At 56.5% G+C, this 56,499-nt stretch carries 56 protein-coding genes and 3 rRNA genes (1 of these 59 only partly in view); 44 read left to right on the top strand and 15 right to left on the bottom strand.

The genetic code is table 11. The features are described 5' to 3' along the window. From A6013_RS15950 to A6013_RS15970, 5 genes are all read left to right on the top strand, one after another. Nucleotides 1–235: ribosomal RNA gene (locus A6013_RS15950) — 23S ribosomal RNA — on the top strand; the annotation flags it as partial. A gap of 73 nt (nucleotides 236–308) precedes the next feature. Further along, nucleotides 309–424, top strand: a 5S ribosomal RNA gene (rrf, locus tag A6013_RS15955). A gap of 30 nt (nucleotides 425–454) precedes the next feature. Further along, nucleotides 455–574 (top strand): 5S ribosomal RNA (gene rrf, locus A6013_RS15960). A gap of 127 nt (nucleotides 575–701) precedes the next feature. Then, on the top strand, nucleotides 702–1,154 hold the full coding sequence (locus A6013_RS15965) for a DUF4385 domain-containing protein (protein WP_045260159.1): 453 nt from the start codon (nucleotides 702–704) through the stop codon (nucleotides 1,152–1,154). Nucleotides 1,155–1,305: 151 nt separating this feature from the next. Beyond that, nucleotides 1,306–2,613, top strand: a complete 1,308-nt coding sequence (locus A6013_RS15970) for an MFS transporter (protein ID WP_041908648.1) — start codon at nucleotides 1,306–1,308, stop codon at nucleotides 2,611–2,613. Here A6013_RS15970 and A6013_RS15975 read toward each other — a convergent pair. The 5 genes from A6013_RS15975 to trxC form a co-directional block, all read right to left on the bottom strand. Next, nucleotides 2,610–2,933 (bottom strand): YfiM family lipoprotein, encoded by a 324-nt coding sequence (locus tag A6013_RS15975; protein WP_048960039.1) that lies wholly within the window; start codon nucleotides 2,931–2,933, stop codon nucleotides 2,610–2,612. The two genes, A6013_RS15970 and A6013_RS15975, sit on opposite strands and share 4 nt — an antisense overlap. A gap of 45 nt (nucleotides 2,934–2,978) precedes the next feature. Further along, nucleotides 2,979–4,334 carry a CDP-diacylglycerol--serine O-phosphatidyltransferase gene (pssA, locus tag A6013_RS15980; protein ID WP_069733414.1) on the bottom strand — a complete coding sequence of 452 codons (1,356 nt, stop codon included), beginning with the start codon at nucleotides 4,332–4,334 and terminating at the stop codon, nucleotides 2,979–2,981. Between the two features lie 110 nt (nucleotides 4,335–4,444). After that, the gene (gene pat / locus A6013_RS15985) at nucleotides 4,445–7,108 is read right to left on the bottom strand and encodes a protein lysine acetyltransferase (RefSeq protein WP_047364185.1); all 2,664 of its coding nucleotides are present in this window, start codon (nucleotides 7,106–7,108) and stop codon (nucleotides 4,445–4,447) included. Between the two features lie 35 nt (nucleotides 7,109–7,143). Further along, complete coding sequence (gene tapT, locus A6013_RS15990; RefSeq protein WP_069733415.1) at nucleotides 7,144–7,842, bottom strand: tRNA-uridine aminocarboxypropyltransferase; 699 nt, start codon at nucleotides 7,840–7,842, stop codon at nucleotides 7,144–7,146. 69 nt (nucleotides 7,843–7,911) lie between these two features. Further along, nucleotides 7,912–8,331, bottom strand: coding sequence for a thioredoxin TrxC (gene trxC, locus A6013_RS15995; protein WP_069733416.1), 420 nt, complete (start codon nucleotides 8,329–8,331; stop codon nucleotides 7,912–7,914). Nucleotides 8,332–8,535: 204 nt separating this feature from the next. Here trxC and A6013_RS16000 point away from each other — a divergent pair, with 204 nt between their 5' ends. Continuing rightward, nucleotides 8,536–9,636: a tRNA/rRNA methyltransferase gene (locus A6013_RS16000; protein WP_069733417.1), complete on the top strand. Its 1,101-nt coding sequence runs from the start codon at nucleotides 8,536–8,538 to the stop codon at nucleotides 9,634–9,636. 39 nt (nucleotides 9,637–9,675) lie between these two features. Here the strand turns inward: A6013_RS16000 and ung are convergent, their stop codons facing one another. Further along, nucleotides 9,676–10,365, bottom strand: a complete 690-nt coding sequence (gene ung, locus A6013_RS16005; protein WP_023333064.1) for a uracil-DNA glycosylase — start codon at nucleotides 10,363–10,365, stop codon at nucleotides 9,676–9,678. Between the two features lie 313 nt (nucleotides 10,366–10,678). On the opposite strand from ung, the gene grcA reads away from it, so the two are divergent. Beyond that, nucleotides 10,679–11,062, top strand: a complete 384-nt coding sequence (grcA, locus tag A6013_RS16010) for an autonomous glycyl radical cofactor GrcA (RefSeq protein WP_006176733.1) — start codon at nucleotides 10,679–10,681, stop codon at nucleotides 11,060–11,062. 53 nt (nucleotides 11,063–11,115) lie between these two features. Here the strand turns inward: grcA and srmB are convergent, their stop codons facing one another. Next, entirely contained in the window at nucleotides 11,116–12,444 is a 1,329-nt protein-coding gene (gene srmB, locus A6013_RS16015; RefSeq protein WP_069733418.1) for an ATP-dependent RNA helicase SrmB, read from the bottom strand. Nucleotides 12,445–12,576: 132 nt separating this feature from the next. Here srmB and A6013_RS16020 point away from each other — a divergent pair, with 132 nt between their 5' ends. Next, complete coding sequence (locus A6013_RS16020) at nucleotides 12,577–13,314, top strand: tRNA1(Val) (adenine(37)-N6)-methyltransferase (RefSeq protein WP_028014104.1); 738 nt, start codon at nucleotides 12,577–12,579, stop codon at nucleotides 13,312–13,314. Here the strand turns inward: A6013_RS16020 and nadB are convergent. Beyond that, entirely contained in the window at nucleotides 13,299–14,918 is a 1,620-nt protein-coding gene (gene nadB, locus A6013_RS16025; protein WP_069733419.1) for an L-aspartate oxidase, read from the bottom strand. The two genes, A6013_RS16020 and nadB, sit on opposite strands and share 16 nt — an antisense overlap. A gap of 343 nt (nucleotides 14,919–15,261) precedes the next feature. Here nadB and rseD point away from each other — a divergent pair, with 343 nt between their 5' ends. From rseD to acpS, 12 genes are all read left to right on the top strand, one after another. Next, a complete protein-coding gene (gene rseD, locus A6013_RS27890) occupies nucleotides 15,262–15,345 on the top strand; it encodes a rpoE leader peptide RseD (RefSeq protein WP_231940818.1) in 84 nt (27 codons plus the stop codon). Further along, the gene (gene rpoE, locus A6013_RS16030; protein ID WP_028014102.1) at nucleotides 15,342–15,917 is read left to right on the top strand and encodes an RNA polymerase sigma factor RpoE; all 576 of its coding nucleotides are present in this window, start codon (nucleotides 15,342–15,344) and stop codon (nucleotides 15,915–15,917) included. Before rseD ends, rpoE begins: the two co-directional genes overlap by 4 nt. A 31-nt stretch (nucleotides 15,918–15,948) precedes the next feature. Further along, the gene (gene rseA, locus A6013_RS16035; protein ID WP_014832926.1) at nucleotides 15,949–16,599 is read left to right on the top strand and encodes an anti-sigma-E factor RseA; all 651 of its coding nucleotides are present in this window, start codon (nucleotides 15,949–15,951) and stop codon (nucleotides 16,597–16,599) included. Continuing rightward, the gene (gene rseB, locus A6013_RS16040; RefSeq protein ID WP_041908666.1) at nucleotides 16,599–17,552 is read left to right on the top strand and encodes a sigma-E factor regulatory protein RseB; all 954 of its coding nucleotides are present in this window, start codon (nucleotides 16,599–16,601) and stop codon (nucleotides 17,550–17,552) included. Before rseA ends, rseB begins: the two co-directional genes overlap by 1 nt. After that, nucleotides 17,549–18,025 carry a SoxR-reducing system protein RseC gene (gene rseC / locus A6013_RS16045; protein WP_045260167.1) on the top strand — a complete coding sequence of 159 codons (477 nt, stop codon included), beginning with the start codon at nucleotides 17,549–17,551 and terminating at the stop codon, nucleotides 18,023–18,025. Before rseB ends, rseC begins: the two co-directional genes overlap by 4 nt. 185 nt (nucleotides 18,026–18,210) lie before the next feature. Continuing rightward, entirely contained in the window at nucleotides 18,211–20,010 is a 1,800-nt protein-coding gene (gene lepA, locus A6013_RS16050; RefSeq protein WP_028014099.1) for a translation elongation factor 4, read from the top strand. A 16-nt stretch (nucleotides 20,011–20,026) separates the two neighbouring features. Beyond that, nucleotides 20,027–21,001: a signal peptidase I gene (gene lepB / locus A6013_RS16055; RefSeq protein ID WP_047364182.1), complete on the top strand. Its 975-nt coding sequence runs from the start codon at nucleotides 20,027–20,029 to the stop codon at nucleotides 20,999–21,001. Nucleotides 21,002–21,223: 222 nt separating this feature from the next. After that, nucleotides 21,224–21,904, top strand: a complete 681-nt coding sequence (gene rnc / locus A6013_RS16060; protein WP_003860711.1) for a ribonuclease III — start codon at nucleotides 21,224–21,226, stop codon at nucleotides 21,902–21,904. Continuing rightward, nucleotides 21,901–22,806, top strand: a complete 906-nt coding sequence (era, locus tag A6013_RS16065; protein ID WP_028014097.1) for a GTPase Era — start codon at nucleotides 21,901–21,903, stop codon at nucleotides 22,804–22,806. The genes rnc and era overlap by 4 nt, the downstream gene beginning before the upstream one ends. An 18-nt stretch (nucleotides 22,807–22,824) precedes the next feature. After that, nucleotides 22,825–23,532 (top strand): DNA repair protein RecO, encoded by a 708-nt coding sequence (recO, locus tag A6013_RS16070; RefSeq protein ID WP_028014096.1) that lies wholly within the window; start codon nucleotides 22,825–22,827, stop codon nucleotides 23,530–23,532. A 33-nt stretch (nucleotides 23,533–23,565) separates the two neighbouring features. Next, nucleotides 23,566–24,297 carry a pyridoxine 5'-phosphate synthase gene (gene pdxJ / locus A6013_RS16075; RefSeq protein ID WP_041908673.1) on the top strand — a complete coding sequence of 244 codons (732 nt, stop codon included), beginning with the start codon at nucleotides 23,566–23,568 and terminating at the stop codon, nucleotides 24,295–24,297. Next, nucleotides 24,297–24,677 (top strand): holo-ACP synthase, encoded by a 381-nt coding sequence (acpS, locus tag A6013_RS16080; protein WP_028014094.1) that lies wholly within the window; start codon nucleotides 24,297–24,299, stop codon nucleotides 24,675–24,677. Before pdxJ ends, acpS begins: the two co-directional genes overlap by 1 nt. Here the strand turns inward: acpS and A6013_RS16085 are convergent. Continuing rightward, a complete protein-coding gene (locus A6013_RS16085; RefSeq protein WP_028014093.1) occupies nucleotides 24,674–24,934 on the bottom strand; it encodes a YfhL family 4Fe-4S dicluster ferredoxin in 261 nt (86 codons plus the stop codon). The genes acpS and A6013_RS16085 overlap by 4 nt on opposite strands. A gap of 46 nt (nucleotides 24,935–24,980) precedes the next feature. Next, complete coding sequence (locus tag A6013_RS16090) at nucleotides 24,981–25,829, bottom strand: MurR/RpiR family transcriptional regulator (RefSeq protein WP_028014092.1); 849 nt, start codon at nucleotides 25,827–25,829, stop codon at nucleotides 24,981–24,983. A 118-nt stretch (nucleotides 25,830–25,947) separates the two neighbouring features. Between A6013_RS16090 and murQ the strand changes: the two genes are divergently transcribed. From murQ to tadA, 4 genes are read left to right on the top strand one after another with little or no spacing between them, the layout of a single operon-like run. Further along, nucleotides 25,948–26,841: an N-acetylmuramic acid 6-phosphate etherase gene (gene murQ, locus A6013_RS16095; protein ID WP_047364180.1), complete on the top strand. Its 894-nt coding sequence runs from the start codon at nucleotides 25,948–25,950 to the stop codon at nucleotides 26,839–26,841. Nucleotides 26,842–26,852: 11 nt separating this feature from the next. Further along, nucleotides 26,853–28,214 (top strand): PTS transporter subunit EIIC, encoded by a 1,362-nt coding sequence (locus tag A6013_RS16100; RefSeq protein WP_028014090.1) that lies wholly within the window; start codon nucleotides 26,853–26,855, stop codon nucleotides 28,212–28,214. Between the two features lie 3 nt (nucleotides 28,215–28,217). Beyond that, nucleotides 28,218–28,853 (top strand): phosphatidylglycerophosphatase C, encoded by a 636-nt coding sequence (gene yfhb / locus A6013_RS16105; RefSeq protein WP_028014089.1) that lies wholly within the window; start codon nucleotides 28,218–28,220, stop codon nucleotides 28,851–28,853. Nucleotides 28,854–28,877: 24 nt separating this feature from the next. Further along, a complete protein-coding gene (gene tadA / locus A6013_RS16110) occupies nucleotides 28,878–29,417 on the top strand; it encodes a tRNA adenosine(34) deaminase TadA (protein ID WP_063943565.1) in 540 nt (179 codons plus the stop codon). Here tadA and mltF read toward each other — a convergent pair. Next, on the bottom strand, nucleotides 29,305–30,855 hold the full coding sequence (gene mltF, locus A6013_RS16115; protein WP_028014088.1) for a membrane-bound lytic murein transglycosylase MltF: 1,551 nt from the start codon (nucleotides 30,853–30,855) through the stop codon (nucleotides 29,305–29,307). The two genes, tadA and mltF, sit on opposite strands and share 113 nt — an antisense overlap. 267 nt (nucleotides 30,856–31,122) lie before the next feature. Here mltF and purL point away from each other — a divergent pair, with 267 nt between their 5' ends. The 5 genes from purL to glnB all read left to right on the top strand — a co-directional run bounded on the left by purL (nucleotide 31,123) and on the right by glnB (nucleotide 39,438). After that, the gene (purL, locus tag A6013_RS16120) at nucleotides 31,123–35,010 is read left to right on the top strand and encodes a phosphoribosylformylglycinamidine synthase (protein WP_069733420.1); all 3,888 of its coding nucleotides are present in this window, start codon (nucleotides 31,123–31,125) and stop codon (nucleotides 35,008–35,010) included. A 533-nt stretch (nucleotides 35,011–35,543) separates the two neighbouring features. After that, the gene (gene qseE / locus A6013_RS16125) at nucleotides 35,544–36,968 is read left to right on the top strand and encodes a two component system sensor histidine kinase QseE/GlrK (RefSeq protein WP_120764030.1); all 1,425 of its coding nucleotides are present in this window, start codon (nucleotides 35,544–35,546) and stop codon (nucleotides 36,966–36,968) included. 4 nt (nucleotides 36,969–36,972) lie between these two features. Next, the gene (gene qseG / locus A6013_RS16130; RefSeq protein ID WP_028014085.1) at nucleotides 36,973–37,710 is read left to right on the top strand and encodes a two-component system QseEF-associated lipoprotein QseG; all 738 of its coding nucleotides are present in this window, start codon (nucleotides 36,973–36,975) and stop codon (nucleotides 37,708–37,710) included. Beyond that, complete coding sequence (glrR, locus tag A6013_RS16135) at nucleotides 37,697–39,034, top strand: two-component system response regulator GlrR (RefSeq protein WP_069733421.1); 1,338 nt, start codon at nucleotides 37,697–37,699, stop codon at nucleotides 39,032–39,034. Before qseG ends, glrR begins: the two co-directional genes overlap by 14 nt. A gap of 65 nt (nucleotides 39,035–39,099) precedes the next feature. Next, a complete protein-coding gene (gene glnB / locus A6013_RS16140; protein WP_003860685.1) occupies nucleotides 39,100–39,438 on the top strand; it encodes a nitrogen regulatory protein P-II in 339 nt (112 codons plus the stop codon). Between the two features lie 51 nt (nucleotides 39,439–39,489). On the opposite strand, the gene hmpA is transcribed toward glnB, so the two are convergent. Continuing rightward, nucleotides 39,490–40,680: an NO-inducible flavohemoprotein gene (gene hmpA / locus A6013_RS16145; RefSeq protein WP_069733422.1), complete on the bottom strand. Its 1,191-nt coding sequence runs from the start codon at nucleotides 40,678–40,680 to the stop codon at nucleotides 39,490–39,492. 303 nt (nucleotides 40,681–40,983) lie between these two features. Between hmpA and glyA the strand changes: the two genes are divergently transcribed. After that, entirely contained in the window at nucleotides 40,984–42,237 is a 1,254-nt protein-coding gene (glyA, locus tag A6013_RS16150) for a serine hydroxymethyltransferase (RefSeq protein WP_025757663.1), read from the top strand. 54 nt (nucleotides 42,238–42,291) lie between these two features. Here glyA and A6013_RS16155 read toward each other — a convergent pair whose 3' ends face one another. After that, nucleotides 42,292–42,714 carry a DoxX family protein gene (locus A6013_RS16155; protein ID WP_059358596.1) on the bottom strand — a complete coding sequence of 141 codons (423 nt, stop codon included), beginning with the start codon at nucleotides 42,712–42,714 and terminating at the stop codon, nucleotides 42,292–42,294. Between the two features lie 172 nt (nucleotides 42,715–42,886). Between A6013_RS16155 and A6013_RS16160 the strand changes: the two genes are divergently transcribed. Next, nucleotides 42,887–44,026 (top strand): 3-phenylpropionate MFS transporter, encoded by a 1,140-nt coding sequence (locus tag A6013_RS16160; protein ID WP_048960048.1) that lies wholly within the window; start codon nucleotides 42,887–42,889, stop codon nucleotides 44,024–44,026. On the opposite strand, the gene csiE is transcribed toward A6013_RS16160, so the two are convergent. Continuing rightward, nucleotides 44,027–45,304, bottom strand: a complete 1,278-nt coding sequence (gene csiE, locus A6013_RS16165) for a stationary phase inducible protein CsiE (protein WP_049001532.1) — start codon at nucleotides 45,302–45,304, stop codon at nucleotides 44,027–44,029. It abuts the gene before it with no gap. A 125-nt stretch (nucleotides 45,305–45,429) separates the two neighbouring features. On the opposite strand from csiE, the gene A6013_RS16170 reads away from it, so the two are divergent. Beyond that, nucleotides 45,430–46,068 carry a DUF1007 family protein gene (locus tag A6013_RS16170; protein ID WP_028014079.1) on the top strand — a complete coding sequence of 213 codons (639 nt, stop codon included), beginning with the start codon at nucleotides 45,430–45,432 and terminating at the stop codon, nucleotides 46,066–46,068. Continuing rightward, entirely contained in the window at nucleotides 46,059–47,051 is a 993-nt protein-coding gene (locus A6013_RS16175) for a nickel/cobalt transporter (protein ID WP_028014078.1), read from the top strand. The genes A6013_RS16170 and A6013_RS16175 overlap by 10 nt, the downstream gene beginning before the upstream one ends. Nucleotides 47,052–47,056: 5 nt before the next feature. On the opposite strand, the gene suhB is transcribed toward A6013_RS16175, so the two are convergent. After that, nucleotides 47,057–47,860, bottom strand: coding sequence for an inositol-1-monophosphatase (gene suhB / locus A6013_RS16180; protein WP_028014077.1), 804 nt, complete (start codon nucleotides 47,858–47,860; stop codon nucleotides 47,057–47,059). A gap of 132 nt (nucleotides 47,861–47,992) precedes the next feature. Here suhB and trmJ point away from each other — a divergent pair, with 132 nt between their 5' ends. From trmJ to sseB, 11 genes are all read left to right on the top strand, one after another. Next, on the top strand, nucleotides 47,993–48,718 hold the full coding sequence (trmJ, locus tag A6013_RS16185; RefSeq protein WP_028014076.1) for a tRNA (cytosine(32)/uridine(32)-2'-O)-methyltransferase TrmJ: 726 nt from the start codon (nucleotides 47,993–47,995) through the stop codon (nucleotides 48,716–48,718). Nucleotides 48,719–48,934: 216 nt separating this feature from the next. Beyond that, on the top strand, nucleotides 48,935–49,426 hold the full coding sequence (iscR, locus tag A6013_RS16190) for a Fe-S cluster assembly transcriptional regulator IscR (protein WP_008502158.1): 492 nt from the start codon (nucleotides 48,935–48,937) through the stop codon (nucleotides 49,424–49,426). Between the two features lie 117 nt (nucleotides 49,427–49,543). Next, complete coding sequence (gene iscS / locus A6013_RS16195; RefSeq protein ID WP_003860663.1) at nucleotides 49,544–50,758, top strand: cysteine desulfurase; 1,215 nt, start codon at nucleotides 49,544–49,546, stop codon at nucleotides 50,756–50,758. A gap of 24 nt (nucleotides 50,759–50,782) precedes the next feature. Next, on the top strand, nucleotides 50,783–51,169 hold the full coding sequence (iscU, locus tag A6013_RS16200; protein WP_003860661.1) for a Fe-S cluster assembly scaffold IscU: 387 nt from the start codon (nucleotides 50,783–50,785) through the stop codon (nucleotides 51,167–51,169). 13 nt (nucleotides 51,170–51,182) lie between these two features. Beyond that, nucleotides 51,183–51,506, top strand: coding sequence for an iron-sulfur cluster assembly protein IscA (gene iscA / locus A6013_RS16205; RefSeq protein ID WP_003860659.1), 324 nt, complete (start codon nucleotides 51,183–51,185; stop codon nucleotides 51,504–51,506). 76 nt (nucleotides 51,507–51,582) lie between these two features. Continuing rightward, nucleotides 51,583–52,098, top strand: a complete 516-nt coding sequence (hscB, locus tag A6013_RS16210) for a co-chaperone HscB (RefSeq protein WP_069733423.1) — start codon at nucleotides 51,583–51,585, stop codon at nucleotides 52,096–52,098. Between the two features lie 14 nt (nucleotides 52,099–52,112). Then, nucleotides 52,113–53,963 (top strand): Fe-S protein assembly chaperone HscA, encoded by a 1,851-nt coding sequence (gene hscA, locus A6013_RS16215; protein ID WP_045260179.1) that lies wholly within the window; start codon nucleotides 52,113–52,115, stop codon nucleotides 53,961–53,963. A 1-nt stretch (nucleotide 53,964) separates the two neighbouring features. Then, nucleotides 53,965–54,300: an ISC system 2Fe-2S type ferredoxin gene (gene fdx, locus A6013_RS16220; protein WP_003860652.1), complete on the top strand. Its 336-nt coding sequence runs from the start codon at nucleotides 53,965–53,967 to the stop codon at nucleotides 54,298–54,300. A 1-nt stretch (nucleotide 54,301) separates the two neighbouring features. After that, nucleotides 54,302–54,502, top strand: coding sequence for a Fe-S cluster assembly protein IscX (gene iscX / locus A6013_RS16225; protein ID WP_003860650.1), 201 nt, complete (start codon nucleotides 54,302–54,304; stop codon nucleotides 54,500–54,502). 53 nt (nucleotides 54,503–54,555) lie between these two features. Then, nucleotides 54,556–55,842 (top strand): aminopeptidase PepB, encoded by a 1,287-nt coding sequence (gene pepB, locus A6013_RS16230; protein ID WP_069733424.1) that lies wholly within the window; start codon nucleotides 54,556–54,558, stop codon nucleotides 55,840–55,842. A gap of 96 nt (nucleotides 55,843–55,938) precedes the next feature. Next, on the top strand, nucleotides 55,939–56,499 hold the 5' portion of the coding sequence (sseB, locus tag A6013_RS16235; RefSeq protein ID WP_045260181.1) for an enhanced serine sensitivity protein SseB. The gene runs 216 nt beyond the window's last position; only the first 561 of its 777 coding nucleotides appear in the window; it begins with the start codon at nucleotides 55,939–55,941; its stop codon lies off the right edge, out of view.

Below are 56,499 nucleotides of genomic sequence, written 5' to 3' on the forward strand. Positions count from 1 at the left end.
AGTGGACGCATCACTGGTGTTCGGGTTGTCATGCCAATGGCACTGCCCGGTAGCTAAATGCGGAAGAGATAAGTGCTGAAAGCATCTAAGCACGAAACTTGCCCCGAGATGAGTTCTCCCTGAGACTTTAAGTCTCCTGAAGGAACGTTAAAGACTATGACGTTGATAGGCCGGGTGTGTAAGCGCAGCGATGCGTTGAGCTAACCGGTACTAATGAACCGTGAGGCTTAACCTTACAACGCCGAAGCTGTTTTGGCGGTGAGAGACAGAAGAATCAACTTTCAGCCTGATACAGATAACAGAATTTGCCTGGCGGCTTTAGCGCGGTGGTCCCACCTGACCCCATGCCGAACTCAGAAGTGAAACGCCGTAGCGCCGATGGTAGTGTGGGGTCTCCCCATGTGAGAGTAGGGAACTGCCAGGCATCAATTAAGAAGAACCCCGTACCGTAAGGTGCGGGGTTTTTTGCTTTGGCGGTGGTCCCACCTGACCCCATGCCGAACTCAGAAGTGAAACGCCGTAGCGCCGATGGTAGTGTGGGGTCTCCCCATGTGAGAGTAGGGAACTGCCAGGCATCAATTAAGAAGAACCCCGTACCGTAAGGTGCGGGGTTTTTTGCTTTGTGCGCCGGAAAATACCGGGTGGCGGCACCGCCTGACCGTGCCTACAATTGTTAAAACGATTTTAACAATGGTGCCGCTTTGACACGTCCCTTTAATTACCAACAAGATTTTGCCAACATTAATTTCCGTGACCATGCAGAACTGTATCAGGTGGGGCGGGGAGAGCAGGGTGTGCTCATGGTGGAACCTTACAAAAGCGAGATCCTTCCGCACTGGCGATACAAAGATGCTGAAGTTGCAGCGCGATCGGCAAAAGAAATTTACGCCCTGTTTGAAGAATATCGTCAGCAAAACGACTTTGTGGGTATGGATATGGCGCGAAAATTCATTCAGATGGGCTATACGCGTGCCAGGCGATACGCCAATCATAAAGGCGGTAAAAAGTACGATGAGAAGCGCCAGGTCAAACCGCTGGATTGCGATCCTGTAAAAGCCGAAGCCGCCGCGGTCTTCAAAAAGTGGTGGGATAAAATTCGTGCAGATGAAGATTATTTGCAACGAAAAAAGGCGCATCAGCAGAAGTGGGGATAATTACTACGTCCGCTAATAATTCGATACCTGATCGAGTTCACAAAACGTAATGAAACATATTGGAAACATTTTATTTACCTAACGATTCGTTTTAAATCCGGTTTTACTGTTTGTGGGCAATGGCCCGCAATGTGAGACAGGGGATTTTAAAATGACAGAAACCGTAGCCAGTGCAGATACGGATAACACCAATTTGGCAGGTAAGGATACCCGTCGTCGGGTTTGGGCAATCGTTGGGGCCTCCTCGGGGAACCTCGTAGAGTGGTTTGACTTTTACGTCTATTCATTCTGTTCACTCTACTTTGCGCATATCTTTTTCCCGTCCGGGAATACCACCACTCAGCTTCTGCAAACCGCAGGCGTTTTTGCCGCCGGGTTCCTGATGCGCCCTATCGGTGGATGGCTGTTCGGCAGGATCGCAGACAGAAAAGGGCGCAAGACCTCCATGCTCATCTCCGTATGCATGATGTGCGTCGGCTCGCTGGTGATTGCCTGCCTTCCCGGATATGACACTATCGGAACATGGGCACCCGCGTTGCTGCTGCTGGCACGTCTGTTCCAGGGGCTGTCGGTCGGTGGGGAATACGGCACCAGTGCGACATACATGAGCGAAGTGGCGGTTGAAGGCCGAAAAGGTTTCTATGCATCATTCCAGTATGTGACCCTCATTGGCGGACAGCTGCTGGCGTTACTGGTTGTGGTGATCCTGCAACAAATCCTTAGCGATGAAGATTTGCACGCCTGGGGCTGGCGCATCCCGTTTGCTATGGGCGCTGCCCTGGCGGTTGTCGCCCTGTGGCTACGCCGTCAGCTTGATGAAACCTCTCAACAGGAGGTCAGGGCGCTGAAAGAGGCGGGCTCGATGAAGGGGCTCTGGCGAAACCGCAAAGCATTTTTGATGGTGTTAGGTTTTACCGCCGCGGGCTCGCTAAGTTTCTATACCTTTACCACCTACATGCAAAAATATCTGGTTAACACCACGGGCATGCATGCAAACGTTGCGAGTGTCGTCATGACGGTGGCGTTACTCGTCTTTATGCTTATCCAGCCGATTGTCGGCGCGCTGTCGGACAAAATAGGTCGCCGCACCTCCATGCTGATCTTTGGCGGCATGCTCACCCTGGGTACCGTTCCGCTTTTGACTGCGCTACAGCAGACAACGTCGCCGTATGCCGCTTTCGCGCTGATCATGGTGGCACTCATTATTATCAGTTTTTACACGGCAATCAGCGGCATTTTGAAAGCGGAAATGTTTCCCGCACAGGTGAGGGCACTGGGTGTTGGCCTCTCTTATGCGGTCGCGAATGCCCTGTTTGGCGGTTCGGCAGAGTATGTCGCGCTATCGCTTAAGTCGTGGGGCAGTGAAACGACCTTCTTCTGGTATGTCACCGTAATGGGAGCGCTGGCGTTTATTGTCTCGCTGATGCTGCATCGCAAAGGAAAAGGTATCCGCCTTTAATAATGTGCCATCTGCCAGACGGCGTAGCCGGTTGTTGCGCCGGCGACGTCCCAGGCAAAATCTTTCCAGCTCCAGCCGCTCCCTGAGGGGCGGCTATCCCATAGTTCTTTTGATGCCCCAAGGCCCACTGAGAACATCAACCCTATCGCCGCGCTACGGTCCCGACTGTATCCCTGATGCTGCGCGTACTCATTACCAGCTGCAGACAGCATAGCGGAAGCGAGGAAGTGTTGTGCTTTGTCCTGACCGGACCAGCTATCATTGGCCATATGACTGCAGCCAGTCAGAAAGAAAACGCTCAGTAACAGAGGAATACGCATCAACGGGCTCCATAAAAAAGCCCTGCGGGTAACAGGGCCTGGACATTACAGAATTCGGCTGATAAGTCGGTCAATACGGATACGACGCAAGCGGCGAATCAGCTTGCGAACTTTCACAGGATAATCGGCAATGCTCTGCAGCTCGCGGTAATGATTAACCACCGTGGTGTGCGTGCGAATCAACTCCAGTTCACGCTCACGCTGTGCGGCTAACTCATGCTGCGGGTCATGGATCAGGATCGCGTTTTCCAGATCCAGTCTCCACGCGCGCGGGTTCAGGTTGTTACCGGTCAGCAGCATCCACTCATCGTCGACCCACATACCTTTCAGATGGTAACTGTTGTCTTCATCTTTCCACAGACGCACAACCAACTGGTCAGTGTTTACGTAATACTGTAAACGGCTCAGGAAGCGGCGCAGGTTAATTTCATAAAGATAAGGCAGCGCACCGATGATTTTGAACGGCTGATCTTCAGGTATGAAGAAGTCGTTCGCCGTTTTATCCCCAACGATAATTTCCACTTTTTTACCATCGCGCAGCAGCTGAATGATATTACGCACCAGCACGGCAGGAAGGTTAAAGTACGGCGTACAGATGGTGAGCTTTTGCTCCGCGCACGGCATCAGATGGAAAATCGTTTTATTCAGCAGGCTTGATTTGCCAAGCCCAACCAGCGGGGTAACGGATAACTCTTCGTTGTTAGCGTCGCCCTGAAAATGGTAAACAGCATCGCGCAGCTCCTGGCGGAAGGCGCGAACATCGTTTTTGATTTCCGGGCTCTTAGGGCGCTCGGGATCGTCAAGGCGATTAACGCCACGGCCATGTACCAGGTTTTTATCAACCCAGTTAAACATGATATCGGCCATCTGAGGATTACGGATCAGATGGTAGCGGTCATAGCGATATTTATCGAGCTGATGAAGGTAGACATCATTGAGGCTTGCGCCGCTGTAAAGCACGCTGTCATCGATGATGAACCCTTTAAAATGAAGGACGCCGAGCGCTTCGCGGGTATTCACCGGGACGCCATAAACAGGTACATCGACGCCAAGATTTTCCTGCGCCGTGCGGCAATACCAGTCTGCATTGGTGTTTGAAGCGGCCGCGCCAATACGGCCACGCTGGGCGCGATGCCAGTCAACCAGCACGCGAACATCCAGCTCCGGACGCTGACGCTTGGCTTCATAGAGCGCGTTCAGGATCGCGCGCCCGCCTTCATCTTGTTCAAGATACAGGGCCACAATGCAAATGCGTCGCGTGGCACTGGCAATCTTTTCCAGAAGCGTCTCCCGAAAATGAGCGGGAGCGTAAAAGAACTCTACATCATCAACTGACTGAGAAATCTTCGGTAGTTGAGCAAGGTGTTGTTGATGTTTATTACGCTTAAATTTTGACAACATCACAGTGCGTTTCTTCTCTGTTCATTGAAGGGTTGTCTGTACCATGCAAACAACATAAGCGGACAATGATACCACCAGTCCCGTCCAAAGTGGGTAACATTTCCAGTAGCTTACTCGGGTTTGTCTGCCGGTGTCAGGCCGAGGGATAAGGCGACAATACCTTCGTCCAGCTGAATATCAACGTCAAATCCGAGTTTTCGCGCCAGGGTCACCATACCGCGATTGTTCGGCATAGTAATGCCATTCAGGCGTAACAATCCGTGATCTCGCGTATAACTGATGAGTTTTTCCAGCAGTCGTCTGCCCAGACCCAGGCCTTTAAGATCGGAGCGCACCAGCACAGCAAATTCCGCGTCAATGTTATCCGGGTCAGAAATTGCGCGCGTCACGCCGAGGATCTCATCGCCCCGATCGGAACGTCGAACGGCGACAAACGCCATCTCTCGATCGTAGTCGATCTGGGTCATATTGGCTAAATCATCGTGGGTAAATTCGTTGATTTCACTAAAGTAGCGATAATAGAGATCTTCTTTCGTAACCTGAGAAATAAAGGCTCGCAGCTGCGGTTCATCTTCCGGCAGAATAGGGCGGAACAGGGCGCGTTCCCCATTCTTCATCTCGACCCACTCCTCCAGCTGCAGAGGATACGGACGGATCGCCAGGCGGCTCTCTCTGTCCCCTTCAAATGGCGCTATATCCAGCGTTACGTCCAGCGCCGTAAACTCAGTGCCGGAGGCGAGCAGCGGATGGATATCCAGCCGCTGGATCTCCGCACAATCTACAACCAGGTTAGACACCTGCACCAGGAACTGACTCAACCCGGCAATATCGAGCGGACGCAGGGCGCTGCGGCCACGGATCTTTTTGCTTTTAATCGCCTGAATGATCAGATAGCGCGCCAGATTCATGTTCAGCGGCGGTAGCGCCACCGCGGCCTGTTCCTCTGGACGCCACTCAACGCCGCCTTCCCCCAACATAATGAGCGGGCCGAAGACAGGATCGTGTTCAACCACCACCCGCAGTTCCTGGGCGCCCGCGCGGTGAGCCATGCTTTGCACCAGCAGTCCGTGGATCCGAGCCTGCGGCCAGGCCATTTTGACACGATCGAAAATGGCATCGGCTGCCTGCTGCACCTCCGTTGCCGTGCGCAGGTACAACATGACCCCCTGAACGTCCGACTTATGCGGGATATCGGGGGAACGAAGCTTAAGGGCGACCGGGTAGCCAATCTGTTCGGCTATATGTACGGCCTCAGCGCTGTCGCTGGCGATCCAGGTTGGCAGAGTTTGCATCCCGTAGCTGCCCAGTATGGGCTGCACTTCATGCGTATCAAGCGAGGTCGCGCCTTCTTCAATGGCCTGCTGTAACAGCCGATGAACGTCGACGGTGTTCGCCGTCAGGTTTCCGGGCAAAGCCGGTGTCTCACGCAGCTGTTTCTGGTTGCGGCGATATTCCACCATATGCATAAATGCCGTGATGGTGCCTTCCGGCGTGCGGTAGGTTGGCAGTCCGGCTTCACTGAACAAGCGTCGCGCCTCCTGAGAGGAAAACTCACCGCACCAGTTGGTCAGCAGGGTGACATATTTGCCGCGCGGATGATTTCGTACCGCCTCAATCAGCGCCCGCGCGCTTTCACTGCCCGGCGCGGCCGCGCTGGGGGAGTGGATAATCATCAGCGCATCGAAATCCTGGCTGTCCAGCAATATGGAGATTGCCCTGATATAGCGATCGCTGCTGGCATCATCGCGCAAATCAAGCGGATTGCCGGGCGTCACGCTTGCCGGAAGCGCCTCTCTGAGGCGTTGCAGCGTCTCTTCACCCAGCGTGGCCAGCTTGCCGTTACGCAGCCAAAGCTCATCCAGCGCCAGCGCGGCAGGGGCCGCGCCATTGCTGACAATCATTAACTTCTCGCCGCGCAGCGGACGCATGTGGCTCAACGTCTCAACGGCGGAAAAAAGCTCGTGTGTATCCTGCACCCGCAGCAACCCCGCGCGCTGAATGGCAGCATCCCAGGCCGGATCCATACCGGAATGAGACTGCAGCAGACGCTGCGCCGCAGGGCTGCGACCGCTTTTGATAACGAGGATCGGTTTATTGCGCGATGCGCTACGCGAAGCGGAAACAAAACGACGGGCGTCGCTCAGGTGCTCAAGATAAAGGAGGATTGCGCTGGTTTTGCTGTCTCGCGCCAGGAAATCCAGCAGTTCGTCAACGTCAATATCCAGGCTGTCGCCCAGAGCAATGAAGTAGGAGAATCCCATTTCACGCTGCTGCGCCCAGTCAAGGATGGTGTTTGAGACCGCAGCCGACTGCGAGATAAACGCCAGCTTGCCTTTACGGATCGGCACCGGGGAGAAGCTGGCGTTCAGCCCCTGCCAGGGCGCGAGCAGACCCAGGCTGTTCGGCCCGAGAATGCGCATCTGATAGCGGCTGGCGCAGGCCAGCAGTTCGGGCTGCTGTTCAGGCGGAGACGAGAGAATAATGCAGGTTTTACACCCTTTCTTGCCGAGTGACTCCAGCAGTTCCGGATTGCGTTTGGCGTTTGTACACAGAACGGCGAGATCCGGTACGAAAGGCAGGCTCTCCACGTCCGGCCAGGCAAGCACGCCCTGAACGGCCTTATAAGACGGTGTGACGGGCATAACGGGACCGTTAAATCCTCCGGCCAGCAGGTTGCGCATCATCAGATAGCCTGCACGATCCGGTTTCATTGATGCGCCGATGACGGCAATGGATTTAGGACGGAGTAGCGCTTCTAACCCTCTCTGGCTCATGCAGGCCTCCTGTGAATGCAAGCGACCTGATGATTTTAAACGCTTTCTGTCTCCGTTGCTGTGATGCTGCCCTTATGAACGGTTTTTCCCGCCAGATAGCGCTCCCGGAAGCATGAGAAATGGTTGCCCAGGGCACCAGCTGCAGCGGTATCTCCTGCTAAATCCAGTAGCGCAATGGCTACTTCGGCAGTGCAGTATTGCCCGTCAGCATGCGCTTCGCGCAGGCGGTAGGCCGAGACGCGGGAAAGATCGACAGAAATAACCGGCAGAGCGTCGAGGTAAGGGCTTTTGCGAAACATTTTCCGCGCTTCGGTCCAGGTACCGTCCAGCATAATAAACAGCGGTGGTTTGCCTGATGGCGGCGCGGTAAGGACCTGACGCTGTTCTCTCGCATAAGATGCCGGGAAAACCACCATCGGCTGGTAGTCCGGGCTTGCCACCAGGTCGAGCAGAGCCTGAGGTGGCTCAGTGCGCGACCACTGAAACGCGGCGGTATCCGGCAGAATATCGGCAATAAGACGCCCCGTATTACTGGGCTTCATCGGCTCGGTATCGAACATGACCAGACAAAAGCGGCTCTCCGCAGTACTTGGGGCCAGCGTCTCGCACAGACACACCTTCAGCGGCAGCAGGCAGCGCTGACAGCGACGTATGCGATTGCCACGAGCAAGAAAGGGGCGAGTCGCGCGCGCAAGGCGTTCGGCGCGTAATTTAAGGACAGCGTTATCAGTCATGGGCGAAATGGAGGAAAAACCCTATTTTCGCAGAGGCGGGAACGGGGCACAAGGTGTGCCCCGGGAATGTTACAGCGATTCGTTTAACCAGCTATCAAAAGGTGCTTTTGGAACCGCACCGTTGAGCATATCGATCACTTCACCATTTTTGAAAATAATGATGGTCGGGATACTGCGAATACGAAAACGTGCGCTTAACTCGCGTTCGGCCTCGGTATTAACCTTAACGAACCGCATTTTTCCGCTGCGCTCTTCGGCCACATCTTCGAAGATTGGCGCGAAGCTGCGGCACGGACCGCACCATGGCGCCCAGAAATCGACCACCACCGGGAGATCGTCCTTGAGGAGTTTGTCCAGCGTAGCACCCGTCGCGTTAATGACATCGCCATCAAACAATTCATGGCCACAACGTCCGCATTTCGCACCGTCATCCATCCGATCGTCCGGAATGCGGTTTAAAGCCTGACAGTTGGCACATACGGTATTCATAACTAACCTCTGATAGAGCCGTGGGACAGCGGCAGAACGTCGATAATGTTTCTGATATGTTACATATTATCAGTGAGCCTGTATGAAACGACAATGCGTTTTATTCAATGGGAACAATAGTCACAGGCTTTTGTACGAAATTATGGCTATGCGCTGGCACATCGGGTAATCTGCGCGCTTCGCGCAGCGCTGGTGGAGAAAAGCATGAACGACGAAATGAAAAACAAAAGCGGCAAGGTCAAAGTGATGTATGTCCGCAGTGATGATGACTCTGATAAACGCACCCAAAATCCGCGTACCGGAAAAGGTGGCGGGCGTCCAGCGTCCTCTCGTGCAGACGGTGGCCGTCGCCCCGCCCGCGATGACAGAAATAACCGCGGTGATGACCGCAAACGTGATGACCGCAAGCGTGACGATCGCAAGCGCGATGACCGTCCGCGTGATGACTTCTCACGTGATAACGCCTCTCCGTGGCGCACCGTTTCTCGCGCCCCTGGCGATGAGACGCCGGACAAAGCCGATCACGGCGGTATCAGCGGTAAAAGCTTTATCGACCCGGAAGTGCTGCGTCGTCAGCGCGCGGAAGAGACCCGTGTATATGGCGAGAACGCCTGCCAGGCGCTGTTCCAGAGCCGTCCTGAGTGTATTGTCCGCGCCTGGTTTATCCAGAGCGTGACCCCGCGCTTTAAAGAAGCGCTGCGCTGGATGGCCGCGAACCGCAAAGCCTACCACGTGGTTGATGATGCTGAACTGACAAAAGCGTCCGGTACCGAGCACCACGGCGGCGTCTGCTTCCTGATTAAAAAACGTAACGGCACGACAGTTCAGCAGTGGGTCAGCCAGGCAGATGCCGATGACTGCGTGCTGGCGCTGGAAGACGTGGGCAACCCGCACAACCTGGGCGCAATGATGCGCAGCTGCGCGCATTTTGGCGTGAAGGGCGTGCTGCTGCAGGATGCCGCGCTGCTGGAATCCGGCGCCGCGATCCGTACTGCGGAAGGCGGAGCCGAGCACGTACAGCCGATCACCGGCGACAGCGTTCTGGATGCCCTCGAGCAGTTCCGTAAAGCGGGCTATTCCATCGTGACCACATCCAGCCATGCCGGTACGCCGCTGTTTAAAGCGACGCTGCCGCGCAAGATGGTGCTGGTGTTGGGTCAGGAACGCGATGGTCTGTCTGATGCGGCGCTCTCCAGTTCGGATCTGAGCGTCTCCATCGACGGGACGGGCAATGTGGAAAGTCTGAACGTATCCGTTGCGACCGGCGTGCTGCTGGCCGAGTGGTGGCGTCAGAATAAGGCATAAGCCTCTTATGTGCCGGGCCTGACCCGGCACATTCAAACCCTACTCGCTCTCTGCCGGTAACACAGGCATCCAGTCAATTGGCGTTTCGCCACGTTTTTCCAGCCATTCATTTGCCAGAACAAAATGATTACTGCCAAAGAAACCGCGATGGGCAGAAAGCGGTGACGGGTGCGGTGCCTTCAACACGTGATGACGCTGACGATCGATAATTGCCCCTTTCTTCTGCGCGTGAGAACCCCAGAGTAAAAACACGACCCCTTCACGATGCTCGTTGATAAGGCTGATAACTTTATCGGTAAAAGTTTCCCACCCAAGGCTGGCGTGCGAGTGCGCCTGGCCCGCCCGTACGGTGAGCACCGTGTTCAATAACAGCACGCCCTGGCGCGCCCAGCTTTCCAGATAACCGTGGTTGGGGCGGGTAAACCCGGGCACGGTTCCCTCAAGCTCTTTATACATGTTGAGCAGAGAAGGGGGGATCGCCACGCCTGGGCGTACGGAAAATGCCAGCCCGTGCGCCTGCCCAGGGCCGTGATAGGGATCCTGGCCCAGAATGACGACTTTCACATCGCTCAACTCGGTATAGCGAAACGCGTTGAATACATCTTTTTGCGGCGGATAAATCGTTTGCCCGGACTGACGCTCAGCGGCAACGGTACTGAGCGTATTGATAAAATAAGGCTGCTGCTTTTCTTCTGCCAGCACGTCATGCCAGGTTAAAGGTGTCGTCATGTCGCTCTCCTGCGAATCTCAATCTGTCACTAGCTTACCTGTTTAACGCTTGTGAGCAAAATTACGCGCTGAAATGCGTGCTAAGTCGTTAAATTTATTTTGAAATAATGCAGGTTAAGTTGAGTTGATGGGGTGTGAAATTGATCTAAAGCAATAAATTCAAACCACACACTTTATGTGGTTGGTGTTTTTGTTGATTTAAATCAATAAATCGCCGTGGTGTGAATGATATATATACACACAAGAAACAATGGTTTTACCAATTGGCCGCGTAAGGCCAGCATCAGTTAATGTAGCCTAAGGGAGGCAACACATGATTACAGGTATCCAGATTACCAAAGCGGCAAATGACGATCTGCTCAACTCTTTCTGGCTGCTGGACAGCGAGAAAAATGAAGCGCGCTGTGTGGTTGCGAAAGCGGGTTTTGCTGAAGATGAAATCGTACCGGTGAATAAACTGGGCGAAATCGAATACCGTGAAATCCCAATGGAAGTGCAGCCGGAAGTGCGCGTTGAAGGGGGTCAGCACCTGAACGTTAACGTGCTGCGCCGCGAAACGCTGATGGATGCCGTTGAGCACCCGGAAAAATACCCACAGCTGACTATCCGCGTGTCTGGTTATGCGGTTCGCTTTAACTCACTGACTCCAGAACAGCAGCGCGACGTTATCGCCCGTACCTTTACTGAAAGCCTGTAAGGCTTCAGCCACGGGGGTGGAACAAAAAAGCCGGGGATTACCCCGGCTTTTTCTTACTCTTCAGTCTTCGTTTCCTGCGCGACAGCGCTTGGCTTACGACGCTTACCAATGTTTTTGGTATCGCGGTGGCGCTGCTTCACGCGCGGCTTCTCTTTTTCTTTCTCTTTTCTCTCAGCACGTTTCGCGAGCGCTTTCTTGGACGGTTTACCCGTCATTTTTTCACTCGGCGCACGTGTGGTTGGGCGCAAGCCATCAATAACGCGCGCTTTCAGCGGCTCGTCAACATAGCGGCCAATTTTCTGCAGCAGCAGGTAGTCATGCGCTTCAACCAGTGAAATTGCAATCCCTTTGCGGCCCGCGCGACCGGTACGGCCAATGCGGTGCAGGTAGGTATCTCCGCTGCGCGGCATATCGAAGTTAATGACGTGGCTCACGTCAGGGATGTCGATCCCGCGGGCGGCAACGTCTGTTGCGACCAGCACGTTAACGCGGCCATCGGTCAGGCGCTTAATGCCTTCGGTACGCTTGATCTGCGCCATCTCACCTTCAAGATAGCAGTTGTTGATCCCGGCGTTGCGCAGCATTTCAGCCAGCTCGTGCACGCGCTCGCGCTTACGCACAAACACGATAGTGCGGGTGGCGTCTTCCTGCGTCAGCAGGTGCTTGAGCAGCTCAACCTTATGCTCAAGGTTGTCCGCACGGTAATACCACTGGTGGATCTTTTTACGCTCTCGCGTGGATGGCGTCGCAGAGACTTCCACCGGATCTTCCAGCAGACGCTCTGCGAAGTCTTTAATCGCATCCCCTTCAAGGGTGGCAGAGAACAGCATCGTCTGGTTACGCCAGCGCGTTTCACCTGCAATATGCTCGATATCCTGCGCAAAGCCCATGTCCAGCATGCGGTCCGCTTCGTCGAGGATCAGCGTTTCTACCGCGCGGCAGTCGAAGTTCTCTTCTTTAATATACTGCAGCAGGCGGCCCGTCGTCGCGACGACGATGTCCTGGTTTTCGCTGAACACTTCGGCGTGGTTCATATACGCAACGCCGCCGGTGATGGTGGCGATATCCAGATGCGTATTCGCCGCGAGTTCACGCGCGTGATCGGCAACCTGCATGGCCAGCTCGCGCGTAGGCGTCAGGATCAAAATACGCGGCGGGCCAGATTTTTTACGTGGAAAGTCGAGCAGGTGCTGCAACACAGGCAGCAAATAGGCTGCTGTCTTCCCCGTGCCGGTTGGCGCAGAACCGAGCACATCGCGGCCCTCAAGCGCAGGCGGAATGGCCGCTGCCTGAATGGCGGTCGGGCGTGTAAAGCCTTTGCTCTCAAGAGCATTGAGCAGGCTTTCATCGAGTTCAAGTTCGGAAAAAGTCGTTACAGTCATGTTCTACCTCTGTGTGGGGCGCTGATTATAGACGTTACGGCTGTAATCTTCATCTGTTTGTATGGATATCGCTTTGCGGCCACTTCGCTTTCCCCTATGCTACTCCAGTTTCACTTAGAAGGTTGCCCTGACATGTCTCAACTCAAAGCGCAGCTGCGCCGCGATGGTTTTACGTTTAAACAATTTTTTGTCGCTCACGATCGCTGTGCCATGAAAGTCGGTACAGACGGCATTTTACTGGGAGCATGGGCACCTGTCGCAGGTGTTAAGCGTATTCTTGATATCGGTACCGGCAGCGGGCTGGTGGCCTTGATGCTGGCGCAGCGTACTGAAGAGCATGTCACTATTGATGCCGTTGAGCTGGATGCGCAGGCCGCAGGGCAGGCGGGTGAAAACGCGGCCGAGTCCCCCTGGGCTGACCGGATAACCGTTAAGTGCGCGGACGTGCTGGCCTGGGCGCCAGAGCAGACGGCGCGTTACGATCTGATTGTCAGCAACCCCCCTTACTACGAGCCCGGCGTGGAGTGCGGTACACCGGAACGTGAACAGGCGCGCTATACCGGTTCACTCGATCACAAAGCGCTGCTCGTCAACGCGGCTGAACTTATCTCAGAAGAGGGCTTTTTCTGCGTGGTGCTGCCAGAAAGTACGGGCAACACGTTTATCGCTACCGCGCAGGAGATCGGCTGGACGTTACGTTTGCGAACTGACATCTCTGATACGGAAGGCCGATTGCCGCACCGCGTGCTGCTGGCGCTTTCGCCAAAAGAGGGTGAGTGTTTTAATGACCGTATGGTGATCCGTGGGCCAGACCAGCGTTATTCCGAAGATTACACGGCTCTGACCCAGGCGTTTTATTTGTTTATGTAAACCTGCGGGGCGAGTATCGACGGGCCGGACTCAGCAAGCCGATCCGGGTAGTCGAGTGTGTAGTGCAAACCGCGGCTCTCTTTACGCATCATCGCGCAGCGAACAATCAGCTCGGCAACCTGCACCAGATTGCGCAGCTCCAGCAGATTATTGGAGACGCGGAAATGGGTATAATATTCATCAATTTCCTGCTGCAGCATCGTAATGCGGCGCAACGCGCGTTCCAGACGTTTCGTGGTGCGCACAATCCCAACGTAGTCCCACATAAACAGCCGTAGCTCGTGCCAGTTGTGCTGGATCACCACCAGCTCGTCCGGGTTCTCCACGCGGCTTTCATCCCAGGCCGGTAAACGCTCTGTTTCACGGGCGTAAGGCATGCGCTTCGTGATGTCCTCCGCCGCTGACCAGCCGTACACCAGACATTCAAGCAGCGAGTTAGACGCCATACGGTTCGCGCCGTGTAGCCCGGTATAGCTGACCTCACCAATAGCATACAGACCGTCTACATCAGTGCGTCCGTGATCGTCAACCATCACGCCGCCGCAGGTATAGTGGGCGGCTGGCACAATGGGCACCGGATCGCGTGTTAAATCAATGCCAAGATTGAGCAGCTTTTCGTAAATCATCGGGAAGTGCTGGCGAATGAATTCTGCCGGCTTATGGCTAATATCGAGATACATGCAGTCCACGCCAAGGCGCTTCATTTCGTGGTCGATGGCGCGGGCAACAATATCACGCGGCGCCAGTTCACCGCGGGCGTCAAAGTCCGGCATAAAGCGGGTACCGTCAGGGCGTTTCAGATAAGCCCCTTCGCCGCGCAGGGCTTCCGTCAGCAGGAAATTTCGCGCCTGAGGGTGGAACAGGGCGGTGGGGTGAAACTGATTAAATTCGAGATTCGCCACGCGGCAGCCGGCGCGCCAGGCCATGGCGATACCGTCCCCGGAAGCGATATCCGGATTCGTGGTGTACTGATACACCTTAGAGGCGCCACCTGTAGCCAACACCACAGCCTTCGCCTGACAGGTTTCCACCTTCTCTTTATTACGGTTCCAGACCCACGCTCCCACCACGCGACGCGTGCCGGGCAGGCCTATCTTGTCGGAAATGATCAGATCAACCGCGTTGCTCCGCTCAAGGACCCGGATGTTAGGATGGTTCAGCGCTTTGCTGACCAGCGTGGTTTCCACTTCTTTTCCGGTAGCATCCGCGGCGTGCAGGATGCGGCGGTGGCTATGGCCGCCTTCACGCGTTAAGTGGTAGCTCTCTTCACCGTTGGGCTGAACCTGAGTATCGAATAAAACACCCTGATCGATAAGCCACTGAACGCAATGGCGGGCATTGCTGGCGACAAACTCTGCCGCGTGTGCATCCACGATCCCGGCCCCGGCAATCAGCGTATCTTCCACATGTGACGCAATGCTGTCGGTCTCGTCAAATACCGCGGCAATGCCGCCCTGAGCATAAAATGTGGAGCCTTCACTTATCGGGCCTTTGCTCAGAACGATAACGTTCTGATGTTCAGCCAGACGCAGCGCCAGAGAGAGACCGGCAGCGCCGCTGCCGATGATCAGTACATCACAATGAAGTTCAGGTGTTGTGTTCATGATTGTTGTTTAATTTACTAAACAGTGTTGGGGCAGAATAGCACCTGTATGCGAGATATCGCACGTTTTTTTTAATGGAAGTTGCAATGACTAAACGCACATGCAGGGGTAAACGAAGGGTAAATAAATGAAATTATTTTGCGAAGCAGATCGTTAGCGTCAGATTTTGTGGTGAAATAAAGCCTGTGTTGCGTTACTCTTCTGGCGGGAAAAAGATGTTTCTTGTCAGAAAGTGGTGCGTATCGTGAACAGACTTATAATGAGAGAAAATGAACGGTCTGCGGCGCGATGAACAAAAACAAAGGCGTTACGGAACTTATTGAAGATCAGACACTCTAAGCTGGTGCTTGCTCAAAGTGCGGTAGTTATAGAGTGGCGTTTCGATAACGCGTGGAATTTAGGTTTGGGGAGACATTACCTCGGATGAGCGAGCAGTTAACGGACCAGGTCCTGGTTGAACGGGTCCAGAAGGGAGATCAGAAAGCCTTTAACCTACTGGTGGTGCGCTACCAGCATAAGGTGGCGAGTCTGGTTTCCCGCTATGTACCGTCAGGTGATGTACCTGATGTGGTGCAAGAGTCTTTTATTAAGGCCTATCGCGCGCTGGAATCTTTCCGGGGAGATAGTGCTTTTTATACCTGGCTGTACCGTATTGCTGTCAATACGGCAAAGAATTACCTGGTTGCTCAGGGTCGTCGTCCGCCGTCCAGTGATGTAGACGCTATCGACGCCGAAAACTTCGAAAGTGGCGGTGCGCTGAAAGAAATTTCGAACCCTGAGAACTTAATGTTGTCAGAAGAACTGAGACAAATTGTTTTTCGCACGATCGAGTCACTCCCGGAAGATTTACGCATGGCAATTACGTTACGGGAGCTTGATGGTCTGAGCTATGAAGAGATAGCCGCTATCATGGATTGTCCGGTCGGCACGGTTCGTTCACGAATTTTCCGTGCGCGAGAAGCTATTGATAATAAAGTTCAACCGCTTATCAGGCGTTGACGATAGCGGGATACTGGAAAAGGTATTAGGCATGCAGAAAGAAAAACTTTCCGCTTTAATGGATGGTGAGACGCTGGATAGTGAGCTGCTCAACGAGCTGTCTCATTCTCCCGAAATGCAAGAGACCTGGGAGAGTTACCATCTCATCCGTGACACGCTGCGCGGTGATACCGGAGAGGTTCTCCATTTCGATATCTCAGCCCGCGTGATGGCGGCCATCGAGAATGAGCCTGTTCATCAGACCACTCCGCTGATTCCTGAAGCGCAACCCGCACCGCACCAGTGGCAGAAAATGCCGTTCTGGCAAAAAGTGCGTCCGTGGGCCAGCCAGCTCACCCAAATGGGGGTGGCTGCATGCGTATCGCTTGCAGTTATCGTTGGCGTCCAGCACTATAATACTCAGTCTGAAACTAATCAGCAGCCAGAAGCGCCAGTGTTTAACACACTGCCGATGATGGGCAAAGCCAGCCCGGTAAGTCTGGGCGTACCGGCTGATGCCTCCGCCAGCGGCGGTCAGCAACAGCAGGTTCAGGAGCAGCGCCGTCGCATTAATGCGATGTTGCAGGATTATGAGTTGCAGCGTCGTCTGCACTCTGAACAGCTTCAGTTTGAGCAGGCCCAAACTCAGCAAGCTGCTGTGCAGGTGCCCGGAAACCAAACTTTAGGAACGCAATCGCAGTAATGAAGCAACTTTGGTTCGCCATGTCTCTGATGGCGGGTAGCCTGTTCTTCTCTGCTAACGCCTCGGCTGATGTTTCATCCGGGGCGTTGTTGCAGCAAATGAATCTGGCCAGCCAGTCACTCAATTACGAGTTGGCATTTATCAGCATCAACAAGCAGGGCGTCGAGTCGTTACGCTATCGCCATGCCCGTCTTGATAACCAGCCGCTCGCCCAGCTTTTACAGATGGATGGCCCGCGTCGGGAAGTTGTCCAGCGTGGCAACGAAATCAGCTATTTCGAGCCCGGTCTGGAGCCTTTCACCCTGAATGGCGACTATATCGTTGATTCTCTACCGTCGCTTATCTATACCGACTTCAAACGACTTGCCCCTTACTATGATTTTATTTCGGTAGGGCGTACCCGTATTGCAGACAGGCTGTGTGAAGTGATCCGCGTGGTTGCGCGCGATGGCACGCGCTACAGCTATATCGTCTGGATTGATGCGGAAACCAAGCTGCCGATGCGCGTGGACCTGCTCGACCGCGACGGCGAGACGCTTGAACAGTTCCGCGTCATCTCCTTTAGCGTGAACAATCAGGTTGGTAACAGCATGCAGAATCTGGCGAAGGCCAGCCTGCCGCCGCTGCTTTCTGTTCCTGCAGGGGACTCCGCTAATTTCAACTGGGTTCCTTCCTGGATACCGCAAGGCTTTAGCGAAGTGTCCAGCAGCCGTCGTCAGTTGCCCACCATTGATACGCCGGTTGAATCACGCCTCTATTCCGATGGCTTGTTCAGCTTCTCGGTGAATATCAACCGCGCAACGGCAAACAGCGCTGAACAAATGCTTCGTACCGGGCGTCGTACGGTCAGCACCACGGTTCGCGATAACGCAGAAATCACGATTGTGGGGGAATTACCTCCGCAGACGGCGAAGCGCATTTCAGACAGCATTAAATTCAGGGCCGCACAATGATTAAAGAGTGGGCGACCGTCGTCTCGTGGCAGAATGGTATTGCGCTGGTCAGCTGTGATGTTAAAGCCTCATGCAATAGCTGCGCATCCCGAGCCGGTTGTGGCAGTCGCGTGCTGAATAAGTTAGGGCCACAGACATCGCATACGATCTCCGTGCCGAGCGAACAGCCGCTGGTGGCGGGTCAGAAGGTGGAACTGGGCATTACGGAAGGCAGTCTGCTGAGTTCCGCGATGCTGGTCTATCTCTCCCCGCTGGTGGGGCTGTTTGTCATGGGCGGCCTTTTTCAGATGCTGTTTGGTACCGACGTGGCCGCCATGTGCGGTGCAGCTTTGGGTGGCGTAGGGGGATTCTGGCTTGCCAAAGGCATCTCACCGAAGCTCGCCGCGCGCGATGAGTGGCAGCCCGTTATTCTGAGCGTTGCGCTGGCGCCTGACCAACTTCGCGTCGAGACGCTCTCTTCTGAGGCCCGGTGATCCACCGGGCTTTATCATTATTTACATCTCAAAAAAGAAAACGCCATTTCTTCGCGCTATGCTTGGCTCTAAGTGCATTTCCAGGTTGCGGGTATGTAGTGTAGAATGCTGCGTTTTCGCACTGAAAAACGTCAGGCTAAGAACAGCGGCCTCCAGGAATTCGTAAGGCATAATTATTTAACTATATGAAGAACATACGTAACTTTTCGATCATTGCTCACATTGACCACGGTAAGTCGACGCTGTCTGACCGTATTATCCAGATTTGCGGTGGCCTGTCTGATCGTGAAATGGCAGCCCAGGTACTGGACTCCATGGACCTGGAACGCGAACGCGGTATCACCATCAAAGCGCAGAGCGTGACGCTCGACTATAAAGCTTCTGATGGCGAAACCTATCAACTGAACTTTATCGACACCCCAGGCCACGTTGACTTCTCCTATGAAGTATCACGCTCGCTGGCGGCCTGTGAAGGTGCGCTGCTGGTGGTCGATGCCGGGCAGGGCGTAGAAGCCCAGACCCTGGCAAACTGCTACACCGCGATGGAAATGGATCTCGAAGTTGTGCCGGTTCTGAACAAAATCGACCTGCCAGCCGCCGATCCTGAGCGCGTGGCGGAAGAGATTGAAGACATTGTCGGCATTGACGCGACCGACGCCGTACGCTGCTCCGCGAAAACCGGTGTGGGTGTGACCGACGTGCTGGAACGCCTGGTACGTGATATTCCGGCCCCGGAAGGCGACCCGGATGGTCCATTGCAGGCGCTGATCATCGACTCCTGGTTCGATAACTACCTGGGCGTGGTCTCTCTGGTGCGTATTAAAAACGGCACCATGCGTAAAGGCGACAAAATCAAGGTTATGAGTACCGGACAGGTCTACAACGCAGACCGTCTGGGTATCTTCACGCCAAAACAGGTTGACCGTACCGAGCTGAAATGCGGCGAGGTAGGCTGGCTGGTCTGCGCGATTAAAGACATCCTCGGCGCGCCAGTGGGCGATACCCTGACCGGCGCGCGTAACCCGGCAGACAAAGCGCTGCCAGGCTTCAAAAAGGTGAAACCGCAGGTTTACGCGGGTCTGTTCCCGGTCAGCTCTGACGACTACGAAAACTTCCGCGATGCGCTCGGCAAGCTGAGCCTGAACGATGCCTCCCTGTTCTACGAGCCAGAAAGTTCAACGGCGCTGGGCTTCGGCTTCCGCTGCGGCTTCCTCGGCCTGCTGCACATGGAGATTATTCAGGAGCGTCTGGAGCGTGAATACGATCTGGATCTGATCACCACCGCACCAACGGTAGTCTACGAAGTAGAAACCACCTCGAAAGAAGTGATCTACGTCGACAGCCCGTCCAAGCTGCCGCCGCTGAACAACATTCACGAGCTGCGCGAGCCTATTGCAGAATGTCACATGCTGCTGCCGCAGGAGTTCCTGGGGAACGTTATTACGCTCTGTATTGAGAAGCGTGGCGTGCAGACCAACATGGTTTACCACGGTAACCAGGTGGCGCTGACCTATGAAATCCCTATGGCGGAAGTGGTACTCGACTTCTTCGACCGTCTGAAGTCTACCTCCCGTGGCTATGCGTCACTGGATTACAACTTCAAACGTTTCCAGGCCTCCAACATGGTGCGCGTGGACGTGCTGATCAACGGCGAGCGTGTGGATGCGCTGGCGCTGATCACCCACAACGACAATGCGCCGTATCGTGGCCGCGAGCTGGTTGAGAAGATGAAAGATCTGATCCCGCGTCAGCAGTTTGACATTGCGATTCAGGCGGCCATCGGTAACCACATCATTGCCCGCTCAACCGTGAAGCAGCTGCGTAAAAACGTTCTGGCGAAGTGCTATGGCGGTGACGTTAGCCGTAAGAAAAAGCTGCTGCAGAAGCAGAAAGAAGGTAAGAAGCGTATGAAGCAGGTCGGTAACGTTGAGCTGCCGCAGGAAGCATTCCTTGCCATTCTTCATGTCGGTAAAGACGGCAAATAACCTTTAAGGAGTTGGCATGGCGAACATGTTTGCCCTGATCCTGGTCATCGCTACGCTGGTGACAGGCCTGCTGTGGTGTCTGGATAAGTTTATCTTCGCCCCAAAACGCCGTGAACGTCAGGCTGCCGCGCAGGCAGCGACTGGCGATGCGCTTGACGCGAAAACCCTGAAGAAAGTTGGCCCGAAACCGGGCTGGCTGGAAACGGGCGCGTCGGTGTTCCCGGTGCTGGCGATTGTGCTGGTGGTACGTTCGTTTATTTATGAGCCGTTCCAGATCCCATCGGGATCAATGATGCCAACGCTGCTGATCGGTGATTTTATTCTGGTTGAGAAGTTTGCCTACGGCATCAAAGATCCGATTTACCAGAAAACGCTGATCGAAACGGGGCATCCGAAACGTGGCGACATCGTGGTGTTTAAATATCCGGACGATCCGCGTCTGGATTACATTAAGCGCGCGGTGGGTCTGCCGGGTGATAAAGTGACCTACGATCCGGTTGCGAAGGAAGTCACCGTTCAGCCGGGCTGCAGCTCCGGTACCGCGTGTGAAAACGCGCTGCCAATCACCTACTCAAACGTTGAGCCAAGTGATTTCGTGCAGACTTTCGCCCGTCGTAACGGCGGTGAAGCGACCAGCGGGTTCTTCCAGGTGCCAAAAGGTGAAACCAAAGAGAACGGCATTCGTCTGGTTGAGCGCAAAGAGACGCTGGGCGATGTCACTCACCGCATTCTGACCGTGCCAATCGCGCAGGACCAAGTGGGGATGTATTACAAACAGCCGGGTCAGCAGCTGGCCAGCTGGATCGTACCGCCGGGACACTACTTCATGATGGGCGATAACCGCGATAACTCCGCGGACAGCCGTTACTGGGGCTTTGTGCCGGAAGCGAATCTGGTGGGTAAAGCAACCGCGATCTGGATGAGTTTTGAGAAGCAGGAAGGCGAGTGGCCGACCGGCGTGCGCCTGAATCGTATTGGCGGAATCCATTAATTCTCAGGAAAAGAACACGTAGCCGCGTTATTTCGCGGCTACGTGAATTATTTCCTCGATAAATCTCTTTGAACTAACGACATCCCCTGTCGTTGTGTATAGAATATTCCCCCGAAGTTTAAGGTTGGCCCTGCAAGGGTGCCACGGCACACGAAACCGCGTTGGTTTTCTCAGGTCGGTTTCGTGTGCTGCATTTTTGACGCATTCATTTATTGGTATCGCATGAACCCCATCGTAATTAATCGGCTTCAACGGAAGCTGGGCTACACTTTTCATCATCAGGAGTTGTTGCAACAGGCATTAACCCATCGCAGTGCCAGCAGCAAACATAATGAGCGTCTCGAGTTTCTGGGTGACTCTATTTTAAGTTTCGTGATTGCGAATGCGCTTTATCATCGTTTCCCGCGCGTGGACGAAGGTGATATGAGCCGCATGCGCGCCACGCTGGTGCGCGGCAACACCCTCGCTGAAATCGCGCGCGAATTTGAACTGGGCGAATGTCTGCGTCTTGGGCCGGGTGAACTGAAAAGCGGCGGCTTCCGTCGTGAATCTATTCTTGCCGATACGGTCGAAGCATTAATTGGTGGCGTGTTCCTGGACAGCGATATCCAGACCGTAGAAAAGCTGATCCTTAACTGGTATCAGACCCGTCTGGACGAAATTAGCCCGGGCGATAAACAAAAAGATCCGAAAACGCGCCTGCAGGAATATTTGCAGGGCCGTCATCTGCCGCTGCCATCCTATCTGGTGGTGCAGGTGCGTGGCGAAGCGCACGATCAGGAATTTACCATCCATTGCCAGGTCAGTGGCCTGAGTGAACCGGTGGTGGGCACAGGTTCGAGCCGCCGTAAGGCTGAACAGGCTGCCGCCGAACAGGCGTTAAAAATGCTGGAGCTGGAATGAGCGAAGAAAAAACCTATTGCGGATTTATTGCCATCGTCGGACGTCCGAACGTCGGCAAATCCACCCTGCTGAATAATCTGCTTGGGCAGAAGATTTCCATCACCTCGCGTAAGGCGCAGACCACGCGTCACCGCATCGTCGGCATCCATACTGAAGGCGCGTATCAGGCGATCTACGTCGATACCCCTGGCCTGCACATGGAAGAGAAGCGTGCCATTAACCGTCTGATGAACAAGGCGGCGAGCAGCTCCATCGGCGACGTAGAACTGGTGATTTTCGTAGTGGAAGGCACCCGCTGGACGCCGGACGACGAAATGGTACTGAACAAGCTGCGTGACGGCAAAACGCCGGTGATCCTCGCGGTCAACAAAGTTGACAACGTGCAGGAAAAAGCTGACCTGCTGCCGCACCTGCAGTGGCTGGGCAGCCAGATGAACTTCCTGGATATCGTTCCGCTGTCTGCTGAGACCGGCCTGAACGTTGATACCATCGCGGGCATCGTACGTAAGCATCTACCGGAAGCGATTCACCACTTCCCGGAAGACTACATCACCGATCGCTCTCAGCGCTTTATGGCATCTGAAATCATCCGTGAAAAGCTGATGCGTTTCCTGGGCGCCGAGCTGCCGTACTCTGTGACGGTGGAGATCGAGCGTTTCCAGAGCAACGAGCGCGGTGGCTACGACATTAATGGCCTGATCCTCGTCGAGCGTGAAGGGCAGAAGAAGATGGTGATCGGCAACAAAGGCGCCAAGATCAAAACCATCGGCATTGAAGCCCGTAAAGACATGCAGGAGATGTTCGAAGCGCCGGTTCACCTGGAACTGTGGGTGAAGGTGAAATCTGGCTGGGCCGATGATGAGCGTGCTCTGCGCAGCCTCGGTTACGGCGAAGATCAGTAACTCAAGACGACGAGTATAATGGAAGGTTGGCAGCGCGCCTTCGTTCTCCATAGTCGTCCCTGGAGCGAAACCAGCCTGATGCTGGACGTCTTCACGGAAGAGTCGGGCCGCGTGCGCCTTGTTGCGAAAGGCGCACGTTCCAAACGTTCTAATCTGAAGGGGGCCCTACAGCCTTTTACGCCGCTGCTGGTTCGCTTTGGCGGGCGAGGGGAAGTCAAAACCTTGCGCAGCGCTGAAGCCGTCTCTCTGGCGCTTCCCCTTTCTGGCATCACGCTCTACAGCGGTCTGTATGTCAACGAGCTCATCTCCCGCGTCCTTGAACATGAGACTCGCTTCTCGGAACTTTTCTTCGATTATCTACACTGTATCCAGGCACTGGCGGGTGCGACCGGCACGCCCGAACCCGCCCTGCGTCGTTTCGAACTGGCGCTGCTGGGCCACCTCGGGTACGGCGTGGATTTTCTGCACTGTGCAGGCAGCGGTGATGAGGTGGAAGACACCATGACCTACCGCTACCGCGAAGAAAAAGGCTTTATTGCCAGCGTCGTCGTTGATAACAGTACTTTTACCGGACGCCAGCTCAGAGCGCTTTATGAACGCGAGTTTCCGGACGCCGATACCCTGCGCGCAGCAAAACGCTTTACCCGGATTGCCCTCAAGCCGTATCTTGGCGGCAAGCCCTTAAAGAGCCGCGAATTATTCAGGCAGTTTATGCCCAAACGTTAGACCACAGCATCAGAAAGAAAACCGAGGATTGTCATGGCTGAATTACTGTTAGGCGTCAACATCGACCACATCGCCACCCTGCGCAACGCGCGCGGCACGGCGTATCCCGATCCGGTTCAGGCAGCGTTTATTGCTGAACAGGCTGGTGCCGACGGCATTACCGTTCACCTGCGTGAAGACCGCCGCCACATTACCGACCGCGACGTGCGCATTCTTCGTCAGACGCTGGACACCCGTATGAATCTGGAGATGGCGGTCACCGAAGAGATGCTGACCATTGCCTGCGAGACCAAACCGCACTTCTGCTGCCTGGTGCCGGAAAAACGCCAGGAAGTGACCACCGAAGGCGGGCTGGACGTGGCGGGGCAGCAGGACAAAATGCGCGATGCCTGCAAGCGCCTGGCGGATGCCGGTATCCTGGTTTCTCTGTTTATCGACGCCGATTTCGCGCAGATTAAAGCGGCAGCCGACGTGGGCGCGCCGTATATCGAAATTCACACCGGCTGCTATGCCGATGCTAAAAACGATGCCGAGCAGGCCAAAGAGCTGGAGCGTATCGCCAAAGCGGCCACCTACGCCGCGAGCCTGGGACTGAAGGTTAATGCCGGTCACGGCCTGACCTACCACAACGTGAAGGCCATTGCTGCTCTGCCGGAAATGCATGAGCTGAACATCGGCCACGCCATTATTGGCCGCGCGGTGATGAGCGGCCTGAAAGAGGCGGTTTCAGAGATGAAACGCCTGATGCTGGAAGCGCGTCAGTAATGGCCATTTTGGGCTTAGGCACCGATATCGTCGAAATAGCCCGCATCGAAGCGGTGATCGCCCGGAGCGGCGATCGCCTCGCAAGGCGCGTGCTGAGCGATAACGAATGGGCCATCTGGGAAGCGCACCAGCAGCCGGTGCGTTTTCTGGCAAAGCGCTTTGCGGTAAAAGAGGCGGCAGCCAAGGCCTTCGGGACCGGCATTCGTAACGGCCTGGCATTTAACCAGTTCGAAGTTTTTAATGATGAGCTGGGCAAACCGCGCCTGCGTCTGTGGGGTGAAGCGCAAAAGCTGGCGGAGAAGCTGGGGGTGAATCATATGCACGTGACGATCGCAGATGAACGCCACTATGCCAGCGCGACGGTGATTATCGAAAGCTAAATTTTGTCCGCGTGGTGCATCAGGACAAATTTATCCCACAGCTGCTCTTCGCTCTCGACGTGTGTCGGATCCTTCAGAATAGTGTTGGGGATCGGGCACACCTTCTGACAGGTCGGCGTCTCATAGTGGCCGACGCATTCCGTGCAGCGGTCGCTGTTAATCTCGTAAATGCTGTCGCCCATCGAAATCGCCTGATTCGGGCATTCGGGTTCGCACATATCGCAATTGATGCATTTTTTGGTAATTAACAGCGCCATCAGGAAATTCTCAGAAACAACACAAACTGGGCGGGCATTATACGCGTCAAACCAGTTTCTTTACCAGTTCTTCGCTGTGACGAATGCGCTCAGGCGCGCGCTCCAGATCCTGCTGTACCAGCGCCATAAACAGCAGGTCCGTCAGCATCATTTGTGCGCTGGTGGACGAAATTGCCGCGCTGCGCGTGGCCTGCTCTTCGGCAATGGTATACAAACAGCGCGTTGCCCGCTGCTGCAGCGCATTTGGCGTAAAGCCGGTGATCGCCAGAATTTTGCCGCCGACGCGCAGGGCTTCGTCGGTCGCCATGTTGATCTCGCGGCGCTCGCCGGAGTAGGAGATGGCCAGCAGCAGATCGTCAGGATCCATCGCCTGCACGGTCGCCAGCAGGGCGTGCATATCCTGCTCGACGATGGCGTTAAAACCGATTTTAGTCAGCTTCCAGCCAAAATTACGCGCCACCAGACCGGACGCGCCAATACCGGTCAAAATAATACGCCGCGCCGCCCGCAGCATCGCCACGCTTTCCAGTAATTTCTCTTCGGTATTCACGTCCAGCGTGGCGTGCATGGCCGCCACGTTCTCCTTGATCAGCTTTTCCCCAACCAGACGCATCGGGTCATCGCCGCGGATCTGGTTATGCACCGGCATGGACTGCGGATTCGGGTTACTCACCAGCGCTTCGCTGATTGCCAGCTTAAGAGCGGGAAAACCCTTAAACCCGATCTTCTGGGCAAATTTCACCACGCTTGACTGGCTCACTCCAGCTTCGCTTGCCAGCTGCTGTGAGCTGAGGTGGCGGGCGCGATCGGGCTGAGAAAGCAGAAAATCCGCCAGCTTTTTGTCGCTTTGAGCAAAGCCGGCGTAGCGCTGGCGAATGCGAATTAAACAGTTCATGAGTACTCCCGGCGGAAATGTGATTGTCTGCGCAAAAACGAATTCTGCTCGCCTGAATGAATTTTATATTCCATTATAGTGTGATTATTATGAATTAAAAATTCTTGAGGTACAAAAAATGAATCTTGGCTCACTTGTTTCTGAAACGCGTAACCCGCAAACCATGGATCTGGATGCGCTCTCCACCCTGGAGCTGGTTAACCGCTTTAATCAACAGGATACGCTGGTCGCGCAGGCAGTGAAAGAGACATTGCCAGAGGTGGCGAAAGCGGTCGATGCGGCGGCGGAAGCTCTTAAGGCCGGTGGTCGCATTATCTATATGGGGGCCGGTACCAGCGGGCGTCTCGGGGTGCTGGATGCCTCGGAATGTCCGCCCACCTTTGGCGTTCCGCACGGCCTGGTGGTTGGCCTGATTGCAGGTGGTCCCGGCGCGCTGCTGAAGGCCGTTGAAGGGGCGGAGGACAACAAACAGCTGGGTGAGGATGACCTGAAGGATCTGAACCTGACGGCGAACGATCTGGTGGTCGGCCTGGCGGCATCCGGGCGCACGCCGTACGTCATTGGCGGCCTGGAATACGCCAACCGGACCGGCTGCACGACGGTCGCCATCTCCTGCAACCCCGGCTCGCCGATTGCGCAGGTGGCCGCTATCGCCATCTCTCCGGTCGTTGGGCCGGAAGCGCTCACCGGCTCCACGCGCCTGAAATCCGGGACCGCGCAAAAGCTGGTGCTCAATATGATCTCCACCGGTGCGATGGTGAAGTTCGGCAAGGTCTATCAGAACCTGATGGTCGATATGCAGGCCACCAACGTCAAGCTGGTGGACAGAGCCTGCCGCATGGTGATGGAGGCGACAGGCGCGGGCCGTGAAGAGGCAGAAGCGGTGCTCAGGCAGACCGATCACGATGTAAAACCAGCCATTTTGATGATCTTAAGCGGGCTGGACGCGGCGGCTGCGCGAGCCAAACTCGACGCGCATAACGGCTTCTTACGGGCGGCATTAGAAAACTAGCAGAGGCGTTTATGGACAAAACAGCAGCGCTCGCCAGCGATATCCTGCAGGGGATAGGCGGGGAACAAAATATTCAGCGTCTGGAAAACTGCATGACGCGCGTGCGCGTCGAGGTGCATAACGACGACCAGCTTGACGTGCCGGGCCTGAAGAAGCTGTCCGGCGTCAGTGGCTACGTGAAACAGGGGCAGCAACACCAGCTGATCGTCGGGCCGGGCAAGGCGGCGCAGGTTGTCGATGCCATGCGCGCGCTGATGGTCGGCGGTGCAAGCGTGACGGTTGACGACGCTGAACGCACCAAAGCGCAGGCGAAGGCCAAATACAAAGCTCCCATGAGCGATGCGCTGCGACAGCTGGCAAACGTCTTTATCCCGCTGATCCCGGCGTTTATAGCTTCCGGCTTGATCACCGGGATCATCAACATCCTTAAGCGGCCAGATATCGTCGGGGATTTTGCCACGCAGTATCCGAACCTGCTGGGCATTCTCGGGATCTTCGGCAGCGCGGTGTTTGCCATTATGAACATTCTGGTCGGGGTCAATACCGCGAAGGTGTTTGGCGGCTCGCTGGCCATGGGCGGCGTAATGGCAGGGATCTTGTCCAGCCCGCAGCTAGCGCAAATCACGCTGTTTGGCGAGGCGCTCCAGCCTGGTCGCGGCGGGGTGATTGCCGTGCTGCTGGTGGTTATTCTTATGTGCTGGATCGAGAAAAAGCTACGCGCGGTTCTGCCTGGCTCGATTGAGCTGATCCTCAACCCGCTGCTGACCACGTTAATTACCGGTAGCGTCGCGATTGTGGTCCTTCAGCCACTAGGCGGGTGGATCTCTGATGCCATCGCCCACGGCGCGTCTCTGGCTATCGACCGCGGCGGCCTGCTGGTGGGGGCGGTGCTGTCAGGTACCTTCCTGCCGCTGGTGCTGACCGGCCTGCATCAGGGGCTGGTGCCGATCCACGTCGAGCTGGTGCAGGCGCACGGTTATAACGCGCTGCTGCCTATTCTCTCGATGGCGGGCGTCGGGCAGGTGGGGGCAGCGATTGCCGTCCTGATGAAAACCCGCAACGCGCGCCTGAAAAAAGTGATTAAAGGGGCGCTGCCGGTCGGGCTGCTCGGCATTGGCGAGCCGCTGATATTCGGCGTCACGCTGCCGCTGGGTAAACCGTTCCTTGCGGCCTGTCTGGGGGGCGCTGTAGGCGGGGCACTCATTAGCTACTGGAAAGTCGCCACCGTTATCACCTTTGGTCTCTCCGGTTTACCGCTGGCATTAACCATCGTGACCGGAAAAGTCATGCTCTATCTGTTAGGCTATTTAGTAGCGGTGATCGCCGGGTTCCTGTTTACCTGGCTGTTAGGATTCAACGACCCAGAGGAGTAAGGTTTGGCCAATCACGAGCGTCGCGTTGTCTTTTTCGATCTGGATGGAACGCTGCATCAGCAGGATATGTTTGGTACGTTTATGCGCTACCTGCTGCGGCGTCAGCCTCTGAACGCGCTGCTCGTCTTACCGCTCTTACCCCTCATTGGCATCGCGCTGCTGGTAAAAGGCCGGGCGGCGCGCTGGCCGATGAGCCTGCTGCTGTGGGGATGTACGTTTGGCCACAGCGAAGCGCGGCTCAAACAGCTCGAAAAGGAGTTCGCTCTCTGGTTCCGCGGCCACGTTGCCGCGTTTCCCGTGGTGCAGGCGCGCCTGACCAGCTATCTTGACGCCAACGATGCCGATATCTGGCTGATTACCGGCTCCCCGCAGACGCTGGTGGAGCAGGTCTACTTTGATACCCCCTGGCTGCCGCGCGTAAATCTTATCGCCACGCAAATTTCCCGCGGCTACGGCGGCTGGGTCCTGACGATGCGCTGTCTGGGGCATGAAAAAGTGGTCCAGCTGGAAAAACGCATCGGCACGCCGCTGCGTCTTTACAGCGGCTACAGCGACAGCAAGCAGGACAACCCGCTGCTCTATTTTTGCCAGCACCGCTGGCGCGTTACTCCCCTCGGTGAACTTCAGCAACTCGAATAGTCTTATCTGTAAGGGCTGTGTATAATGCCGCCCGCTTTTAGACTGGAGTATCAGCCCTTGTCCACCTCAGAACACAATCATGAATACTGGATGCGTCACGCGCTGGCGCTGGCTCAACGGGCCTGGGACGAGGGCGAAGTGCCCGTGGGCGCGGTGCTGGTTCATAACAACCGGGTGATTGGGGAAGGGTGGAACCGTCCTATTGGCCGCCACGATCCTACCGCGCACGCCGAAATTATGGCGCTTCGTCAGGGCGGCCTGGTGCTGCAAAACTATCGTCTGCTCGATACCACTCTGTACGTCACCCTTGAACCCTGCGTGATGTGCTCCGGGGCGATGGTGCACAGCCGAATCGGTACCCTGGTGTTTGGAGCGCGGGATGAAAAAACCGGTGCGGCCGGTTCACTGATGGACGTGCTGGGTCATCCCGGAATGAATCATCAGGTGCAGACTATCGGTGGGGTACTTGCACAAGAGTGTTCGGGGCTATTAAGCGATTTCTTTCGAATGCGCCGTCAGCAGAAAAAGCAACAAAAGGCAGAATTGAAGTTGTCGGATGATTAAGCTCGTCCGGCGCCACAACCGGATAACTTTCCGCCAGCTGTTTTGCCTCTGTTGCCTCTTTCTCTTTCTCCAGCAGATAGCCGACCAGGCTAATCTGATACTTACGTATATTTTCCACGTAGGCGTAGGCTTCATGTCCGCGCGCGTAGCCATACGTCAGCTTGTTGTACCATGGCTTCTGGCTCAGCAGCGGCAGGCGCTGTTTTACGTCTGACCAGCTGTCCGGGTTTCCCTTCGTTTTCGCCGTCAGAGCCCGCGCGTCAAGCATGTGCGCGTAGCCCATGTTGTAGGCCGCCAGCGCAAACCAGATCCGTTCCTCTTCCGGCACGGTTTCCGGGACTTTAGCCATCATATCCTGCAGGTAGCGCGCCCCGCCGCTGATGCTCTGTTCCGCATCGGTACGGTCGTTAACGCCCAGGCTCAGCGCGGTATTTTTGGTTAACATCATCAGTCCGCGTACGCCCGTTGGCGACGTGGCCTGGGTGTCCCAGTGGGACTCCTGGTACGAGATAGCCGCCAGCAGTTTCCAGTCAATCTCCTGGGCATATTTTTCGAAAAGCGGCTGCAGGTCAGGCAGGACGCTGTCAACCGCGCGCAGGAAGCTGCGGGTGTCAACGTAGTCAAAGTCATCCCCGTGGCCGAGGTACTTCTCCTCAAGTCGCGCCAGCGTGCCGTCTTCATTGATGGTGTTATAAAAATCCAGCATGGCCGCCGAGAGGGTCTGGTCATCGTCCAGATGGGTAAACCAGGTCACCGGCTGTTCGTCCGTCACGTCCAGCGCCACGGCGATTTCAGGATGCACCCGCTGGAACAGGCTGATCGCCACCGAATCGGCGATGGTGTAGGGCAGTTTCTGATCTTTGACCTGCTCCAGCAGCTCCGTCGTGCCGAGTTTAGGGTCAACCGTCCAGCTCAGATCCGGGTATTTTTTCTCCTTTAACTCACGCAAGTCGTCAATCACTACGTGGCCGGGAGCAATCGTCAGCTGTTGCGCGTTGATCGAGGCAAGCGTACGCGGGCGCAGGCTCCCGACGCGATAAACCAGCTGCTGGGAAACGGAGTAGTAGGTCGGGCCCGGCTGGTAGTTCTTGCTGCGCTCGCTGTTATAGACCAGCCCGGCAGCGAGGATATCGGCGTTGTTGTTGTCCAGGTCGTCAAACAGCTGGTTGATGTTCTGGCGGACGGTAATTTTAAGCTTCACGCCCAGATAATCGGCAAACTGCTGCGCCAGCTCATAATCCAGACCAATAATTTTGCCGTTGATGTCGCTGTAAATTAGCGGAGAGTTGAGGGTACTGACGCGCAGTTCCCCCCGCTCCTGAATGGCGGCGATACGATTTTCGGCTTTGCCGAACCAGGGGATGGAAGGCCAGAGGGCCACTGCCAGCAGCAACGTTACAATGCCGATGAGCAGATAATTAATCTTTAATTTTTTCAATTAGTTAATTCTCTGCGACGCCGGTTGCCTCAGTCTGCTGTAGCCATGTTAATCATAAGGTTTGTCATTGAATGAGCGGCATTTTGCGTAAACTTGCGCCACTTGGCAACCAATTAGAGAGACAGGTCACATCTATTGTTAAACGCTGAAGTCGATTTTATTTCGACGCAAACGGTTTCGTCGGCGCTCAGGATTCTCTATAATGACGCCCGTTTTCCCCCCTTGCGCACACTGTAAGCGCCCCGGCGCTTCGAAGACGAGAGACTTATGATGGAAATTCTGCGTGGTTCGCCTGCACTGTCTGCCTTCCGTATTACCAAACTGCTGGCACGTTTTCAGGCGGCCGACCTTCCGGTAAGCAATATTTACGCTGAGTATGTCCATTTTGCTGACCTGAATGCCCCCCTGAATGCAGAGGAGCGCGTACAGCTGGAACGCCTGCTCAAGTATGGCCCAAATCTGAGCAGCCATACGCCAACCGGCAAACTGATCCTTGCGACGCCGCGTCCGGGCACCATCTCCCCCTGGTCTTCCAAAGCCACCGACATTGCCCACAACTGCGGCCTGAGCCAGATTAACCGTCTGGAGCGCGGCGTAGCGTACTACGTCGAAGCCTCTACCCTGAGCGACGCGCAGTGGCAGGCGGTTGCGGCTGAATTGCACGACCGCATGATGGAGAGCGTGTTTGCCTCTCTTGATGACGCACAGAAGCTTTTCTCCCATCATCAGCCTGCGCCGGTACAGAGCGTGGACCTGCTGGGGCAGGGCCGCCAGGCGCTGATTGACGCCAACCTGCGTCTCGGCCTGGCGCTGGCAGAAGACGAAATTGACTACCTGCAGGACGCGTTCGTTAAGCTCAACCGCAACCCGAACGACATCGAACTCTACATGTTCGCGCAGGCCAACTCTGAGCACTGCCGCCATAAGATTTTCAATGCCGACTGGATTATCGACGGCGAACAGCAGCCGAAGTCGCTGTTCAAAATGATCAAAAACACCATGGAACAAACCCCTGACCACGTGCTGTCTGCCTATAAAGACAACGCCGCGGTGATGGAAGGTTCCGAGGTGGGCCGCTTCTTCGCCGATCGCGAAGCAGGGCGCTATGACTTCCATCAGGAGCCTGCGCATATTCTGATGAAAGTGGAAACCCACAACCACCCTACGGCCATTTCTCCGTGGCCGGGTGCGGCGACCGGCTCCGGCGGCGAAATCCGTGACGAAGGGGCGACCGGTCGTGGGGCGAAACCAAAAGCGGGTCTGGTCGGCTTTTCCGTTTCTAACCTGCGCATCCCTGGCTTTGAACAGCCGTGGGAAGAAGATTTCGGCAAGCCAGAGCGCATCGTGACCGCGCTGGATATCATGACCGAAGGTCCGCTGGGCGGCGCGGCGTTTAACAACGAATTTGGCCGTCCGGCGCTGAACGGTTACTTCCGTACCTACGAAGAGAAGGTGGACAGCCACAACGGCGAAGAGCTGCGTGGCTACCACAAACCGATCATGCTGGCGGGCGGGATCGGCAACATCCGTGCCGATCACGTGCAAAAAGGCGAGATCGTCGTCGGCGCGAAGCTGATCGTGCTGGGCGGCCCGGCGATGAACATCGGTCTGGGCGGCGGCGCGGCCTCCTCTATGGCCTCCGGCCAGTCTGATGCGGATCTCGACTTCGCGTCCGTGCAGCGTGACAACCCTGAGATGGAGCGTCGCTGCCAGGAAGTGATCGACCGCTGCTGGCAGCTGGGCGATGCTAACCCGATTCTGTTCATCCACGACGTGGGCGCGGGCGGTCTGTCCAACGCTATGCCGGAGCTGGTGAGCGACGGCGGTCGCGGTGGCCGTTTCAACCTGCGCGATATCCTGAGCGATGAGCCGGGCATGAGCCCGCTGGAAATCTGGTGTAACGAATCCCAGGAGCGCTATGTGCTGGCGGTTGCGGCCGACCAGCTGCCGCTGTTTGACGAGCTGTGCCGCCGCGAGCGCGCGCCGTATGCCGTCATCGGTGAAGCGACCGAAGAGCAGCACCTGATTCTTAGCGACACCCATTTCGACAACCAGCCTATCGATCTGCCGCTGGACGTGCTGCTCGGTAAAACGCCGAAGATGACCCGCGACGTAACAACCCGTAAAGCAGCGGGCAAAGCGCTGGATCGCCAGGGCATTACCGTGGCGGAAGCGGTCAACCGCGTGCTGCACCTGCCTGCTGTGGCAGAGAAAACCTTCCTGGTCACCATCGGCGACCGCACCGTGACCGGTATGGTGTCGCGCGATCAGATGGTTGGCCCGTGGCAGATCCCGGTGGCGAACTGCGCCGTGACCACCGCGAGCCTCGACAGCTACTACGGCGAAGCGATGGCGCTGGGCGAACGCACCCCGGTCGCGCTGCTGGACTTCGCCGCCTCTGCACGACTGGCGGTTGGTGAAGCGCTGACCAACATCGCGGCGACGCAGATTGGCGACATCAAACGTATCAAACTTTCCGCGAACTGGATGGCGGCAGCCGGTCACCCTGGTGAAGACGCTGGCCTGTATGAAGCCGTGAAAGCGGTGGGTGAGGAACTGTGCCCAGCCCTCGGCCTGACCATTCCGGTGGGTAAAGACTCCATGTCGATGAAAACCCGCTGGCAGGAGGGTAACGAGCAGCGCGAGATGACGTCTCCGCTGTCGCTGGTGATCACTGCGTTTGCCCGCGTGGAAGACGTGCGCCATACCGTTACGCCGCAGCTGGCGACCGAAGATAACGCCCTGCTGTTGATTGACCTGGGTAAAGGCCACAACGCGCTGGGCGCCACCGCACTGGCGCAGGTTTACCGTCAACTTGGCGACAAGCCAGCCGACGTGCGCGACGTGGCGCAGCTAAAAGGTTTCTACGACGCAATTCAGGCGCTGGTGGCACAGCGCAAGCTGCTGGCCTACCACGACCGTTCCGACGGCGGCCTGCTGGTGACCCTGGCAGAGATGGCCTTCACCGGCCACTGCGGCGTGGAAGCGAACATTGCAACGCTTGGCGAAGACCGCCTGGCGGCGCTGTTTAACGAAGAGCTGGGTGCGGTGATTCAGGTTCGCGCCGCAGACCGCGAGGCGGTGGAAGCGATTCTGGCGAAGCACGGTCTGGCAGACTGCGTCCACTATCTGGGGAAAGCCGTTCAAGGCGACCGCTTCGTCATTGAGGCCGACGCTCACGCCGTGTTCAGCGAAAGCCGCACCACGCTGCGCATGTGGTGGGCAGAAACCACCTGGCAGATGCAGCGTCTGCGCGATAACCCGGAATGTGCCGATCAGGAGCATAACGCGAAAGCGAATGACCAGGATCCTGGCCTGAACGTGAAGCTCTCCTTCGACATCAACGAAGATATCGCTGCGCCGTACATTGCGACCGGCGCGCGTCCGAAAGTGGCCGTGCTGCGCGAGCAGGGCGTTAACTCCCACGTTGAGATGGCTGCGGCCTTCCACCGCGCGGGCTTTGACGCTATCGACGTCCACATGAGCGACCTGCTGGCCGGGCGTACCGGTCTGGAAGATTTCCATGCGCTGGTGGCGTGCGGCGGTTTCTCCTACGGCGACGTGCTGGGCGCAGGCGAAGGCTGGGCGAAGTCCATTCTGTTTAATAGCCGCGTGCGCGACGAGTTCGAGACCTTCTTCCATCGTCCGCAAACCCTGGCGCTGGGCGTGTGCAACGGCTGCCAGATGATGTCTAACCTGCGCGAGCTGATCCCGGGCAGCGAAGCCTGGCCACGCTTTGTGCGCAACCAGTCCGACCGCTTCGAAGCGCGCTTCAGTCTGGTTGAAGTGACTCAGAGCCCGTCTCTGCTGCTGCAGGGGATGGTTGGCTCTCAGATGCCAATCGCCGTTTCCCACGGCGAAGGTCAGGTAGAAGTGCGCGATGCGGCCCATCTGGCGCAGCTCGAGAGCAAAGGCCTGGTGGCGCTGCGCTTTGTCGATAACTTCGGCAAGGTCACGGAAACCTATCCGGCGAACCCGAACGGCTCCGTCAATGGTATTACGGCGGTGACCAGCGAAAGCGGTCGCGCGACCATCATGATGCCGCACCCTGAACGCGTGTTCCGTACCGTGAGCAACTCCTGGCACCCGGAAAACTGGGGCGAGGACAGCCCGTGGATGCGTATCTTCCGCAACGCGCGTAAACAGCTGGGTTAAGACGTAAAGCAGGTACTTTGTAGGCCCGGTGAGCGTAGCGCCACCGGGTTTTTTTATGCGTGTCGCAAAATTGCGACAAAGATGGTATAGGGGTGTCTCCAAATGGAGACACTTAAATCATTGATTTATATATGGCAGGACAGGTTCCCGTTAAGGTGTTGCTTAATAGCGACACTTAGCCTGGAAATCATTCAGCGCACAATAAATAGATTAAACGAATAAAAGATATATATTTCAATGTGTTAATATTTTGTTTTGCATTCTGGCATGGGTGTTGCATAATATCAACCAGTGGCTCATTCACCTTCTTATGTCAGCCCCTTCGGGACGTGCTACATAAACTTCGAATGACGCACAAAAAGGTGCCTGCCGTCCAACTACTGATCATAGCGATGCTTTATCAGGCCAGGGCGAAACGTCGAGTTAGGCACCGCCTTATTCCATAACAAAGCCGGGTTTTTACCCGGCTTTGTTGTATCTGAAGGGCAGACTCAGTTACGCTCTCCGTAAACCCCCATGAAGAGAGTAATGCGTTGAAACGCTGGCCCGTTTTTCCCCACTCCCTGCGACAGCTCGTGATGATGGCCTTTCTGCTGATCCTGCTGCCGTTGCTGATCCTCGCCTGGCAGGCATGGCAGAGCCTCAACGCGCTGAGTGCCCAGGCGGCACTGACGAACCGCACCACGCTTATCGATGCCAGACGCAGTGAAGCGATGACCAACGCCGCGCTGGAGATGGAGCGTAGCTATCGTCAGTACTGCGTGCTCGACGATCGGACGCTGGAGAAGGTCTACCAGAGCCAGCGCAAGCGCTACAGCGAAATGCTGGATGCCCACGCGGGCGTGCTGCCGGACGACAGACTGTATCAGGCGTTACGTCAGGATCTGAACGATCTCGCGCAGCTGCAGTGCCAGAACAGCGGCCCGGATGCGGCTGCCGCCGCGCGCCTTGAGGCATTCGCCGCCGCCAATACCGAAATGGTGCAGTCAACGCGCACGGTCATTTTCTCTCGCGGCCAGCAGCTGCAGCAGGAGATTGCCGAGCGCGGCCAGTTCTTCGGCTGGCAGGCGCTGGTGCTGTTCCTCGTGAGCCTCGGGCTGGTGCTGCTCTTTACCCGCATGATCATCGGCCCGGTGAAGGGTATTCAGCGTATGATCAACCGCCTGGGGGAGGGGAAATCGCTCGGGGATACGGTTGCCTTTAAAGGCCCGCGCGAGCTGCGATCCGTAGGTCAGCGCATTATCTGGCTATCCGAGCGCCTGGCATGGCTGGAATCCCAGCGTCATCAGTTCCTGCGCCATATTTCCCATGAGCTGAAAACCCCGCTGGCCAGCATGCGTGAAGGAACGGAGCTGCTGGCGGACGAGGTGGCAGGACCGCTTACGCCGGAGCAGAAAGAGATTGTCGACATTCTGGACGCCAGCAGCCGCAACCTGCAAAAGCTGATCGAGCAGCTTCTGGATTACAACCGCAAGCTGGCTGACGGGACGGTGGTACTGGAAGAGGTGGAGATTGAGCCACTGGTGGATATGGTGATCTCCGCCCATAGCTTGCCGGCAAGAGCTAAAATGATGCATACCGGGGTGGAGCTGAATGCGCTGACCTGCCTGGCTGAACCCATGCTATTAATGAGCGTTCTGGATAATCTTTACTCCAATGCGGTGCACTATGGTACTGAATCCGGTAACATTTATATCCGAAGTTATACGAAGGGCTCCCGGGTGTTTATTGACGTCGCAAACACCGGCACCCCGATCCCCGATGACGAAAAAACCATGATCTTCGAACCCTTTTTCCAGGGGAGTCATCAGCGGAAAGGCGCGGTAAAAGGAAGCGGTCTGGGATTAAGCATTGCCCGGGACTGCATACGACGCATGCAGGGTGAGCTAAACATTGCCACGGACGAACGTTCAGATGTTTGCTTCCGTATTGAACTGCCCCTGAGCCGGAAAAATTAATAAAATGAATCTATATCTGGTGAGTATGTCACACGTCTTTTTCCGCGCCATACGCGCGGTGTTTTCCAGCAAAGCGGGTCGCCTGAGTCTGCCCTGTTTAGTTCTGGCGGGGTGCGTTTCCCATGCGCCGCAAAGTGCGATAAGCGGTAAACAGGAAGACAAATGGCCCGATAACCAGCTGGCGGATTTCCTCTCTACCCGCTGTGAGGATATCTGGAATCTGTCAGGGCATGATGTCGAAAATAACCCGCTTTTCTGGCTGCGCGGAATAGATTGCGCCCAGCGGCTTGCGCCGGTAGACGCCCGCATGAAGGCGGCGATGCTGGATGAAGACACCTGGCAGGACGCTTTCAAGCGTGGGATTTTACTGGCCGATGCGAAAATTACCCCCGTTGAACGTCGGGCCAACGTGACCCGTCTGGACACGTTTGTGATCAATCTTCCTGCACAGGTGCGCCCGGTATACCAGCTCTGGCGGGATGGGCAGACGTTACAGCTGCAGCTGTCTGAAGAGCGCTCCCGCTACAGCAAGCTACAGCAGTCAACCGACAGTGAGCTGGATACGCTGCGCCAACAGCAACAGCATTTACGTACTCAGCTGGATACCACGACGCGAAAGCTGGAAAACCTGACCGATATCGAAAGACAGCTCTCGTCGCGTAAATATCAGCCTGGTAGTTCATCTGCTGCACCGGACAGCGATATGCCGAAACAAGAGGATGTGAAGCATGACGAGCCGTAAACCAGCCCATCTTTTACTGGTGGATGACGATCCCGGCCTGTTAAAGCTGCTGGGGATGCGTCTGGTGAGTGAAGGCTACACCGTGGTGACCGCGGAAAGCGGGCAGGAGGGGCTTAAAGTCCTCAGCCGCGAAAAGATTAACCTGGTGATCAGCGACCTGCGGATGGACGAAATGGATGGCATGCAGCTGTTCGCCGAAATCCAGAAGCAGCAGCCTGGCATGCCGGTCATTATCCTGACGGCGCACGGGTCAATCCCGGATGCCGTCGCCGCAACCCAGCAGGGCGTGTTCAGCTTCCTCACCAAGCCGGTAGATAAAGACGCGCTCTACAAAGCTATCGACAGCGCGCTGGAGCACGCCGCGCCCTCCGGAGACGACGCATGGCGTGAATCTATCGTCACCCGCAGCCCGATAATGCTGCGTCTGCTTGAGCAGGCGCGAATGGTCGCACAGTCAGACGTCAGCGTGTTGATTAACGGCCAGAGCGGAACCGGGAAAGAGATCCTGGCGCAGGCGATCCACAACGCCAGCCCGCGCAGTAAAAATGCTTTTATCGCCATTAACTGCGGTGCCCTCCCAGAGCAGCTTCTTGAGTCTGAACTTTTTGGCCATGCCCGCGGCGCATTTACCGGCGCGGTAAGCAGCCGGGAAGGGCTCTTCCAGGCCGCGGAAGGCGGCACGCTGTTCCTCGACGAAATTGGCGACATGCCTGCGCCGCTGCAGGTCAAACTGTTGCGCGTACTTCAGGAGCGCAAAGTGCGCCCGTTGGGTAGCAACCGCGATATTGATATTAACGTGCGAATCATTTCCGCTACCCACCGCGACTTGCCCAAAGTGATGGCCCGCAACGAGTTCCGTGAAGATCTCTACTACCGTCTGAACGTGGTGAACCTGAAGATCCCGGCGCTGGCGGAGCGTGCGGAAGATATTCCGCTGCTGGCGAATCACCTCCTGCGCCAGGCGGCAGATCGGCATAAACCGTTCGTGCGCGCCTTTTCGACTGATGCGATGAAACGGCTGATGGCCGCCAGCTGGCCGGGTAACGTGCGCCAGCTGGTGAACGTGATTGAGCAGTGCGTGGCGCTGACGTCCTCGCCCGTTATCAGCGATGCGCTGGTGGAACAGGCGCTGGAAGGGGAGAACACGGCCTTGCCGACGTTTGCGGAAGCGCGTAACCAGTTCGAGCTGAACTATCTGCGCAAGCTGCTGCAGATCACCAAAGGCAACGTGACCCACGCGGCGCGGATGGCCGGACGCAACCGCACCGAGTTCTATAAGCTGCTCTCACGCCACGAGCTGGAAGCAAACGATTTTAAAGAGTAATGCCGTATGGTACTGTGAGCAATCGATTACGAGGCAGCTTACAGGCAAGAGTTTAAGGACCCACCATGAAAAAGATTGATGCGATTATTAAACCTTTCAAACTGGATGATGTACGTGAAGCGCTGGCGGAAGTAGGCATCACCGGGATGACCGTGACGGAAGTGAAAGGTTTTGGTCGTCAGAAGGGCCACACCGAGCTTTATCGTGGCGCAGAGTACATGGTCGACTTTCTGCCGAAAGTGAAAATTGAAATCGTGGTCAGCGACGATATCGTCGATACCTGCGTGGATACCATTATCCGCACGGCGCAGACGGGCAAAATTGGCGACGGGAAAATCTTCGTCTTTGACGTGGCGCGCGTGATCCGTATCCGTACCGGCGAAGAAGACGACGCCGCGATTTAACCATTCGCCACCCGGCGAAAAAAAAGCCCCTCAAACGAGGGGCTTTTTGCGTTACAGCACCTTATGCGGCCCGAAACATTCGTAATGAATGTTGTCTTTATTCACGCCCAGCTCAACCAGCTGCTTCGCGGCATACTGCATAAACGCCACGGGTCCACAGACGTAGAACTGCATTTCCGGCGCGCTAAACGCCCCTTCCATCTGGCTTAAATTCATCAGTCCTTCGCTGTCAAAGCGTGCGGCAGTGCGGTCTGCCTCCGTCGGCAGGCGATACCAGGTATGCGCGGTGAAACGCGGCAGGGTCGCTCCCAGTGCTTTCACTTCATCCGCAAAGGCGTGCACGTCGCCGTTCTCCGCTGCGTGGAACCAGTTAACCTGCGCGCTGTGGTTTGCTTTCGCCAGCGTATCCAGCATTGCCAGCATTGGCGTTTGGCCCACGCCCGCGGAGATCAGCGTGACCGGGGTATTGGTTTCAATGGCCATAAAGAAGTCGCCCGCCGGCGCGGCCAGATGGACCACATCGCCCACGCTCGCTTCGTTATGCAGCCAGTTGGATACCTGACCGCCGTCCTCGCGCTTCACCGCAATGCGGTAGCCTTTGCCGTTTGGTTTGCGGGTCAGAGAGTACTGGCGGATCTCCTGGTGCGGGAAGCCTTCAGGCTTCAGCCATACGCCCAGATACTGGCCCGGCTGGTAATCGGCCACCGGCTGGCCGTCAACCGGTTCAAATTCAAAACTGGTGATAAGCGCGCTGCGCGGCGTTTTTTCGACGATACGGAAGGCGCGCGTTCCTTCCCAGCCGCCGTTCTTGCTGGCGTTTTCGCTGTAGATCTGCGCTTCACGGTTGATAAACACGTTTGCCAGTACGCCGTAGGCTTTACCCCAGGCGTCCAGCACCTCCTGGCCCGGGCTGAACATTTCGTCCAGCGTTGCCAGCAGGTGAGTGCCGACGATGTTGTACTGCTCGGGTTGGATCTGGAAGCTTGTGTGCTTCTGGGCGATTTTTTCCACCGCATGCAGCAACGCCGCCAGGTTTTCGATATTGCTGGCGTAGGCCGCGATGGCGTTGAAAAGCGCTTCACGCTGATCGCCGTTACGCTGGTTGCTCATATTGAAAATCTCTTTGAGCTCCGGATTGTGCGTGAACATGCGATCGTAGAAATGGGCGGTAAGTTTAGGACCGGTTTCCACCAGCAGGGGAATGGTGGCTTTAACGGTAGCGATGGTTTGAGCGTCGAGCATGGCAGCTTCCTTCTGATATTACCTAATGATGTATTTTAAATGCATCTTATAAAAAATACCCATGCTTTGTAAATGGTTCTTTGCAAGATGAAAAATACGCATCACAAACCTGAAAAGAAATCCGCTGGAAATAGTGAGATCTTTATTCCTCAAACCCTTGCGTGGCGTGAAGGGAAACGTTTGCGTAAAATCGTTTGTCAAGACCTGTTATCACAGAACTATTCAGTTATACTGTTGCCCGTCGTCCAACAGGACTGCCTTTTCAGGCCAAAATTTACTTGTTAGCTGAGTCAGGAGATGCGGATGTTAAAGCGTGAAATGAACATTGCCGATTATGATGCCGAACTGTGGCAGGCTATGGAGCAGGAAAAAGTACGTCAGGAAGAGCACATCGAACTGATCGCCTCCGAAAACTACACCAGCCCGCGCGTGATGCAGGCGCAGGGCTCTCAGCTGACCAACAAATACGCTGAAGGTTACCCGGGCAAGCGCTACTATGGCGGTTGCGAATACGTTGATATCGTTGAGCAGCTGGCTATCGACCGTGCGAAAGCACTCTTCGGCGCTGACTACGCGAACGTCCAGCCGCACTCCGGCTCTCAGGCTAACTTCGCTGTTTACACCGCGCTGCTGCAGCCGGGCGATACCGTTCTGGGTATGAACCTGGCGCAGGGCGGCCACCTGACTCACGGCTCTCCGGTTAACTTCTCCGGCAAACTGTACAACATCATTCCTTACGGTATTGATGAGTCCGGTAAAATTGACTACGAAGACATGGCTAAGCAGGCCAAAGAGCACAAGCCGAAGATGATCATCGGTGGCTTCTCTGCTTACTCCGGTATCGTTGACTGGGCCAAAATGCGTGAAATCGCAGACAGCATCGGCGCGTACCTGTTCGTTGACATGGCGCACGTTGCGGGCCTTATTGCCGCAGGCGTTTACCCGAACCCGGTTCCTCACGCTCACGTTGTGACCACCACTACTCACAAAACCCTGGCGGGTCCACGTGGTGGCCTGATCCTGGCGAAAGGCGGTGACGAAGAGCTGTACAAAAAACTGAACTCTGCCGTGTTCCCAAGCGCGCAGGGCGGCCCGCTGATGCACGTTATCGCCGCAAAAGCGGTCGCGCTGAAAGAAGCGATGGAGCCAGAGTTCAAGGTGTATCAGCAGCAGGTTGCTAAGAACGCCAAAGCGATGGTGGAAGTGTTCCTGAACCGTGGCTACAAAGTGGTATCCGGCGGGACTGAAAACCACCTGTTCCTGCTGGACCTGGTTGATAAGAACCTGACCGGTAAAGAAGCTGACGCTGCCCTGGGCCGCGCCAACATCACCGTTAACAAAAACAGCGTGCCAAACGATCCGAAGAGCCCGTTCGTGACCTCCGGTATCCGTATCGGTTCTCCGGCCGTGACGCGTCGCGGCTTTAAAGAAGCGGAAGTGAAAGAGCTGGCTGGCTGGATGTGTGACGTTCTGGACAACATCAATGACGAAGCGGTTATCGAGCGCGTCAAAGGTAAAGTTCTGGATATCTGCGCACGCTTCCCGGTATACGCATAATTCCTCTGCTTTGCAGAAATAAAAAAGGCCGCGCTTGCGGCCTTTTTTTATGGCTTAACGTCGGTCCAGGGAAATGGCCCCCGGTCCCACAATCGCCAGCAAAATAAACGCGCCAGCAATACTGACGTTCTTGTAGAAATTAATCATATTCGGCACAACCGCATCTCCGGTCATATCCCAGTAGTGGTGACCGATAATCGCCGTGCCCAGCGTATAGAAGATAAAGAGCACCGCGAGGGGGCGGGTGAAAAAGCCGAGCACGATCAGGATAGCGGCGGGAACCTCCATTACTACGGCGATAATGGCCGCCAGCATCGGCATGGGGGCGCCAAGCGACGTCATATACTGAACGGTGCCGCTAAACCCCGTCAGCTTGGGATAGCCAAAAATAATAAACAGGACAACGATGGCAATACGGGCAATCAATAGCAGGAAGGAGCGTGAGGAGCCGAAATCGAAATAACGTAAGCTGTTCATGGCAAACGACCTCTTCAGGCGATGTCTTTTAAACGTAATACAATTTTGCCGCTCACGCCATACGCCGACCGGCTGTCCAGGACGTTAATTTATCGTTAATTTATAGCGCGCTAACGACTTGCTAAAGTGCAGGATAAACGCCAGACTATCGCCTCCATTTCGGGAGGGATTCATGGTCTTGCATTCCACGCGCTGGCTGGCGCTCAGCTACTTCACCTACTTCTTTAGCTACGGTATTTTTCTGCCTTTCTGGAGCGTCTGGCTCAAGGGAATTGGTTTGACGCCAGAAACCATCGGCATTCTGCTGGGCGCGGGGCTGGTGGCGCGTTTCCTCGGAAGCCTGCTGATTGCCCCCCGCGTCAGCGATCCCTCCTTACTGATTAAAGCGGTGCGCATTCTGGCCCTGCTGACGCTGGTCTTCGCGGCCTGCTTCTGGGTCAGCCACCAGTTTGCCTGGCTGATGGTGGTGATGGTTGGCTTTAATCTGTTCTTCTCCCCGCTGGTACCCCTGACGGATGCGCTGGCGAACACCTGGCAAAAGCAGATCACCATGGACTATGGTCGCGTGCGCCTCTGGGGATCGATTGCCTTCGTGATCGGCTCGGCGTTGGTGGGGAAACTGGTCAGCCTTTACGACTATCGCGCGATTCTGGCGCTGCTGAGTATCGGTATTGCCTCGATGCTGCTGGGCATGTTGCTGCGCCCGTCGGTGATGCCGCAAGGGGAGAGTCGCCATCAGGAGAGCGCCGGCTGGCCCGCCTGGCGGAGCCTGGTGGCCCAGAGCTGGCGTTTTCTGGCGTGCGTCTGTCTGCTTCAGGGGGCGCATGCGGCGTACTATGGCTTCAGCGCCATCTACTGGCAGGGGGCGGGCTACTCGGCCTCTGCTGTCGGTTACCTGTGGTCGCTGGGGGTGGTGGCAGAAGTCATTATTTTCGCCCTGAGCAAAAAGTTGTTCCGCCGCTTCGGCGCGCGCGATCTGCTGCTGCTTTCCGCGGTCTGCGGCGTGGCGCGCTGGGGGATTATGGGCTGGACGACCGAACTGCCGTGGCTGATTGTGGCGCAGATCCTTCACTGCGGCACCTTCACCGTGTGCCACCTGGCGGCGATGCGCTATATCGCGGCGCGCGAGGGCGGGGACGTGATCCGTCTGCAGGCGGTCTACTCTGCGGTGGCGATGGGCGGCAGCATTGCGGTGATGACGGTCTTTGCGGGCTTTCTGTATCAGCATCTGGGACACGGCGTGTTCTGGGTCATGGCGCTGGTGGCGCTCCCGGCGATGTTTGTTCGACCGAAAGTGGCCGCACGGGCGTAGCTACGATTCCAGCATGGCGCGAATATGTTCCTGCTGCTGCGCGTTAAGTGATTCAACCGCGTGGATCAGCGGCGGCGAGAACAGCGGCAGCACGGTAGGATAGGGGGTGATAACCAGCGCGGCTTCGCGCGGTGCCCCCTCTTTCTGGAACGCCTGCAGCGTCAGATAGCGAATGTTGAGCGGCAGCAGGGTTAATTCGCGCAGCTGCTGTTCAATCACCTCCTCACAGGATTTATCCTCCCCGGTCAGCAGCACTACCTGTTTTTCATGCAGATCGGTCTCCTGCATCAGCCAGGCGCCGAAAATAACCGCTACCAGCGCCATCTCTTCATCGGAGAACCGCAGCCCAAATTCGGCTTCCAGCTCAAAGAGTGCCTCTTTCGTGGTGCGTAACAGCCGGGGATAGAGACGGTGAATTTCCTCAGGCAGGCTATTGTCGATGCCGATCTCAAACAGCGAGCGGTCCAGCGCCTGAGCCAGATGGATATACAGCTGATCGGTCAGCCCCTGCTCATCGCTGAAGTTCATCCCGGTCTGGGAGCGGAAACGGGCCACCATGCGCACAATGGCGCGGCGGAGGCGCTGATCCTGCTGGTGTTTATCGAGCACTGGATCGGGCGTGCGGAGCATCATAAACAGCAGCGCCAGAAACAGCTGCTCATCCACGTGCGCGCCCTGCGGCACGCGCCGCTTCCAGTGACGAACAATTTCCTGCGCCGTAAAATACTCTCCCCGCGACTGGGTCCAGCTGCGCTGCGCGTGGGAAAACTGCGGCGTATTCCCTAAGTGGTGCTGGATGAGGCAGTATTGCAAGTAGAGCTGTAAGAACTGGACGTCCCGGCATTCAAACTGACGCTGCAGCTTGCGTGAGCAGAAGCCGATCAGCGCCCGCAGATTAGCATCGTCGTAAAGCGGCCGCGCGATGCCGTGCTGTTTAAGCGCGGTTTTTAAGGCTGGGGTAAACTGGTGCGAGACAAACTGCGGACAAAGGCGGAGCGCCCTGCGCAGCCAGTGCAGCAGACATAAACGCTGATTCAGGGCAGTGCCTTCAATTCGGTAGCTGCCGTCATGGTGCGTGACGATATCCAGCCGGTGATAGCGCTGGATTTCATCGCGCGTCTCGGCTATATCTTGCCGTGCCATGACCTCGTCCACGCCATTGGCAGCGATTATGCTCTGTGCGGTGACGGCAGCATCGGGCAGGTAAAGCATCAAAAGCACCTGGCAGCGGCGCTGCGAACTGGAAAGCACAGATGGAATTTCAAGCGTCGTCATCATCTGTCGGGTATCCAGTGTGAATGTTTGATAAGAATAGCTAAAGGATGGACGCTGAAAAGCGCGCCGGCAGGCCTTTCACTCAGGATTGCTGGGGAACATCACAGAATTTTTGACGTGAGGAATTGATGCAGACAGTTAAACAAAATGCGATGGCGTTATTTTTGGCGGTTATCACCTTTACCGCCAGCGCACATCCTCACAGTTTTATCAGCCTGAAAACCGAGCTGGTCACCGACGGCACGCAGCTGAGCGGCCTGAAAATGCGCTGGACGATGGATGAAATCACCTCGGCGGATCTGCTTTATGATGCGGGTAACGCGAAGCCGGGCGACGAAATCTGGAAAAAGCTGGCGGCAGAAGTGATGGCCAACGTGCTCGGGCAGCACTACTTCACCGAGTTCTGGCATAACGGACAAAAGGTGAAGTTCCTCAATCGCCCGACAGAATACGGCATGTCCCGCGACGGACATCAGGCGGTGCTGACGTTCGTGCTCCCACTGGCGCATCCGCAGCCGCTGGCAGGACAAACCTATACGTTTTCCACCTTTGACCCAACGTACTACGTCGATATGAGCTACGCCGAGGACAGCGACGTGCAGCTTCCTGCGTCGTTGCAAAAAACCTGCAACATTACGGTTCACACCCCGAAGCCCAGCGAAGAGACGCTGAATTTTGCTGTCTCTCTTGATAAAGAGGATGCCCCACCGGAGGACATGGAACTGGGTAAACAGTTTGCGCAGAAGGTAACGTTACAATGTCAGTGATCTCCTCTCCGGTACGAAAGCCGCGCCGCTGGCTGCACCTCTGGCCGCTGGCGCTTTTTCTACTGCTCGCCGTTTGCGGTTCGCTCTGGCTGTGGCAGGCCTGGCCGCAGGTGATGATGAAAAGCATCATCTGGCAGCGTGAGGTCAACCAGCAGATGAGCGGGCTGCTGAAGGCGGTGGCGGAGAACCCGACCAAAGCGGGCGGTTCCCTGCTGGCGTTCAGCTTTATCTATGGCGTGCTGCATGCGCTGGGGCCGGGGCACGGCAAAATCGTTATTACCACCTGGCTTGCCACCCATCCGTCGAAGCTGAAATCAAGCATTGGCCTGACGCTGGCCTCTTCGCTGCTTCAGGGGGGCGTGGCGATTGCGCTGGTGGTGGTTGTGCTTTCGCTATTACAGCTTCCCGCGCGCCAGCTGCACCTGAGCAGCTTCTGGCTGGAGAAGGGCAGCTATGCGCTGGTCGGCGTGCTGGGGCTGATCCTCTGCTGGCGGGCGCTGAAAAAGCTGCGCGCGCTGCTGCAAAAGCCCAAATTCAAAACCTTTACGCCGCACCACGTTCATGATGAGCACTGCGGCTGCGGGCATCAGCATCTGCCGACGCAGGAACAATTACAGAGCGGTGACGACTGGCGCGCGCGGCTGATGATAGTTCTCTCTATGGGGATGCGCCCGTGCTCGGGGGCAATCATGGTGCTGCTGTTCAGTAAAGTGATTGGCGTGTTCGGCTGGGGCATGCTCTCGGCGCTGGCAATGGCGGCAGGAACCTCTCTCACCATTTCGTCTTTGGCGTTGCTGGTTCACAGCTTCCGTCAGCTTGCGGTAAAACTCAGTGGCAATAAAACGCCGGTACTGTGGCGACAGGTAGGATGGACAACGCTCGCGCTGGCGGGGGGAGTGATTCTGCTGGTGGCGGCGGTAACGATGTGGATGAGCGCGGCGCCGTTTAGCACCCTCTCCCCTTTGGGGAGAGGGCTGAGATGAGGAGATTAACGCTTCAGCGCATCGCTCAGCTCGTCACGCATGTTGGCCAGCATGGCTTTAACAACGCGTGGGTTACCCGCAACGATGTTGCCGGTGGTCATGTAGTTGTGGCCGCCGGTGAAGTCGCAAACAATCGCGCCTGCTTCACGTGCGATCAGCTCGCCCGCAGCGAAGTCCCACGGCTTCAGTGACAGTTCGAAGTAACCGTCAACGCGGCCGGTTGCCACGTAGGCCAGATCCAGCGCAGCAGAGCCGGTGCGACGGAAGTCCGCGCATTCGGTGAACAGCTTGCCCAGGATATTCATATAGGTGGTTGCGTGCTGCTTCGCCTTGAACGGGAAGCCGGTCGCCAGGATGGTGCCGTCCAGGTCGCGTGCGTTGCTGCAGCGCAGACGGTAGCCGTTCAGCTGTGCGCCCTGACCGCGGGTCGCGGTGAACAGTTCGTTACGCATTGGATCGTAAACAACGGCGACTTCAGTACGGCCTTTAATGCGTACTGCGATTGACACAGAGAAGTGTGGCAGGCGTTTAACGAAGTTGGTGGTGCCATCCAGCGGATCGATAACCCATTGAACATCCTGATCGGTACCTTCATGTTCACCGCTTTCTTCGGTGATGATGGTGTGCTGCGGGTAAGATTTGCGGATCGTTTCGATAATAATCGCTTCTGCGGCTTTATCGACGTTAGTCACGAAATCATTGCTGCCTTTCTGGCTGGTTTCTACGGAGTCTGGCGTTTCGTAGTGTTTGGCAATTACATTACCCGCCTTGCGCGCTGCGCGCACGGCGATGGTCAGCATCGGATGCATCGGTCTCTCTCACTGGATGTTAAAGAACAGGAAAATCGGCGCAGAGTATAGCAGCGGGATCGGATTATGTCTCCCGTTTATGATAATATGCCCGAATATTCTTCAGACACTGAACCCAGACATCTAAAAATTATGCTGCAAAACATTCGAATCGTGCTGGTCGAAACATCGCACACCGGCAACATGGGCTCTGTGGCCCGCGCTATGAAAACCATGGGCTTAACGAACCTGTGGCTGGTTAATCCGCTGGTGAAACCAGACTCTCAGGCTATTGCCCTGGCGGCCGGGGCCAGCGACGTGATCGGCAACGCGCAGATCGTGGACACGCTGGATGAAGCGCTGGCCGGTTGCAGCCTGGTGGTGGGCACCAGTGCGCGCTCCCGCACGCTGCCGTGGCCGATGCTGGATCCGCGCGAATGCGGCCTGAAAAGCGTCTCGGAAGCAGAGCAGGCGCCGGTTGCGCTGGTGTTTGGCCGCGAGCGCGTTGGCCTGACCAACGACGAACTGCAGAAGTGCCACTACCACGTGGCGATTGCAGCCAACCCGGAATACAGCTCGCTGAACCTGGCAATGGCGGTGCAGGTAATCGCCTACGAAGTGCGCATGGCCTGGCTGGCGACGCAGGAGAAGCAGGCAGAACCGAAAGAAGAGACGGCCTACCCGCTGGTGGACGACCTTGAGCGTTTCTACGGTCACCTGGAGCAGACGCTGCTCGCTACCGGCTTCATCCGTGAAGGCCACCCTGGCCAGGTGATGAACAAACTGCGCCGCATGTTTACCCGCGCGCGTCCGGAAAGCCAGGAGCTGAACATCCTGCGCGGAATTCTGGCGTCGATTGAGCAGAAGAATAAAGAGTAGTGCCGATTTCCCCCTCTCCCCGTGGGAGAGGGTTGGGGTGAGGGCATCAGGCCGCACCTATATTATGAAGGCACAGAAGGTTAAATACCTGACTAAAACAGTCAAGTAAATAGTTGACCATTTTAGTCAGGAATGTCAGACTTGGCCCTGCTATGCAATACCCCCATTTTACAATAAAAAACCCCGGGCAGGGGCGAGTTTGAGGTTAAGTAAGACATGAGACTGACATCTAAAGGGCGTTATGCCGTGACCGCGATGCTGGACGTTGCGCTCAACTCCGAAGCGGGCCCGGTTCCGTTGGCTGATATTTCTGAACGACAAGGGATCTCCCTCTCTTACCTGGAACAGCTGTTCTCCAGACTGCGTAAAAATGGACTGGTGTCCAGCGTTCGTGGCCCGGGCGGCGGTTATCTGCTGGGTAAAGACGCGGGCAGTATTGCGGTTGGCGAAGTGATTAGCGCGGTGGATGAATCCGTTGACGCAACCCGTTGCCAGGGTAAAGGCGGCTGTCAGGGCGGCGATAAGTGCCTGACCCACGCGCTGTGGCGCGATCTGAGCGACCGTCTGACCGGCTTCCTGAACAACATCACCCTCGGTGAACTGGTCAATAACCAGGAAGTTCTGGACGTATCAGGCCGTCAGCACAGCCATGATTCACAACGCAGCACCCGCGCGCAGGACGCTATCGACGTCAAATTACGCGCGTAATAAAACGATAAGTATTTCAGAATCAGGCCGGGGTGGTCACACCCCGCGTACTCGGTCGTACATCCAGCCGGTTGCCTGATTCCTTGCATTGAAGCGATGTACGGAGTTTATAGAGCAATGAAATTACCGATTTATCTCGACTACTCCGCAACCACGCCGGTGGACCCGCGTGTTGCCGAGAAAATGATGCAGTGTCTGACCCTGGACGGAAACTTTGGTAACCCAGCTTCCCGTTCACACCGTTTTGGCTGGCATGCTGAAGAGGCGGTGGATATCGCCCGTAATCAGATTGCTGACCTGGTGGGTGCCGACCCGCGTGAGATTGTTTTCACCTCCGGTGCGACCGAATCCGACAACCTGGCGATCAAAGGTGCAGCCAACTTTTATCAGAAAAAAGGCAAGCACATCATCACCAGCAAAACCGAACACAAAGCCGTGCTGGACACCTGCCGCCAGCTGGAGCGTGAAGGGTTCGAAGTGACCTATCTGGCTCCGCAGAGCAACGGTATTATTGACCTGAAAGAGCTCGAAGCGGCGATGCGTGACGACACCATCCTGGTCTCCATCATGCACGTTAACAACGAAATCGGCGTCGTTCAGGACATCGCGACCATCGGCGAAATGTGCCGCGCGCGCGGTATCATCTACCACGTGGACGCGACCCAGAGCGTGGGCAAACTGCCTATCGACCTGAGCCAGCTGAAAGTAGATCTGATGTCCTTCTCCGGCCACAAAATCTATGGCCCGAAAGGGATCGGCGCGCTGTACGTTCGTCGTAAGCCACGTATCCGCATCGAAGCACAGATGCACGGCGGCGGTCACGAGCGCGGCATGCGTTCCGGTACGCTGCCTGTTCACCAGATCGTGGGCATGGGCGAAGCGTACCGCATTGCAAAAGAAGAGATGGAAACCGAGATGGCGCGCCTGCGCACGCTGCGTAACCGTCTGTGGGACGGCGTGAAAGATATGGAAGAAGTGTATCTGAACGGCGATCTCGAGCAGGGCGCGCCGAACATCCTCAACGTCAGCTTCAACTATGTTGAAGGCGAATCGCTGATCATGGCGCTGAAAGACCTGGCCGTTTCTTCCGGTTCTGCCTGTACGTCTGCAAGCCTGGAGCCATCCTACGTGCTGCGCGCGCTGGGTATGACTGACGAGCTGGCACACAGCTCTATCCGTTTCTCTTTAGGTCGTTTCACTACCGAAGAAGAGATTGACTACACCATCAAGCTGGTTCGTAACTCCATTGGCCGTCTGCGCGACCTTTCTCCACTGTGGGAAATGTTCAAGCAGGGCGTGGATCTGAACAGCATTGAATGGTCACATCACTAATCGGTATATAAGGAGAATTCAATCATGGCATACAGCGAAAAAGTTATCGATCATTACGAGAACCCGCGCAACGTTGGCTCTTTTGACAACAGCGATGAATCTGTCGGTAGCGGCATGGTTGGCGCGCCGGCGTGTGGCGACGTAATGAAGTTGCAGATTAAAGTCAACAATGAAGGTATCATTGAAGACGCGCGCTTCAAGACCTACGGCTGCGGTTCTGCAATTGCGTCCAGCTCCCTGGTCACCGAGTGGGTGAAGGGCAAGTCTCTGGACGAAGCACAGGCAATTAAGAACACGGATATTGCTGAAGAACTCGAACTGCCACCGGTGAAAATTCACTGTTCTATTCTGGCAGAAGACGCGATCAAAGCCGCCATTGCGGATTACAAAAGCAAACGTGAAGCAAAATAATTGAGGTTTGAGTATGTCGATTACCCTTAGCGACAGCGCTGCCGCGCGAGTAAGCTCTTTTCTGGCGAACCGTGGTAAAGGCTTTGGCCTGCGACTGGGCGTACGTACCTCCGGCTGTTCTGGTATGGCTTACGTACTGGAGTTTGTTGACGAGCCGGCGTCTGATGACACCGTGTTTGAAGACAAGGGCGTGAAGGTGGTGGTCGATGGCAAAAGCCTGCAATTTCTCAACGGCACTCAGCTGGACTTCGTAAAAGAAGGCCTGAACGAAGGGTTCAAATTCACGAACCCGAACGTCAAAGACGAGTGTGGTTGCGGCGAAAGCTTCCACGTTTAACCGCGCGTCATCCGAAACCCCACCGTGGCTTTGCTGCGCGTGGGGTTTGTTCTAACAGGCTACCCCTGAGATTGTTATGGATTACTTCACTCTCTTCGGACTACCCGCTCAATACCCGATCGATCTTCAGGCACTGACGGTCCGTTTTCAGGATCTGCAGCGTCAGTATCATCCGGATAAATTCGCCAGCGGGACGCAGGCAGAGCAGCTGGCTGCGGTATCGCACTCCGCGACCATCAACCAGGCCTGGCAGACGCTGCGCCATCCGCTGGCGCGTGCAGAATATCTGCTCTCGCTCCACGGCTTTGATCTGGCGAGCGAACAGCACACCGTGCGCGACACCGCGTTTCTGATGGAACAGCTGGAGCTGCGCGAAGAGCTGGATGAGATTGAACAGGCCAAAGACGAAGCGCGTCTGGAACGTTTTATTACGCGCGTGAAGGGCATGTTCGATACCCGCCATCAGCAGATGGTGGAGCAACTGAACAACGAGACCTGGGACATGGCGGCAGACACTGTGCGCAAACTCCGTTTTCTCGATAAACTGCGAAGCAGCGCTGAACAACTCGAAGAAAAGCTGCTCGATTTTTAATTTCGGAAGCAATTATGGCCTTATTACAAATTAGTGAGCCTGGCTTAAGCGCCGCACCGCACCAGCGTCGTCTGGCGGTCGGTATTGACCTGGGCACCACCAATTCCCTCGTGGCGACCGTGCGCAGCGGCCAGGCGGAAACGCTGGCCGACGAGCAGGGCCGCCATCTGCTGCCTTCCGTGGTCCACTACCAGCAGCAGGGTCACGCGGTCGGCTATGACGCCCGCGCCAACGCCGCGCGCGATCCGGCCAACACCATCAGTTCCGTAAAGCGCATGATGGGCCGCTCGCTGGCTGATATCCAGACCCGCTACCCGCACCTGCCGTATCAGCTGCAGGCCAGTGAAAACGGTCTGCCGATGATTGCCACGGCGGCCGGTTTGCTGAACCCAATTCGCGTGTCTGCTGACATCCTCAAAGCGCTGGCGGCGCGCGCGACGGCGACGCTTGGCGGCGATCTGGACGGCGTAGTGATCACCGTTCCGGCCTATTTTGACGACGCACAGCGTCAGGGCACCAAAGACGCCGCGCGTCTGGCGGGCCTGCACGTGCTGCGCCTGCTGAACGAACCGACGGCGGCGGCGATTGCCTACGGCCTCGACTCCGGTCAGGAAGGGGTAATTGCGGTCTACGATCTGGGCGGCGGCACCTTTGATATTTCTATCCTGCGCCTGAGCCGCGGGGTGTTTGAAGTGCTGGCGACCGGCGGGGATTCCGCGCTCGGCGGCGATGATTTCGACCATCTGCTGGCGGACTACATCCGCGATCAGGCGGGCATCAGCGATCGCAGCGATGCGCGCGTTCAGCGCGAACTGCTGGATGCGGCCATCGACGCCAAAATTGCGCTGAGCGATGCGCAGTCGGTCAGCGTTAATGTCGCAGGCTGGCAGGGTGAAATCACCCGCGACCAGTTCAGCGAGCTGATTGCGCCTCTGGTTAAACGCACCCTGCTGGCCTGCCGTCGCGCATTGAAGGATGCGGGCGTGGAGGCTGACGAGGTGCTGGAAGTGGTCATGGTGGGCGGCTCAACGCGCGTGCCGCTGGTGCGCGAGCGCGTGGGCGAATTCTTTGGCCGCACGCCGCTGACCTCCATCGACCCGGACAAAGTGGTTGCCGTCGGCGCCGCTATCCAGGCCGATATTCTGGTTGGCAACAAGCCGGACAGCGAAATGCTGCTGCTGGACGTCATCCCGCTGTCTCTCGGTTTAGAAACTATGGGCGGCCTGGTGGAGAAAGTGATCCCGCGTAACACCACCATTCCGGTGGCGCGTGCGCAGGAGTTCACCACCTTCAAAGACGGCCAGACCGCGATGTCCATCCACGTGATGCAGGGCGAGCGCGAACTGGTGCAGGACTGCCGCTCTCTGGCGCGCTTTGCGCTGCGCGGCATCCCGGCGCTGCCAGCTGGCGGGGCGCATATTCGCGTGACCTTCCAGGTAGATGCGGACGGCCTGCTGAGCGTCACGGCGATGGAAAAATCGACCGGCGTGGAGTCGTCCATCCAGGTGAAGCCGTCCTACGGCCTGACCGATGGCGAAATCGCCTCCATGATCCAGGATTCAATGAGCTACGCCGAGCAGGATGTGAAGGCGCGTATGCTGGCTGAACAGAAAGTTGAAGCCGCACGTGTGCTGGAAAGTCTGAACGGGGCGCTCGCTGCCGATGCCGCGCTGTTAAGCGCCGCCGAGCGTCAGGTGATTGACGAGGCTGCCGCGCGCTTACGCGCAGTCGCCGAAGGCAATGACGCTGACGCAATAGAAGAAGCCATTAAAAACGTTGATAAACAAACCCAGGACTTCGCTGCTCGCCGCATGGACAAATCTGTCCGCGTCGCGCTGAAAGGCCAGTCCGTGGACGAGGTTTAATATGCCAAAGATTGTTATTTTGCCTCATGCGGACCTCTGTCCGGATGGCGCTGTTCTGGAAGCGAAGACCGGTGAAACCATTCTCGATGTTGCCCTGCGTGCAGGTATCGAAGTGGAACACGCCTGTGAAAAATCCTGTGCCTGCACCACCTGCCACTGCATCGTGCGTGAAGGTTTCGACTCTCTCGCCGAGAGCACCGAAGACGAAGACGACATGCTGGATAAAGCATGGGGTCTGGAGCCAGACAGCCGCCTGAGCTGCCAGGCCGCGGTGACCGATGAAGATCTGGTCGTGGAATTCCCGCGCTACACCATCAACCACGCACGCGAGCATTAATATGGGACTGAAGTGGACAGACAGCCGTGAAATCGGTGAAGCGCTCTACGACGCGAACCCGGATCTCGATCCCAAAACCGTACGATTCACCGACATGCACCAGTGGATCTGCGATTTAGAGGATTTTGACGACGATCCAAACGCATCCAATGAAAAAATTCTGGAGGCGATTCTGTTAGTCTGGTTAGATGAAGCAGAGTAAATCACTTAACGGGCTGCCTTCAGGCGGCCCGTTTGCTAATAAGGATAAATAAAATGACCGAAGCGATGAAGATTACGCTCTCTACGCAGCCCGCCGACGCGCGCTGGGGCGAGAAAGCCAGCTACAGCATCAACAACGACGGTATCACCCTGCACCTGACGGGCAAAGATGATTTAGGTCTGATCCAGCGCGCCGCGCGTAAAATTGACGGCCTGGGCATTAAGCATGTCTCGCTGGAAGGCGAAGGTTGGGATACTGACCGCAGCTGGGCGTTCTGGGCGGGCTACAAAGGCCCGAAAGGCACCCGCAAAATTGAGTGGGCGAACCTCGACGAAGCCGGTCAGAAAGAGCTGGAAAGCCGCCTGAAAATTATCGACTGGGTGCGCGACACCATCAACGCCCCGGCGGAGGAGTTAGGCCCTGAGCAACTGGCGCAGCGTGCAGTTGACCTGCTGTGCGGCGTGGCGGGGGATAAGATGTCCTACCGCATCACCAAAGGTGAAGATCTGCGCGAGCAGAACTACATGGGCATCCACACCGTGGGCCGTGGTTCTGAGCGTCCTCCGGTCCTGCTGGCGCTGGATTACAACCCAACCGGCGATAAAGACGCGCCGGTCTTTGCCTGCCTGGTCGGTAAAGGTATCACCTTCGACACCGGCGGCTACAGCCTGAAGCAGAGCGCGTTCATGGATTCCATGAAGTCCGACATGGGCGGCGCGGCAACCATCACCGGCGCGCTGGCGTTCGCCATCACCCGCGGTCTGAACAAGCGCGTGAAGCTCTACCTGTGCTGCGCGGACAACATGGTGAGCGGCAACGCCTTCAAGCTGGGCGACATCATTCGCTACCGCAACGGTAAAAATGTCGAAGTGATGAACACCGATGCCGAAGGCCGTCTGGTGCTGGCCGATGGCCTCATCGACGCCTCTGCCCAGAAGCCAGAGCTGATTATCGACATGGCGACCCTGACCGGCGCGGCGAAAACCGCCCTGGGCAACGACTACCACGCGCTGTTCAGCTTTGACGACAAGCTGGCCGCTCGCCTGCTGGCAAGCGCGGCTGCGGAAAACGAACCGTTCTGGCGTCTGCCGCTGGCCGAGTTCCACCGCAGCCAGCTGCCGTCTAACTTTGCCGAGCTGAATAACACCGCGAGCGCGGCGTACCCGGCGGGGGCAAGTACCGCAGCAGGCTTCCTGTCGCACTTCGTTGAGAACTATCACGAAGGCTGGCTGCACATCGACTGCTCCGCAACCTACCGTAAGGCGGCAGTTGAGCAGTGGTCCGCGGGTGCGACCGGTCTGGGCGTGCGTACCGTGGCGAACCTGCTGACGGCTGAGTGATCTTTTTTGCCCGGCGGCGCTGCGCTTGCACGGGCCTGTGGTTTTGTAGGCCGGGTAAGCAAAGCGCCACCCGGCGTTTATTGAAGTAGCCAAACTATGTCAGATACCAAAAACGAATTAGAAACCCTGCTGGAACAGGCGGCGACCGAGCCCGCCCATCGTCCGGCATTTTTCCGCACGCTGCTGGAATCCACCGTCTGGGTGCCGGGCACCGCGGCGGAAGGTGAGCAGGTAGTGGAAGACAGCGCGCTGGATCTGCTGCACTGGGAGAAAGATGACGGCACGTCGGTGATCCCGTTCTTCACTTCATTGGAAGCGTTGCAGGAAGCGGTAGAAGATGAACAGGCGTTCGTGGTGATGCCGGTGCGCACGCTGTTCGAAATGACGCTGGGCCAGACGCTGTTCCTTAACGCTAAGCTGCCAACCGGGAAAGAGTTTACCCCGCGCGAGATCAGCCACCTGATTGGTGAAGAGGGTAACCCGCTTAGCACCCAGGAGGTGCTGGAAGGGGGCGAAACGCTGCTGCTGTCTGAGGTGGCCGAGCCGCCTGCGCAGATGATCGATTCGCTGACCACGCTGTTCAAAACTCTGAAACCGGTAAGACGCGCGTTCCTCTGCTCTATCAAAGAGAGCGCTGACGAAAAGCCTGTTCTGCTG

Source organism: Enterobacter sp. IF2SW-B1 (genome assembly GCF_001743375.1).
GTDB classification, from domain to species: Bacteria; Pseudomonadota; Gammaproteobacteria; order Enterobacterales; family Enterobacteriaceae; genus Enterobacter; species Enterobacter bugandensis.

Coding starts and splice junctions, on each gene's coding strand:
- pepB (WP_069733424.1), top strand. CDS start 54,556: ATGACCGAAGCGATGAAGATTACGCTCTCTACGCAGCCCGCCGACGCG.
- suhB (WP_028014077.1), bottom strand. CDS start 47,860: ATGCATCCGATGCTGACCATCGCCGTGCGCGCAGCGCGCAAGGCGGGT.
- nadB (WP_069733419.1), bottom strand. CDS start 14,918: ATGAACACAACACCTGAACTTCATTGTGATGTACTGATCATCGGCAGC.
- trxC (WP_069733416.1), bottom strand. CDS start 8,331: ATGAATACCGTATGTGCCAACTGTCAGGCTTTAAACCGCATTCCGGAC.
- pdxJ (WP_041908673.1), top strand. CDS start 23,566: ATGGCTGAATTACTGTTAGGCGTCAACATCGACCACATCGCCACCCTG.
- iscU (WP_003860661.1), top strand. CDS start 50,783: ATGGCATACAGCGAAAAAGTTATCGATCATTACGAGAACCCGCGCAAC.
- lepA (WP_028014099.1), top strand. CDS start 18,211: ATGAAGAACATACGTAACTTTTCGATCATTGCTCACATTGACCACGGT.
- A6013_RS15975 (WP_048960039.1), bottom strand. CDS start 2,933: ATGCGTATTCCTCTGTTACTGAGCGTTTTCTTTCTGACTGGCTGCAGT.
- murQ (WP_047364180.1), top strand. CDS start 25,948: ATGAATCTTGGCTCACTTGTTTCTGAAACGCGTAACCCGCAAACCATG.
- srmB (WP_069733418.1), bottom strand. CDS start 12,444: ATGACTGTAACGACTTTTTCCGAACTTGAACTCGATGAAAGCCTGCTC.
- rseA (WP_014832926.1), top strand. CDS start 15,949: ATGCAGAAAGAAAAACTTTCCGCTTTAATGGATGGTGAGACGCTGGAT.
- iscA (WP_003860659.1), top strand. CDS start 51,183: ATGTCGATTACCCTTAGCGACAGCGCTGCCGCGCGAGTAAGCTCTTTT.
- qseG (WP_028014085.1), top strand. CDS start 36,973: ATGAATCTATATCTGGTGAGTATGTCACACGTCTTTTTCCGCGCCATA.
- glyA (WP_025757663.1), top strand. CDS start 40,984: ATGTTAAAGCGTGAAATGAACATTGCCGATTATGATGCCGAACTGTGG.
- ung (WP_023333064.1), bottom strand. CDS start 10,365: ATGACGACACCTTTAACCTGGCATGACGTGCTGGCAGAAGAAAAGCAG.
- A6013_RS16175 (WP_028014078.1), top strand. CDS start 46,059: ATGTCAGTGATCTCCTCTCCGGTACGAAAGCCGCGCCGCTGGCTGCAC.
- grcA (WP_006176733.1), top strand. CDS start 10,679: ATGATTACAGGTATCCAGATTACCAAAGCGGCAAATGACGATCTGCTC.
- iscR (WP_008502158.1), top strand. CDS start 48,935: ATGAGACTGACATCTAAAGGGCGTTATGCCGTGACCGCGATGCTGGAC.
- A6013_RS15970 (WP_041908648.1), top strand. CDS start 1,306: ATGACAGAAACCGTAGCCAGTGCAGATACGGATAACACCAATTTGGCA.
- A6013_RS16170 (WP_028014079.1), top strand. CDS start 45,430: ATGCAGACAGTTAAACAAAATGCGATGGCGTTATTTTTGGCGGTTATC.
- A6013_RS16160 (WP_048960048.1), top strand. CDS start 42,887: ATGGTCTTGCATTCCACGCGCTGGCTGGCGCTCAGCTACTTCACCTAC.
- tapT (WP_069733415.1), bottom strand. CDS start 7,842: ATGACTGATAACGCTGTCCTTAAATTACGCGCCGAACGCCTTGCGCGC.
- tadA (WP_063943565.1), top strand. CDS start 28,878: ATGCCGCCCGCTTTTAGACTGGAGTATCAGCCCTTGTCCACCTCAGAA.
- A6013_RS16090 (WP_028014092.1), bottom strand. CDS start 25,829: ATGAACTGTTTAATTCGCATTCGCCAGCGCTACGCCGGCTTTGCTCAA.
- rseC (WP_045260167.1), top strand. CDS start 17,549: ATGATTAAAGAGTGGGCGACCGTCGTCTCGTGGCAGAATGGTATTGCG.
- A6013_RS16000 (WP_069733417.1), top strand. CDS start 8,536: ATGAACGACGAAATGAAAAACAAAAGCGGCAAGGTCAAAGTGATGTAT.
- trmJ (WP_028014076.1), top strand. CDS start 47,993: ATGCTGCAAAACATTCGAATCGTGCTGGTCGAAACATCGCACACCGGC.
- glnB (WP_003860685.1), top strand. CDS start 39,100: ATGAAAAAGATTGATGCGATTATTAAACCTTTCAAACTGGATGATGTA.
- A6013_RS16020 (WP_028014104.1), top strand. CDS start 12,577: ATGTCTCAACTCAAAGCGCAGCTGCGCCGCGATGGTTTTACGTTTAAA.
- hscA (WP_045260179.1), top strand. CDS start 52,113: ATGGCCTTATTACAAATTAGTGAGCCTGGCTTAAGCGCCGCACCGCAC.
- pssA (WP_069733414.1), bottom strand. CDS start 4,334: ATGTTGTCAAAATTTAAGCGTAATAAACATCAACAACACCTTGCTCAA.
- recO (WP_028014096.1), top strand. CDS start 22,825: ATGGAAGGTTGGCAGCGCGCCTTCGTTCTCCATAGTCGTCCCTGGAGC.
- hmpA (WP_069733422.1), bottom strand. CDS start 40,680: ATGCTCGACGCTCAAACCATCGCTACCGTTAAAGCCACCATTCCCCTG.
- A6013_RS16085 (WP_028014093.1), bottom strand. CDS start 24,934: ATGGCGCTGTTAATTACCAAAAAATGCATCAATTGCGATATGTGCGAA.
- A6013_RS16155 (WP_059358596.1), bottom strand. CDS start 42,714: ATGAACAGCTTACGTTATTTCGATTTCGGCTCCTCACGCTCCTTCCTG.
- lepB (WP_047364182.1), top strand. CDS start 20,027: ATGGCGAACATGTTTGCCCTGATCCTGGTCATCGCTACGCTGGTGACA.
- acpS (WP_028014094.1), top strand. CDS start 24,297: ATGGCCATTTTGGGCTTAGGCACCGATATCGTCGAAATAGCCCGCATC.
- iscX (WP_003860650.1), top strand. CDS start 54,302: ATGGGACTGAAGTGGACAGACAGCCGTGAAATCGGTGAAGCGCTCTAC.
- era (WP_028014097.1), top strand. CDS start 21,901: ATGAGCGAAGAAAAAACCTATTGCGGATTTATTGCCATCGTCGGACGT.
- A6013_RS16100 (WP_028014090.1), top strand. CDS start 26,853: ATGGACAAAACAGCAGCGCTCGCCAGCGATATCCTGCAGGGGATAGGC.
- csiE (WP_049001532.1), bottom strand. CDS start 45,304: ATGATGACGACGCTTGAAATTCCATCTGTGCTTTCCAGTTCGCAGCGC.
- fdx (WP_003860652.1), top strand. CDS start 53,965: ATGCCAAAGATTGTTATTTTGCCTCATGCGGACCTCTGTCCGGATGGC.
- rnc (WP_003860711.1), top strand. CDS start 21,224: ATGAACCCCATCGTAATTAATCGGCTTCAACGGAAGCTGGGCTACACT.
- rpoE (WP_028014102.1), top strand. CDS start 15,342: ATGAGCGAGCAGTTAACGGACCAGGTCCTGGTTGAACGGGTCCAGAAG.
- rseB (WP_041908666.1), top strand. CDS start 16,599: ATGAAGCAACTTTGGTTCGCCATGTCTCTGATGGCGGGTAGCCTGTTC.
- glrR (WP_069733421.1), top strand. CDS start 37,697: ATGACGAGCCGTAAACCAGCCCATCTTTTACTGGTGGATGACGATCCC.
- hscB (WP_069733423.1), top strand. CDS start 51,583: ATGGATTACTTCACTCTCTTCGGACTACCCGCTCAATACCCGATCGAT.
- iscS (WP_003860663.1), top strand. CDS start 49,544: ATGAAATTACCGATTTATCTCGACTACTCCGCAACCACGCCGGTGGAC.
- pat (WP_047364185.1), bottom strand. CDS start 7,108: ATGAGCCAGAGAGGGTTAGAAGCGCTACTCCGTCCTAAATCCATTGCC.
- purL (WP_069733420.1), top strand. CDS start 31,123: ATGATGGAAATTCTGCGTGGTTCGCCTGCACTGTCTGCCTTCCGTATT.